This is a genomic window from Rhodococcus sp. MS13 (assembly GCF_013277835.1).
Lineage (GTDB): Bacteria > Actinomycetota > Actinomycetes > Mycobacteriales > Mycobacteriaceae > Rhodococcus_F > Rhodococcus_F erythropolis.
Genome location: NZ_VBTL01000001.1, coordinates 1 through 57,671, shown reverse-complemented (window position 1 = coordinate 57,671; position 57,671 = coordinate 1). Strand labels below are relative to the sequence as shown.

The 57,671-nt window shown below is 62.6% G+C and carries 38 protein-coding genes (1 of these 38 running past the window's edge); 28 read left to right on the top strand and 10 right to left on the bottom strand.

Translation table 11 applies throughout. The features are described from left to right. Nucleotides 1-6,874: the final stretch of a non-ribosomal peptide synthetase gene (locus tag FEZ59_RS00190; protein WP_172932051.1), read on the top strand. The gene continues 9,320 nt to the left of window position 1, outside the view; only the last 6,874 of its 16,194 coding nucleotides appear in the window; its start codon lies off the left edge, out of view; its stop codon occupies nucleotides 6,872-6,874. A gap of 350 nt (nucleotides 6,875-7,224) precedes the next feature. Here FEZ59_RS00190 and FEZ59_RS00185 read toward each other — a convergent pair whose 3' ends face one another. Together FEZ59_RS00185 and FEZ59_RS00180 are read right to left on the bottom strand one after the other, a co-directional pair. Beyond that, nucleotides 7,225-7,794, bottom strand: a complete 570-nt coding sequence (locus FEZ59_RS00185; protein ID WP_019748792.1) for a DUF5655 domain-containing protein — start codon at nucleotides 7,792-7,794, stop codon at nucleotides 7,225-7,227. Nucleotides 7,795-7,835: 41 nt separating this feature from the next. Beyond that, entirely contained in the window at nucleotides 7,836-8,489 is a 654-nt protein-coding gene (locus FEZ59_RS00180; RefSeq protein ID WP_019748791.1) for a GNAT family protein, read from the bottom strand. 195 nt (nucleotides 8,490-8,684) lie between these two features. Here FEZ59_RS00180 and FEZ59_RS00175 point away from each other — a divergent pair, with 195 nt between their 5' ends. From FEZ59_RS00175 to FEZ59_RS00155, 5 genes are all read left to right on the top strand, one after another. Next, nucleotides 8,685-10,010, top strand: coding sequence for an MFS transporter (locus FEZ59_RS00175; protein ID WP_100199298.1), 1,326 nt, complete (start codon nucleotides 8,685-8,687; stop codon nucleotides 10,008-10,010). Continuing rightward, a complete protein-coding gene (locus FEZ59_RS00170) occupies nucleotides 10,007-11,581 on the top strand; it encodes an aminotransferase class V-fold PLP-dependent enzyme (protein ID WP_172932050.1) in 1,575 nt (524 codons plus the stop codon). The genes FEZ59_RS00175 and FEZ59_RS00170 overlap by 4 nt, the downstream gene beginning before the upstream one ends. 144 nt (nucleotides 11,582-11,725) lie before the next feature. Then, nucleotides 11,726-13,057 carry a class I SAM-dependent methyltransferase gene (locus FEZ59_RS00165; RefSeq protein ID WP_019748788.1) on the top strand — a complete coding sequence of 444 codons (1,332 nt, stop codon included), beginning with the start codon at nucleotides 11,726-11,728 and terminating at the stop codon, nucleotides 13,055-13,057. Between the two features lie 20 nt (nucleotides 13,058-13,077). Beyond that, a complete protein-coding gene (locus FEZ59_RS00160; RefSeq protein WP_019748787.1) occupies nucleotides 13,078-14,397 on the top strand; it encodes a lipase family protein in 1,320 nt (439 codons plus the stop codon). 68 nt (nucleotides 14,398-14,465) lie between these two features. Beyond that, complete coding sequence (locus FEZ59_RS00155) at nucleotides 14,466-15,137, top strand: DUF1345 domain-containing protein (protein WP_020908009.1); 672 nt, start codon at nucleotides 14,466-14,468, stop codon at nucleotides 15,135-15,137. Nucleotides 15,138-15,175: 38 nt separating this feature from the next. On the opposite strand, the gene FEZ59_RS00150 is transcribed toward FEZ59_RS00155, so the two are convergent. Beyond that, nucleotides 15,176-15,805, bottom strand: a complete 630-nt coding sequence (locus FEZ59_RS00150) for a LysE family transporter (protein ID WP_019748785.1) — start codon at nucleotides 15,803-15,805, stop codon at nucleotides 15,176-15,178. Nucleotides 15,806-15,915: 110 nt separating this feature from the next. Between FEZ59_RS00150 and FEZ59_RS00145 the strand changes: the two genes are divergently transcribed. Together FEZ59_RS00145 and FEZ59_RS00140 are read left to right on the top strand one after the other, a co-directional pair. Next, the gene (locus FEZ59_RS00145) at nucleotides 15,916-16,572 is read left to right on the top strand and encodes a nitroreductase family protein (RefSeq protein ID WP_003942413.1); all 657 of its coding nucleotides are present in this window, start codon (nucleotides 15,916-15,918) and stop codon (nucleotides 16,570-16,572) included. Beyond that, nucleotides 16,566-17,189, top strand: a complete 624-nt coding sequence (locus FEZ59_RS00140) for a dihydrofolate reductase family protein (protein WP_047272198.1) — start codon at nucleotides 16,566-16,568, stop codon at nucleotides 17,187-17,189. Before FEZ59_RS00145 ends, FEZ59_RS00140 begins: the two co-directional genes overlap by 7 nt. Here the strand turns inward: FEZ59_RS00140 and FEZ59_RS00135 are convergent. Continuing rightward, entirely contained in the window at nucleotides 17,186-17,989 is an 804-nt protein-coding gene (locus tag FEZ59_RS00135; RefSeq protein ID WP_019748782.1) for a sulfite exporter TauE/SafE family protein, read from the bottom strand. The two genes, FEZ59_RS00140 and FEZ59_RS00135, sit on opposite strands and share 4 nt — an antisense overlap. A gap of 92 nt (nucleotides 17,990-18,081) precedes the next feature. Here FEZ59_RS00135 and FEZ59_RS30350 point away from each other — a divergent pair, with 92 nt between their 5' ends. Then, entirely contained in the window at nucleotides 18,082-18,885 is an 804-nt protein-coding gene (locus tag FEZ59_RS30350) for a helix-turn-helix domain-containing protein (RefSeq protein WP_172932049.1), read from the top strand. Here FEZ59_RS30350 and FEZ59_RS00125 read toward each other — a convergent pair. The 3 genes from FEZ59_RS00125 to FEZ59_RS00115 form a co-directional block, all read right to left on the bottom strand. Next, the gene (locus tag FEZ59_RS00125) at nucleotides 18,863-19,312 is read right to left on the bottom strand and encodes a hypothetical protein (protein WP_003942394.1); all 450 of its coding nucleotides are present in this window, start codon (nucleotides 19,310-19,312) and stop codon (nucleotides 18,863-18,865) included. The genes FEZ59_RS30350 and FEZ59_RS00125 overlap by 23 nt on opposite strands. Before the next feature lie 46 nt (nucleotides 19,313-19,358). Continuing rightward, a complete protein-coding gene (locus FEZ59_RS00120; protein ID WP_172932180.1) occupies nucleotides 19,359-20,612 on the bottom strand; it encodes a family 1 glycosylhydrolase in 1,254 nt (417 codons plus the stop codon). Nucleotides 20,613-20,752: 140 nt separating this feature from the next. Further along, nucleotides 20,753-24,007: an arabinosyltransferase domain-containing protein gene (locus FEZ59_RS00115; RefSeq protein WP_172932179.1), complete on the bottom strand. Its 3,255-nt coding sequence runs from the start codon at nucleotides 24,005-24,007 to the stop codon at nucleotides 20,753-20,755. A 70-nt stretch (nucleotides 24,008-24,077) separates the two neighbouring features. Here FEZ59_RS00115 and FEZ59_RS00110 point away from each other — a divergent pair, with 70 nt between their 5' ends. From FEZ59_RS00110 to hisF, 11 genes are all read left to right on the top strand, one after another. Beyond that, a complete protein-coding gene (locus tag FEZ59_RS00110; RefSeq protein ID WP_172932048.1) occupies nucleotides 24,078-24,623 on the top strand; it encodes a hypothetical protein in 546 nt (181 codons plus the stop codon). 152 nt (nucleotides 24,624-24,775) lie between these two features. Beyond that, entirely contained in the window at nucleotides 24,776-26,098 is a 1,323-nt protein-coding gene (gene hisD, locus FEZ59_RS00105; protein ID WP_172932047.1) for a histidinol dehydrogenase, read from the top strand. Then, complete coding sequence (locus tag FEZ59_RS00100; protein WP_042449556.1) at nucleotides 26,095-27,237, top strand: histidinol-phosphate transaminase; 1,143 nt, start codon at nucleotides 26,095-26,097, stop codon at nucleotides 27,235-27,237. Before hisD ends, FEZ59_RS00100 begins: the two co-directional genes overlap by 4 nt. Further along, nucleotides 27,234-27,848 carry an imidazoleglycerol-phosphate dehydratase HisB gene (gene hisB, locus FEZ59_RS00095; protein WP_003942383.1) on the top strand — a complete coding sequence of 205 codons (615 nt, stop codon included), beginning with the start codon at nucleotides 27,234-27,236 and terminating at the stop codon, nucleotides 27,846-27,848. The genes FEZ59_RS00100 and hisB overlap by 4 nt, the downstream gene beginning before the upstream one ends. Beyond that, a complete protein-coding gene (locus FEZ59_RS00090) occupies nucleotides 27,845-27,994 on the top strand; it encodes a hypothetical protein (RefSeq protein ID WP_007732248.1) in 150 nt (49 codons plus the stop codon). The genes hisB and FEZ59_RS00090 overlap by 4 nt, the downstream gene beginning before the upstream one ends. Nucleotides 27,995-28,086: 92 nt before the next feature. Beyond that, nucleotides 28,087-29,208: an MFS transporter gene (locus tag FEZ59_RS00085; protein ID WP_037119544.1), complete on the top strand. Its 1,122-nt coding sequence runs from the start codon at nucleotides 28,087-28,089 to the stop codon at nucleotides 29,206-29,208. A gap of 9 nt (nucleotides 29,209-29,217) precedes the next feature. After that, a complete protein-coding gene (gene hisH, locus FEZ59_RS00080) occupies nucleotides 29,218-29,853 on the top strand; it encodes an imidazole glycerol phosphate synthase subunit HisH (protein WP_003942389.1) in 636 nt (211 codons plus the stop codon). Further along, nucleotides 29,850-30,101: a hypothetical protein gene (locus tag FEZ59_RS00075; RefSeq protein ID WP_019748773.1), complete on the top strand. Its 252-nt coding sequence runs from the start codon at nucleotides 29,850-29,852 to the stop codon at nucleotides 30,099-30,101. Before hisH ends, FEZ59_RS00075 begins: the two co-directional genes overlap by 4 nt. A gap of 19 nt (nucleotides 30,102-30,120) precedes the next feature. Then, entirely contained in the window at nucleotides 30,121-30,855 is a 735-nt protein-coding gene (priA, locus tag FEZ59_RS00070) for a bifunctional 1-(5-phosphoribosyl)-5-((5-phosphoribosylamino)methylideneamino)imidazole-4-carboxamide isomerase/phosphoribosylanthranilate isomerase PriA (protein WP_003942371.1), read from the top strand. Nucleotides 30,856-30,864: 9 nt separating this feature from the next. Continuing rightward, entirely contained in the window at nucleotides 30,865-31,698 is an 834-nt protein-coding gene (locus FEZ59_RS00065; RefSeq protein ID WP_021333657.1) for an inositol monophosphatase family protein, read from the top strand. Beyond that, the gene (gene hisF / locus FEZ59_RS00060) at nucleotides 31,695-32,468 is read left to right on the top strand and encodes an imidazole glycerol phosphate synthase subunit HisF (RefSeq protein WP_003942380.1); all 774 of its coding nucleotides are present in this window, start codon (nucleotides 31,695-31,697) and stop codon (nucleotides 32,466-32,468) included. Before FEZ59_RS00065 ends, hisF begins: the two co-directional genes overlap by 4 nt. Here the strand turns inward: hisF and FEZ59_RS00055 are convergent. After that, complete coding sequence (locus tag FEZ59_RS00055) at nucleotides 32,465-33,094, bottom strand: TetR family transcriptional regulator (protein WP_020907998.1); 630 nt, start codon at nucleotides 33,092-33,094, stop codon at nucleotides 32,465-32,467. The genes hisF and FEZ59_RS00055 overlap by 4 nt on opposite strands. A gap of 106 nt (nucleotides 33,095-33,200) precedes the next feature. Between FEZ59_RS00055 and FEZ59_RS00050 the strand changes: the two genes are divergently transcribed. Then, entirely contained in the window at nucleotides 33,201-34,682 is a 1,482-nt protein-coding gene (locus FEZ59_RS00050; protein ID WP_021333656.1) for an NAD(P)/FAD-dependent oxidoreductase, read from the top strand. 21 nt (nucleotides 34,683-34,703) lie between these two features. Here FEZ59_RS00050 and FEZ59_RS00045 read toward each other — a convergent pair whose 3' ends face one another. Then, nucleotides 34,704-35,225: a universal stress protein gene (locus tag FEZ59_RS00045; protein ID WP_020907996.1), complete on the bottom strand. Its 522-nt coding sequence runs from the start codon at nucleotides 35,223-35,225 to the stop codon at nucleotides 34,704-34,706. 101 nt (nucleotides 35,226-35,326) lie between these two features. Here FEZ59_RS00045 and hisI point away from each other — a divergent pair, with 101 nt between their 5' ends. From hisI to FEZ59_RS00025, 4 genes are all read left to right on the top strand, one after another. Next, nucleotides 35,327-35,674: a phosphoribosyl-AMP cyclohydrolase gene (hisI, locus tag FEZ59_RS00040; protein WP_172932046.1), complete on the top strand. Its 348-nt coding sequence runs from the start codon at nucleotides 35,327-35,329 to the stop codon at nucleotides 35,672-35,674. Between the two features lie 6 nt (nucleotides 35,675-35,680). After that, complete coding sequence (locus FEZ59_RS00035) at nucleotides 35,681-35,974, top strand: DUF1905 domain-containing protein (RefSeq protein ID WP_019748768.1); 294 nt, start codon at nucleotides 35,681-35,683, stop codon at nucleotides 35,972-35,974. A gap of 24 nt (nucleotides 35,975-35,998) precedes the next feature. Further along, nucleotides 35,999-36,625, top strand: coding sequence for an SRPBCC family protein (locus FEZ59_RS00030; RefSeq protein ID WP_021333655.1), 627 nt, complete (start codon nucleotides 35,999-36,001; stop codon nucleotides 36,623-36,625). A 73-nt stretch (nucleotides 36,626-36,698) separates the two neighbouring features. Further along, nucleotides 36,699-37,085 (top strand): DUF2784 domain-containing protein, encoded by a 387-nt coding sequence (locus FEZ59_RS00025; protein ID WP_020907994.1) that lies wholly within the window; start codon nucleotides 36,699-36,701, stop codon nucleotides 37,083-37,085. A 60-nt stretch (nucleotides 37,086-37,145) separates the two neighbouring features. Here the strand turns inward: FEZ59_RS00025 and FEZ59_RS00020 are convergent, their stop codons facing one another. After that, nucleotides 37,146-37,571, bottom strand: a complete 426-nt coding sequence (locus FEZ59_RS00020; RefSeq protein WP_172932045.1) for a nitroreductase/quinone reductase family protein — start codon at nucleotides 37,569-37,571, stop codon at nucleotides 37,146-37,148. 109 nt (nucleotides 37,572-37,680) lie between these two features. On the opposite strand from FEZ59_RS00020, the gene FEZ59_RS00015 reads away from it, so the two are divergent. The 3 genes from FEZ59_RS00015 to FEZ59_RS00005 form a co-directional block, all read left to right on the top strand. Continuing rightward, nucleotides 37,681-38,103 carry a metalloregulator ArsR/SmtB family transcription factor gene (locus tag FEZ59_RS00015; RefSeq protein WP_172932044.1) on the top strand — a complete coding sequence of 141 codons (423 nt, stop codon included), beginning with the start codon at nucleotides 37,681-37,683 and terminating at the stop codon, nucleotides 38,101-38,103. Beyond that, nucleotides 38,100-39,125, top strand: a complete 1,026-nt coding sequence (locus FEZ59_RS00010) for a cation diffusion facilitator family transporter (RefSeq protein ID WP_172932043.1) — start codon at nucleotides 38,100-38,102, stop codon at nucleotides 39,123-39,125. The genes FEZ59_RS00015 and FEZ59_RS00010 overlap by 4 nt, the downstream gene beginning before the upstream one ends. A 209-nt stretch (nucleotides 39,126-39,334) precedes the next feature. Further along, nucleotides 39,335-57,671 (top strand): non-ribosomal peptide synthetase (locus tag FEZ59_RS00005; protein WP_172932042.1); only part of this gene is annotated, 18,337 nt, incomplete at its 3' end.

Here is a 57,671-nt window from a genome sequence, read left to right as displayed (position 1 = left end):
CGAGCAGAGTGGCCCGGCGACCGATGTTGTCAGACTGGAACCGCGCCGCGACCCCACGCCCGCACCTCTGTCACGGAACCAGCGTGCGATGTGGGTACTGAACCAGCGGAACACGTCGAGCGGTGCGTACAACCTGCCGATCTGCATCGAGATCGACGGTGAACTCGACGTGCCCGCGCTGCGTCACGCAGCGACGGATCTTGTCGGCCGTCATGACGTCCTCAGAACCCGGTATCCGGGCACTCCACCGGTTCAGGTCGTGGATCCTCCGACCCCCCTGACAATGGAAACGCGACTGGTCGCCGACATCGAGGTCGAGGTGCTGCTGCGAGAGTTCGGCTCGCGCGGTTTCGATGTAGCGGCAGACCTGCCGGTGCGCTGGATGCTGCTCCAGGTGTCACCGGTCAGGCACGTTCTGGCAGTGAGCTTTCATCACATCGCAGTCGACGGGGTGTCGATGCGAACGGTGGTCGGCGACCTGCTGACCGCTTACGGCAAGCGACGAGCTGGACTGGATCCGCAATGGTCTCCGCTGCCGATCCAGTACGGGGATTTTGCCGCGTGGGAGGCAGCACGTGACGTTTCCCCTGTCGTCGAGGAGTTCTGGCGCCGAACGCTCGACGGTGTGACATCTGTGTCGCCGCTGACGGTGGATCATTCTGATGGCGGGCCGGATTCCGTAGCGCAGCGAGTGAACTTCGTGATTCCAGCCGTCATCACCTTGTCACTGCAGGCGCGAGCCGATCGATTGAAGGTCTCGCTGTTTGCGGTGGTTCATGCGGCGTTGTCCGTGGTGCTTGCCAAGCTGAGTGGAAATCCCGATGTCGTGATCGCGACAGCTGTCGACGGACGGCGTACGCCTGAGCTCGACGGCGTGGTCGGCATGTTCGTGGATACGGTGCCTCTTCGCCTTCGGATCGACGGGGACGTGCCGATCGACCTTCTGTTGGGTGCAGCTTTCGATGCTGATGTGGCAGCATTCGAAAATAGCTCTGTTCCTGCCGAATTGGTTGGTGAGCTGCTCGGCGGACGAACTCCCCAGATTGCGCTGGGTCTGCAGAACTTCGCGATCCCTGCCGTGGAGGTGGCCGGTCTCACGATTGAGGCTCGCGAAATCGAGACCGCGACAACGAAGTTCCCCATGCACGTCTCGCTCGCACCCGCTGTCGACGGATCATTGACCGGAGCGCTCATCTATGCCGCGAGCGCGTTCGATCCTTCGAGCGCCGACGCGGTTGCTCGACAACTGTCGAGAGTGCTCACCTCGATGGCCGAGGATGTGCCAGTACTCGTTTCGGATCTCGCGGTGGGCGCGGCGCCCAGTTGGACTGCTGTCGAGGTCGATTCGTCCCGGACGCTGACCCAGATTTTCGCCGCCACAGCGGCGCGATTCCCTGACAACATTGCTCTCGACGACGGGCAGCGCACGGTGACGTATGCCGAACTCGACTCTGCCTCGGATGCCCAAGCCTGGGAACTGGTGGCTCGGGGCGCAGGACCGGGTGCCGTGTACGAGATTCCGGCGGTACGGACTATCGCGTACCTGGTCCGAATGTTGGCGATCTCGAAAACGGGCGCGGCATTCGTGCCGATCGACCCCGACCTGCCGCCGGCACGGCTGAAGCAACTGCGCACAGTGCTCTCCGACCGCAGCCCCGTTCCCGGTCGGCAGTATCCGGATTCAGTCGCGTACGTCGTTCACACGTCCGGGTCGACTGGTGAACCGAAAGGCGTTGCAGTCACCCACCGAGGTCTGGGCCTTCTTACCGACGACGCAATCCGGAAGTACGGCGTGACTTCGGACTCGGTTGTGCTGCACGGTTACAAACCGACGTTCGATGCGGCGATTCTCGAGATGATGTTGGCGATCGGCGCCGGGGCTACCTTGGCGGTCGCTCCTCGGGAGGCTTTCGGCGGAAGGGCACTCGAAGAATTCGTCGCAGAACGCGGCGTCACTCACATGTTGTCCACTCCGGCCGTACTCGACACCATGGCTCCGGAGCGGTTCGACTCATTGGAGGTGGTGGCAGTCGGTGGCGATGTGCTCTCACCTTCCACCGCGCGTGCATGGAGTCGCCGCGCGCGAATGCTCAACGCATACGGACCGACGGAATGCACGGTGGTCACGACCGTCGCCGAGGTGGATCATCGGGTCACCATCGGAGTTCCGCTCGCCGGAATCGGTGCAGAGGTACTGGATACGCGACTGCGTCCGGTGCCGTGGGCCGGGATCGGTGAGTTGTACGTCAGCGGGCCCGGGCTTGCGATGGGCTATGCCGGAGATCCCGCCGGCACCGCCAGCTCGTTCGTCGCAGCACCAGGTGGACGCCGCCGTTATCGGACCGGTGATCTGGTTCACCGCCGCACCGATGACACGCTCGGATTCGTCGGACGCTCCGACCGTCAGATGAGCGTGCGAGGAATCCGCGTCGAGCCTGCCGAAATCGAATCAGCTCTGCGGCGGTGCACGGGCGTCGAGGCTGCGGCGGTTGTCCTCGTCGACGAGATCGCCGTTGCGTGCGCGGTTGGCGATGGTGTGGAGGCGGATCAGCTGACAATCGAGTTGGCCGCGATGTTGCCTGCGTATCTGATGCCCGGCCGCGTGATCGTATTGGAGTCGATCCCGCTCACGACGAATGGAAAACTGGACGCAGATGCGTTGCGGCGCCATGTGTTCGAGAGCCAGGCGCCCGATGCAGCAGTGACGGTTTCGGAGGAACTCGTCACCGCTGTCATGTCGGAACACGTGTCCGGAAGTTTCGGCGCTCTGCACGACCTGTTCGAATCAGGTGGTGATTCGTTGGCCGCGGCAGCGGTGGCAGGTCGACTCGCCTCGATCTTCGCGCGGGATGTGCCTGTTCGCGCCGTCTTCGACAATCCTTCGCCGCGAGCGATGTCTCAGTGGCTGTCGGCGAGCGCGTCCGATGGCAAACGCCGCGAACTGACTCGACGTGATCCCGGCATGCCGGCCCCGCTGGCGCCCTCGCAACAACGACTCTGGCTGATCAATCAGCTTCAGCCGGAATCGACTGCGTACAACCTGACGTTTGCAGCGGTCCTGGCAGACGACATCGATCGTTCGGTCTTGAGCAGCGCCCTCGGTGACGTCGTCGATCACCATGCCGTGTTGCGAACTGTGTTTGTTCCGGGTGAGTTCGGTCCACAACAGGTTGAAATAGACTCTGTTGCATTTGATCTCACTGCGGTGTGGGTCGACGATATCCGTGCGAGCGCTTCGGCCTTCGCGACTGTGCCGTTCGATCTCGAACGAGATGTTCCGTTCCGTGTGCGTGTGTTCAGCGAAAAAGCTGGAGCCGATTCTGCAGGATTGACTGTCCTGGTACTGGTTGTTCACCACATCGCAATCGACGGTGCATCGATGGGCCCGATCCTTGCCGATTTCGCGGCAGCCTTCGAGGCGAGGGCGCTCGGAAGGGAATGGGATTGCTCCGCTGAGGGGATCAGCTACGGCGACTACAGTCTCTGGGCGAGAGAGAGCTTGGGCGATCCGGAGGATCTTCTGAGCGTGGCGCATCGGCAACTCGACTACTGGTCGAACGCACTTGGTGGCGTCGAGGATGTGTTGGCTCTACCCGTCGACAACCCCCGGAGTCCGGTGTCTTCACGATCCGACGAGATGGTGACGGAAGTCCTCGACGGTGCCACCTATGACGCGTTGTCGGCGTTGGCTCGTTCGCATGGCGTCACGGTATTCATGGTTGTCCACAGCGTGATTGCCGTGCTGCTCGCTCGCGAGTGCGTCACGGACGACGTCGTGGTGGGAGCAGCTGTGAGTCTGCGGAACGATCCGGCGCTGCTGAGCGTGGCCGGCATGATGGTGGGTACTGTCGCATTGCGCACGAGGATCAACTCCTCCGACCGCTTCGCTGCTGTCCTGGACGAGGTTCGTCGTGTCGATCTGGAAGCTATGGCGAACGCGGACGTCTCGTTCGACGATGTAGTTGCGAAGGTCGATCCGCCGCGCAGGATGAACGAGCATCCCCTGTTCACGGTCATGCTGGCATATCGGCGAGCGCTCGACGTGCCGCAGATCGACGGCATCACCGTCTTCGACATCGACAAGGCAGGGTCGTCGACCGGTTACGACTTGACGTGGGACCTGGTCGACACCGGTGCCAGTCTGACGATTCGATTGCTCTATGCCACAGACAGATTCCGCGCGTCGACGGCGGAACTGTTCATGCAGCGCGTGACACGTATCGCCGAAGCAGTGACAGCGGAACCCGAGATCGTGGTCGGGGAGATCGAATTGCTGTCCGGTCTCGAACGCTCGGCGCTGACGGCTGCGAATCCTCGACACGTCGAACCGCTGACGATTGCGGACATTTTCGAACGCGCGCTGCGGCAGGCACCCGACGGCATCGCGCTGGAAGAGAACGGCAGGCGCTGGACCTATCGCGACCTGCACGAGGAGTCGTCGCACTGGACTCGCGAGTTGGTGGTCCGAGGAATCGGACCCGATGACGTGGTGGCCGTTGCGCTCGGTCGCGGGCATCTGTGGATCGTTGCGCTGTGGGCGGTAGCGCGGGCAGGCGCAGCGTGGCTGTCGCTCGATCCGGCTCTGCCGACAGCGCGCCGGCAGACGATGGTCGAGGAGTGCCGTTCGGTTGTCGGTTTGACAGCGCGAGGTGCATCCGAGAGTTTGCCTGACTCCGTCGAGTGGGTGGCGATGGATGAATCCCGCACTGCTGGTGGGGCTGTCGAGGTATCGGCAACGCCGGCTCATCCCGACAACCTCGCCTACGTCATCTACACGTCGGGTTCCACGGGAAGACCCAAGGGTGTCGAGGTTTCACACCGCGGAATCATGAACGTCTACACCGCGCACGTCGAGATCGCCGAGTTCGATCGTGGCCCCCGAGTCCTGCAATTGGCGTCGTCGACCTTCGACGCGTCGGTGATCGAGATTCTTCTGGCGGCGGCAGGGTGTGGAACGTTGATTCTGGCTCCTGACTTCGTCTACGGAGGAGAGGAACTCACGAATCTGCTGGTCGCTGCCGACGTCACACATCTGATCGTGACGCCAACGGTCCTGGCCACAGTCGATCCGGATGCAGTGCAACCGTTGATCGTCGAATCTATGGGGGAGCCGCTCTCTGCCCGCCTTGCGTCGGCGTGGTCACCCCGCCATCGCATCGTCAACGGATACGGACCGACCGAATCAACGATCGCGGCATCGATTTCCGCGCGGATCACTGACGGGGACGTCACTGTCGGCACCCCGGTACCTGGCACGACGGCGTTTGTTCTCGATCAGAGGCTCCGACCGGTTCCGGATGGCGTTGCGGGAGAACTATTCCTCGCCGGCGAGAATGTGGCACGGGGGTACGTCACCTCCCCGGGTCTGACTGCCGAGCGTTTTGTTGCCAATCCTTATGCGGTGGGAACTCGGATGTATCGCACGGGTGACCTCGTGCGTCGTAGGCGTCACGACCGAGCGCTCGAGTACCTGGGGCGCAACGACGCACAGGTGAAGGTGCGGGGTGTCCGCGTGGAACCGGCGGAGGTCGACGTGGCTCTGTCAAGCCATGGAGCAGTGATCTTCTCGGTTACCGTCGTCTCTGACGACGGGCACGGATCCGCTGAACTCCGGTCGTACGTAACGCTGGCGGAAAACGGTTCGGTGACGGAATCGGAGCTTCGCGGGTTTGTCTCCGGCCTGCTGCCGAAGCACCTGCTGCCTTCTTCGGTGACGGTGATGGGAGTGGTCCCGTTGCTCGCTTCGGGGAAGATAGACGTAGCGGCACTTCCTGCTCCTTCGCCGCAGGTAGGGTCGAGTGTGGATCGACCCGTCTCGGATACCGAACGTCAAGTGGCACAGGCATTCGAGGGCGTGACCGGCGCGAAATCGGTGGGCCGCTACGACGACTTCTTCGAGCTCGGCGGGACATCCATGGGTGCAGTTCGAGTGGCTTCGCGCTTGCGTGAGACCCTGAACAGGGATTTCCCGGTTCAATGGATTTTCACCGATCGAACTGTGGCGGAGCTTGCCTCTCGGATGGATCTCGTTCATGCCGACGTCGTGGAGGGTGATTCGTTCCATTCGGATCCGCTGGACACGATCGTCATGTTGGGCGGCAATCCTGATGACCTAAGGCCGCCGTTGTTCTGTGTGCATCCGGTCAGCGGAATTGCCTGGTGCTACGTCGGACTCGTCGGTCAGCTCGAAGGTCGACGGGTATACGGCATCCAGGCAACGGGTGCAGGTGAGCTACCCGGCACGGTGGCGGAGTTGGCGTCGGGGTATGTCGATGCCGTACGGAATGTGCAGCCGTCGGGTGAATACCATCTACTGGGTTGGTCTGCCGGTGGAACGATCGCGCTCGAGATGGCGAGCCAACTCGAAGAGACGGGCGATCTGGTCGGTTCGGTTGTCATGCTCGACGCGCTGTTGCCGGAGATGATGCCATCGGTACAAGCGGCTCCGAAACCTTCCGAACTGTTTGCACAGATCGGACTAGCTGAGGTTGAAACTGAAACTGCAGCATTGACTTTCGTAGACGTTGCGGCAGAGATCCGAAGGCAGACCGGTATGGATTTCCTTTCCGATACGGTTCTCGAATCCGTAGTGGGGCGGGTTGAAAAACTGTCGCGAATCGTTCGGGACCACACGCCGCGGCGCTATTTCGGCTCAGTGGAATTGTTTGTGGCGCAGCATGATCTGCCTGAACATCGTCACCTGGTCGAAAAATGGTCCCAACTGGTGGGGCCACTGCGGCCGTACCTGGTCGACTGCTCTCACGCGGAAATGTCGAGCATGGAGGCTTTGGCGAGTGTTGCGAAAGTCCTCGTCGACAATCCTGAAGGCGTCGAATCCGAAGCGGGGGAGAGTAATCATGCTGGGGTGCAGTAGATCTGCGGTGCCGGGACTTTGGTCCGGAGTTGTCACACTCGGGGTCCCCATGCTTCCGTTCCACAAGTAGAACCCGTAGCATTTTCCTTGTGGCAGTAAGCCATTCAGAAACTATCTCCGGAGGATCGTATGTTGGGTTCCCTTTTTTCCATCAGCTCTGAAATCGGTGTCCCGTCCGTTGATGCGCTCTTCGAGGCTGCTCGGACCATCATCGGCGCGATCTTCGGCCTGAGCTGACACGTCGCAGCGACCTTCCCCCGCGGTGAAGAAAGTCCCTGTTCTCCGACAAGGAGAACAGGGACTTTCGTGCAGCGTGCCGGTGAGTGGTTGCGTGGCGGCGAGTTAGTGTCCTACCGGCCGTTCTGTAGATACGCGATGGCTATCAGCGATCCGACTTCGTCGTTCACGTCCTCGGTGCTGGTGAGCCCGATCTTGTGAGTCGACTGCCCGGGAGCTTTGGCCGGCACCAGAAGTTCGGAACCGGGGGCCTCGACAAAACGTAGCCCGAGGTCGACTCGGGCTTTGGTGGCCGCTGCGATGGCAGCAAATTGGCGAGCGCGAACAAAGGGCGTGTATGTTCCGCGGCCTTCGACTCGAACATCGGTTCCGAGCTCTTCGATCAGACGTCGGGCTGCATCGAAGATGGGTCGCAGTGCTGCCTTCGGACCGCTGTACTGCTGGTCGATGTATTGCTCGACGGTCGGCTCCACCCATCCGGACTGTTTGGCAGTCTCGAATGCAATTGCCCACTGCGAGTTCTGCGGTACACCGTGCTCTGCTTTCAGCCACTTGCGGACTTCGTTCTGATCGAGCGGGTCGACCCCCGACGTCCGTACAGCCTCAACCCATTCTTCGAGAGTGCGTCCGGTACGGTCGCGCATGGACGAGGTGACTGCGGCCATCATGTCGGAGGGTTCCATGCGTCTGTTCTACCGGCTGTCACGGTGCACGGGTAGCTCGCTCAGTCGATACCCAGCATCGCCCTGAGCGCGTCTGCGCCGGTCACTTCGACGGGGTACGGCGGTGCGACAAAATCTTCGCGCCTGAGGGTGAAGAGTCGACGCACGGTCATTCGGCCGTCGGCAGCCAACTCCTCTACTGTGCCGTCGGCGCGGTAGCCGACTTTGGTCGACACCGTGATCGAGGCGGGGTTGTCCGTGAACGCCGACGACACGACGCTTCGTGCGCCCAAAGAGTCGAATGCGAATGCGCAGATTGCCTGTCGGGCAAGAGTGCCGATGCCCCGGCCTTGGAACCCGCGCCCGATCCACGAGCCGGTTTCACCGGTACGACTTTTGGGAAAGTCCGTCGCGGCGAACGCCTGGCAGCCGACAATTTCTCCGTCGACGACAATGGCTGTTTCGAATTTCCAGTCGGCCGTGGTCATCGCTCCGCGGACCGACCAGTGGTATTGGATGAATCTTCGCGACACTTCTTCGGGAGTGCCCACCGTCCAGGGGACGAGAAACGGCATCTGTTCGGCAGGGTGAATGCCGGCTCGGACCAGCGCAGCGAGTTCGGGGAAATGGTCGTCGCGCACAGGGACCAAGGTGATGCGCCCACACGTGATCGTGACTCCGTACGGAGGCCAGATCTCTGTCAGTGGATCAACCATCGTCTTCAGGCTTTCGTTCGTGTGCGAATCGGGTCACAGTCTGGCATGCCCGGCCCGTCCGAGTGAGCGACTTCTGGTCATCGAGATTCTTTTGCCCTCGCGGTACGGAGTCGTGACATTAGTGTGTGGACGGTGACTACAGACAAACCGGTACGTCTTCGTGAAGGTAGATCGCCTGACAGGCTTTCGCGTGGTGTGGTGGCCGGATACGCAGCGGGAAGTGTCGGCACGGGTGGATTCGGCGTGCTTCCAGGTCTGGTACTGGCGTACTACCTGACCGATACGCTCGGCGTGGCCGCGGCGCTCGCGTCGCTTGTAGTCATTGTCCCGAAAATCGCCGACGTCCTGATCGATCCGCTGATCGGGTCGATCAGCGATCGAAGCTCTCATCGAACTGGTACGCGAGTGCCACTCATGCTCGCAGGCGCTTTGGGACTGCCGTTGCTCTTCATTCTCACGTTCTCAGCCCCCGTGTCTGCGGGCCCCGGAGTCGGGGCGTTGTGGGTGCTCGTCTTCTTCCTGCTCGCGGCCAGTGCCTACAGCCTCTTTCAGGTGCCGTACATCGCGTTGCCGACCGAGTTGACTGGCGATTACCACGAACGCACTCGTTTGGTATCGGTTCGAATTGCGGTGTTGGCCCTGACAATTCTGGTCATCGGCGCTGGTGGACCGGAACTTCGCGACGCTGCCGGGGGCGGAGCACGCGGTTATCTGGTCATGGCGATCGGGGTGTCGGCGCTGATGTGTGGGGCAATGATCTGGGCAGTTCGCGGAGCGGCGCGCCACACGGTGACTCACGCGGACGCGCCGGTCGGATCGTTGCTCTCGCAGTACCGGGACGGGTTCGACGCGATACGACGCACCCGCGCGTTCCGATTGCTGGTCATCGTCTTTGTGCTCCAAGCACTTGCCACCGCTGTGATGTTGGCGGGTGCGCAATATCTGGCGACCTATGTGATGGGCAGCGAAGGCGCGCTCACCGGTCTGTTCGTTGCACTCGTCGGACCAGCTCTCGTCGTCATGCCGCTGTGGTACCGGTTCTCGCATCGGTACGGAAAGCTTCGCGGTTACGTCGTGTCCTCGGTTCTGTTTGTCGTCGCGACGGCGTTGTTGACCCTTGCGGCTGTCAACGCCGGTTCGTGGATCTACGGTGCCGTCGCCCTTGCCGGCGTCGGATATGCCGGCATGCAGGTTTTCCCGTTGGCGATGCTTCCTGACGTCATCGAGGACGACGCGCGAATCGGTGGACGCCAACGTGGTGGTTCGCTCAGTGGTATCTGGACAGCCTCGGAAACCGCAGGCCTTGCCCTGGGGCCCGCGGTGTTCTTGGGTGTACTCGCGGTGACCGGCTTCGTTTCGAAAACTGCGGGCGAAACTGTCGTGCAACCGGAATCAGCGCTGACCGGAATAGCTTTTGGCTTCTCGGTCGTCCCGGCGATCCTGGTTGCGATCAGCCTGGTCGTACTGCGGAACTACCGCACCGAACAAGAATCCACTCACGAGAACGTAGGTGAACGATGAGTTCCACTCAGGCCGAGGAACTTCAGGGCAAGATCGTCGAGAGCACGAACCTCGAGAAGAGGGCGGCCGACATCTTGACTCGGCTGCGTTCGCTTCGTGAGCAGGACGCCCCGACGCACGGAGGCCGGGTTCTGTCGTACGTGTACGACAGCGGTCTCGCAGCCCTCGACGAGTTGGCAGCGGACGCAGCTCGATTGGTTCAGCCGGTCAACGGTCTCGACCCGACGGTGTTCCCGTCCACGGCGGTGATGGAGCGTGAGTTGGTTGCGTTCGCTCGCGAGTTCCTCCATGGAGCTTCAGACCCAGCCGCAGATACCGATACAGACACAGACACAGACACCGGAGGAGTAGTCGTCGGAAATGTCACCAGCGGCGGAACGGAGAGTTGTGTGTTGGCCGTCAAGGCAGCTCGCGACTTCCGCGGGCTCCCGCCGGGTGAGGGTTCGCTGGTTCTTCCGACCACCGCGCACGCCGCTTTCCACAAGGCAGCGCACCTACTCGGACTGGAACTCATCCTGGTACCCGTAGATCCCACGTCGGGGCGCGTGGGCGCACAAGATATTGCGACGGCAGTTCGGAAGGACACGGTTCTGATCGTCGTCTCGGCGCCCAATTACCCGTTCGCGGCGCTCGACCCGATCGCCGACGTCGCGGAAGTTGCTCGTGCACATTCGATTCCATTACATGTCGACGCCTGCATCGGCGGGCTTGCGTTGCCGTGGTGGGGTGATCTGCCGCCCTGGGATTTCCAGGTGCCCGGTGTCACCAGCATGTCGGTCGACTTCCACAAGTACGGATACTCACCCAAGGGCGTCTCGGTCTTGCTGCACCGCGGGCGTGACCTGCATCGCAAGCAGTATTTCGGGCTCACGGACTGGCCGGGGTATCCGGTGGTCAATCCCACGCTTCTCGGTTCCAAATCCGTTGCTGCTCTGGCCGGAGCGTGGGCGATTTCGCAAGTTCTCGGGCAATCGGGGTACGCCGAACTGGTGTCCCGGGCGCAGCGGGCCACCCGTGCGCTGATCGAGACGGTCCAGAGCATCGACGGGCTTCGCGTCGTGGGCTCGCCGGTGGGGCCGCTGTTCGCGGTCGCCACCGATGGTTCGGTGCCCCTCGAACGTCGAGTCGATCCGCATCGCTGGGTAAGCGCTGTCGGTGCCCGCGGCTTCGTCCTTCAAGGGCAGCCGGCGTCGACGCAACCTGACGGAACTGTATTGCCTCGAACAACCCACCTCACCGTCACCCCGGTGACCGAGTCGGTGCTCGGCGAGTTGACCAATGCGCTCGTCCTCGGTGCCGACGACGTTCGCGGCTCGGCGGCAGCCGAGGCGCCGCCGGCACTGGCAGAGTTGGCCGGAGCATTCGAACGTGGCGATGTCACCGTCGCCGATGTTCTTGCGTTGCCAAGTGACGCTGTCGCGGCAGCTTTGAGGTCGGCGGGGCTGGATCCTCGGGGTTCTGCTGATTCTCCCTTGGACATGGCGGCCGTCCTCGCGGCAGTGGAATCGCTGCCACGTGAGGTCACGAAGAGACTGCTGGTGGAATTCCTCGCCGGGCTGGTGGAGCCCTGACACCGCTATGAATACCGAAACCTCGATGAATACCGAAACTGCGGTGAACACTGCCCAAAACTCGGACAAATGGCGCGAAAGATTCGCGAATCGGGCGTAAGTTTTCTGTCATCGGCTAACCATCTTTGTCGGAGGGGTTGATCTGTGACTGGTGCCGCGACCAAAATTTTGACGGTTTTCGAGGAAGTGATCGGGGTTCCGCTTCCGGTTCGCGTGCGATGTTGGGACGGTTCGGAGGCAGGTCCGCCGGACGCCGCTGCGCGGGTACATTTCCGGAATCGGCGTGCCCTACGTCGAGTCCTGTACTCTCCCAACGAATTGGGGCTGGCGAGGGCATACGTGTCCGGCGATCTGGACGTAGACGGCGATATCTTTGCGCTCCTCGATGTCCCGGATCTGGTCACGCGGCTCGGTGAGAATCGTTTGTCGGCGTTGCCGTTGCGCTCGCTGGTGCGCGCCGCCGGTACTTTCGCCGGCTTGGGGGCGGTGGGTCCACCGCCATCGCCTCCGTCGATCGAGATGCGTCGTAAGCGAGGCAAGCGGCACAGTAAATCACGCGATTCGGCCACGGTCTCCCATCACTACGACGTCGGGAACCGCTTCTACGAAATGTTTCTCGGGCCGAGCATGGTCTATTCGTGCGGGTACTGGCCGGAAGGGGTCGAATCCCTCGAAGCTGCTCAGTACGCGAAGCTGGATCTGATTTGCCGCAAGCTCGATCTGAAGCCGGGAATGCGACTGCTCGACGTCGGTTGTGGCTGGGGATCGATGGCACTGCACGCTGCCCAGAACTACGGCGTCGACGTCGTCGGAGTGTCACTGAGCAACGAGCAGGTCGAGTACGCCAAGGGACGAGTTGCCGACGCGGGTTTGGCCGATCGTATCGAGATTCGGGTGCAGGACTATCGCGACGTCGACGACGGCCCGTACGACGCGATTTCGAGCATCGGCATGTCCGAGCATGTGGGCCTGGCCAATTTGCCGGTGTACACGGCAAAACTCTACGACCTGCTCGTGCCGCAGGGTCGTCTGCTCAATCACGCCATCGCGGCGGTGAAGTCTTTGTCGGACAACGTCGATGACGGACGCAGTTTCATCGACAGGTACATCTTCCCGGACGGTGAGATCCTTCCGCTGAGCAAAACCATTGATGCGCTCGAACTTTCAGGCTTCGAGACGCGTGACAGCGAGGCGTTGCGCGAGCATTACGCCTTGACACTGCGCGCGTGGGTACAGAATCTTCGCGAGAACTGGGACGCATCGGTCCTACAGGTCGGTGCTCCCCGCGTGCGTACCTGGTTGCTGTATCTCGCTGCCAGTGCCCTGGGTTTCGAGGAGCCGCACAGGCTTACGATTCATCAGGTCCTGGCCGTGAAACCAGGGGATCGGGGGGCCAGTGGCATGGCCCGCTCGCGTAGCAGTTGGTATCGATCGATTGAAGTCCCGCAGATCGAAACCGGTCCGCGCGTCGACTGAGGCCTATACGTTGGATTTCCATGAGCACCCGGAAGGTTGTCCTCGCGGCACTGAAGGTTTCGGCCGTTGCGGTATCGGCGCTGTTGTCGACCTCGCTACTGTTCACACCGATATCGAACGCCGAACCTGTGAACGATTTCTACGACGCGATTCCGGGCGACGTCGGTGATCCGGGTTCGGTGATTCGGACGGAACCGCTGCCGCTGGCCGGTGCCGTTGGCGGAGTGCCTGGTGTGGGGACCCGGATCCTGTATTCGAGTACCGACACCCACGGATCCAATGTTGCTGTGTCGGGCTCGTACCTGGAGCCGGCCGCCCCGTGGTCAGGCGCGGGCCCGCGCCCGACGGTCGTGATCGGTCCGGGCACTCAGGGCCAAGGTGATCAGTGCGCGCCGTCGAGGATGTTTCCCACTGCCGGTCAACTCCGCCTGGCGGAACCCGGGAATCCGTCGAACTACGGTGCCGGTGTGGACAGTGTCGGCGTCAACTACGAGTCCGCATTTGCTTTCGCATTCCTAGCCCAGGGCGTTCGCGTGTTTGTCACCGACTACATCGGACTCGGAACACCCGGCACCCATACCTACGTCAATCGCGCCGAGGAAGCCCATGCGATGTTGGACGGTGCACGCGCTGCCCGAGCCCTGGCGAACGCAGGAGAGGACGATCCGATAGCGCTGTGGGGCCATTCGCAGGGCGGCGGCGCCACTGCCGCTGCAACCGAACTGGCACCCGAATACGCGCCTGAGTTGAATCTGGTCGGGAGTTACGCGAGCGCGCCCCCGGCAGACCTGGCAAGCGTTCTGCGTCATATCGACGGTACCGGCCTGATGGCCGCGATCGGCTACACGATCAACGGCGTCCTCGACCGATATCCCGCCGCCCGAGAGCCGATCGAATCTCGACTCAACGACTACGGCCGGTCCGTGCTCGCCGACGTCGCCGGGCAATGCCTCATCGATTCCCGAACCAAGTACGGGAAGCAGTCGACGGCGTCGTGGACCACAGACGGTCGGCCACTGGCCGACGTGGTGGAATCGGTACCGGAGATCCAGCAGGTGATCGAGGAACAACGCATCGGGCGGCGAACCCCGGCCTCGCCGATTCTGGTCAACGGAGCGCTCAACGACGATTTCATCCCGTACGAGCAAACCCGGCGCCTGGTTCAGGACTGGTGCGCGCGCGGGGCCGAGGCGACGTTGTTCACCGACACCCTGCCTGCAGTGAATCCGGGGAGCGGTAACAACCACCTCGCGCCTGCCGTAGCGGACTTCGGTGTCGGATTGCAGTACGTGCTGGACAGATTCAACGGCAAGCCTTTAGTCGACACCTGCAACGCCTGACACGCCTGCTTCTCGATTACCTTGCGGCGTAACCACCGTCTCATTGCGAACGGTGGTTGACTGAGCCCGTGAACGATCGATCGCACGACCTTCCGATCAACCCGGTTCCGCGGAGTGAGCTGGGTGCCGGGCCAGCGCTGAGAGTGTCGACAGGTCTGGTGCTCGGTGTCGCTGCAGGCGTCGTCACGGCGTTGGTCGGCTACCCCCGGTTCGCTTTCCTGATCGGCTGGGATGTCGCGGCGATGGTGTTCACGGTGTGGACGTGGATTCTGGTCTGGCCCTTCGATGCGACGCTCACCGCGAGCCACGCAACGCGGGAAGAACCGGCTCGCAACGTCGCACACCTGCTGATTCTCGGCGCTGCCGTCGCGAGCCTGGTCGGTATCGCGTTCCTGCTCTTGGCGGCACCCGACGGACATCACTACCAAGTCGTGGCGGCATCGGTTGCAGTAGGCAGCGTCGTGATCTCGTGGCTGGCGGTCCACACGCTGTTCGCCCTCGGCTATGCGCGGCTGTACTACTCGGGCCCCGACGGCGGAATCGATTTCAATCAGGAAGAACCGCCGCGGTACAGCGATTTCGCCTACGTGGCCTACACGGTCGGGATGAGCTTCGCGATTTCCGACACCAACTTGAAGTCGTCGGATATGCGCGCGATGGCGCTCGGCCACGCATTGCTGTCGTACCTGTTCGGTTCGGTGATCGTGGCGTCCGTCGTCAACTTGATTGCAGGCCTGTGACCGATCAAGCCGTGTGACCGATCAAGCCGTGTGACCGATCAAGCTGCTGCACGCCCGATGCTCGAGAGGAAGCCGGCGGCTCCGAAGAACAGGCCGGCGAACACTCGATTGGTGGTTCGCTGCTGTTTGGGGGATCGCATCAAGGTGAGCACCCGTGCAGCCAGCCCGGTGTATCCGGTCATCACGATCACGTCGACTGCGCACATCGTGGCGGCGATGATCAGATACTGCGGAAGCAGCGGTGCCGACGGGTCCAGGAACTGTGGGAGCACAGCGAGCATGAAAACGACGGCCTTCGGGTTGCTCGCGTTCACGAGAAAACCGCGAAGCATCATCATCGGGCCCGAACTGCTCGCGGTTGCCTCGTCGGTCTCCACCTCGGTAGGCGTCGATCGCCACTGCCTGATTCCCAGGTAGACGAGGTATGCCACACCGAACCACTTGATCAAGGAAAAGGCCACGGTCGAACTGGCGAGAATTGCACCGACCCCGGCCGCGACAATTCCGATCTGCAGCAGCAATCCCAACTGCAGCCCGAAGATGTTCCAGTATCCGCGCCGCAAGCCGTAGGCAAGCCCTGACGACATCGACGCAATGGCGCCGGCCCCCGGTGACAGGCTGATCACCCAACTTGCTCCGAAGAACGCCAACCAGACGTGCCAACTCATGTCGAAAGTCCTTTGATCGGGGAATACTCCCGACAACCAGCACGCACGGGATCAGAAAAGTGTAGACGGACTGTCCTGCTCACTGCTCGCGACAGTGCAATGATCGGGAGATGACGTCGTATCCCGTACTCGACCTGACACCCGACGAATTACTGACCACAACGCGGACCGTTCGAAAGCGTCTGGATCTGACCCGTCCCGTGCCGTTGGACCTGGTGAAGGAATGCCTCCAGATCGCCCTGCAGGCGCCCTCCGGTTCGAATCGCCAGGGGTGGCAGTGGATGGTGGTGACCGATCCGGCACTGCGTGCAGCAGTCGGGCAGATCTACAAGGAAGTCACCGACGAGTACCTTGCTTCTCACGGTTCGGCGGCAAAACTCTTCGCCGATGATCCCGATCGCGCGCCGATCCAACAGCGAGTAGGCACCAGCGTCGCGTGGCTCGGTGAGCACATGGGCGAGGTGCCGGTTCTTCTCATTCCGTGCATCAAGGCGGGTAAGACGTTGCCGGAGGGGAACCAGGCCGGTCTGTGGGGTTCTCTACTCCCGGCCGCGTGGAGTTACGCTCTGGCCGCACGGGCACGTGGACTCGGTACGGCGTGGACGACATTGCACCTGCAGCGTGAAGCGGAAGTTGCCGAGCTGCTGGGTATTCCGGCCGGATTCCATCAGGCGGCGCTTATCCCGACGGCGTACTTCACCGGCGAGACGTTCAAACCCGCCGCCCGTGAACCGGTCGACAACGTGCTGCACGTGGACCGATGGTGAGCCTGATCTACTCGGCGATCTGCTCGATCGACGGGTATGTGGCTGATGAGCAGGGGAACTTCGACTGGGCGGTTCCCGACGCGCAGGTCCATTCGTTCGTCAACGAGCTCGAGAGGGGAGTCGGCACGTACCTGCTCGGGCGCCGGATGTACGAGACGATGATTCCCTGGGAGACAATGATTCCCTGGGAGACAACGGCACACGAGGACCTTCAAGGTACTTCCGCATCGGTAGGTTCTTCGGTGCCGGACGAGTTTGCCGGAATCGAGTCGGCGACAGTCGAGTTCGCTCAGATCTGGGGTGGCATCGATAAAATCGTGTACTCCACGACGCTGAACGAGGTGTCGACGGCGCGCACAACGATTGCCCGGGACTTCGACGCCGACGCCGTTCGTGCGCTCGAGAGCGAAGCGGTACAAGATATCTCGATCGGCGGGCCGACGATCGCTGCAAGTGCATTCGCGGCGGGGCTGGTCGACGAATGCCGACTGTTCGTCTGCCCGGTCAGCGTAGGAGGCGGATTGCCTGCCCTTCCGCGCGGGCGACTGGACCTGCAGCTGCTCGAAGAGAAAACCTTCGACGGCGGCGTCATCTATCTGCGGTACGCCGTCCGCTAAGCCGCGATCATCACCGCCGTGACTACTGCGAGTAGAGCGATGTAGGCGGCGGCATGGATCCGGTCCGGGATGGCGCCGACAATTCGCCGGCTCAGTGCAATCGCAGGTAGAGAGCCGGCCAGTAACGCGCAAACGGCGAGAAGGTCGATTGCGCCGACTCTGCCCGCTGACAGATCCGAGGCGGTGCTGTGCCCTGATGAGGCCGCGTACACCGCAGTCGCGACGACGGCGACAGGCAAGCTCAACGGGTTGGCGCTCGCGGCGGCGTCGGCCATCGGAACTCCGCCGCGACGCATCATCGGAACCGTCATGACGCTCCCGCCGACTCCGAGGAAACTTGCGACGGCGCCGATGCCTATCCCGACAGCGCGGACGCCGTGACGGTCAAGATGTTCTCGAGGTTCAGGTGGTGTCAGAAACCCTTGTCGCAGAAGGCTGTCGAGGATTGTGACCACGAGGTAGAGGACGAACAGAATCCGAACGGCGCCGTCGTCGACGTGACCTGCCGCAACCGCTCCGAGGCCTGCTCCGGCCGCGACGGGGCCGATCAGTGGTCTGATGTACTCCGCCCGAAGCCGTCCTGACTTCCTGAATGCGATTGTGGCACTGAGTGAATTGACCACCATCACTGCCGCCGAGGATGCGACGGCGACATGCATCGGATCGATGACGTCCGCCCGAAGTGTGGATGCAGCGTAAACGACTGGGACGGTGACAAACCCGCCACCGAATCCGAACAGAACGGTAGTGACTCCGGTCAAGGCGCCGAAAGCGAGAAGGATGAGGGCGTAGTGAAGCACTTGATGAACGGTAGCGATTTCTCCGCTGGCGCACATTCGAAGGTTCGCCACGTTCCATTGTCAATCAGACACGGACTCGGTAGGTTCCTCCGGTGCGCAACATCTCGATCAACGACGTCGATCACTCACCTCGCGGTGTTCTCGCAATCGGAACCGACTACCCACCAGGCCACGTGCTGGCCGCCCACAAACATCGACGAGCCCAGTTTCTCTTCGCTGTGAACGGTGCGATGAACGTCGAAACCGATGACGGTGAGTGGACGGTTCTGCCGTCCAATGCGGTCATGATTCCCGCCGGTGTCGCTCATGCAGTGACGATGGACGGCGTCAGCACGCGAAGCCTCTACATCGAACCGTCCGCAGCGCCGTGGTTCCCGGTCAGGTGCCGAGTCGTCGCAGTATCTTCGCTCCTGCGTGAGCTGCTCGTCGCTGCAGTCGACATGGATGTCGAGCTGAACGTGGAGGACGACTTCCCCGCACACGGACGCGGCGCCGCGGTATTTCAGCTGATCCTGCACGAACTTCGCGATCTTGCGCCCCTACCTGTGGAACTCCCGCTGCCTCGGCACCCGGGATTGCGGGCGTTGTGCACGCGGTATCTCGCCGGCCCGTCGATCCACGACTCGCCCACGCGGTGGGCCGAGCAACTCCACATCAGTGAACGAACACTGCACCGCTTGCTGATCTCGGAAACGGGGATGAGCGCGTCGTCGTGGATGCAGCGTGCCTGCATTCTTCACGCGCTCCCGAAACTCTCTGCCGGTGCCAGTGTGACAGCCGTTGCGTCTGAACTCGGATACTCGACGCCGGCTGCCTTCGCAGCGATGTGCACCCGAGTCTCGGGTGCACCGCCCAGTAGCTATCGGGCGCGCGTCAGGACACAGACACCGGGATGATGTCGGCGACGACGTCGTGGATGAGACCGTCACGGACTTCGAAGGTTTCACGAATCTCCACGGTCATGAGGCGAGTGCCACCGATTCCCGCGTCGAGCAGATAGGTGGTCGAGACGATGTCCCCGGCTTCCGACATCTCTAGGTCTCGTACGCCCTGGATAACGCGGTATTGGATACCGTTTTCGAGGTCGGCGGACATCTGTGGTCCGGAGAACCCCGTCTTGAGTCCGGCTTCGACGCGCGTCGCATCCGGGGCGAAATGAACATCGGAAACGTCATGGGAGACCAGGGCGTCGATGTAGGCGCGTGCCTGCGCCTCGCGGGGTGAATCGGCCGGGTTGGGGGCTGCTGTCGCAGCGCCTCCGGCAACCAGGATCAGGGCAGCCGTGGCAGCGGCAGTTCCGGCGATATTTCGCAGTGTTCGCATGGGACATCCTAACGACGAGGAGTGGAGGAATTTCGGAAAACGGCCGTCATCGAGTAGCCGTACAACTGCGGGGAGGATCGACGAGCGAGCAGAAAGCCGGGGCCATGACGGGCACGTAGTCGGCCCCGACGCCGTTCTCGTGAATGATCCGGCGGTAGGCGTCGACGCCGTCGGTCGGGATTCGCGCCGCAGTGGGATCGCCGAGAACATCGACCGTGTAGAGGCCGAATCGAGGTCGGTACGAACCCCATTCGTAGTTGTCGGTGATGGACCAGTAGTTGTAGCCGATCACGTCGGCACCGTCTTCTCGGGCGCGTTCCATCCAATAGATGTGATCGCGTAAGTGATTCGCGCGTGTGTAACCGTCGGCGCGCGGCGCTCCATTGTCGGTGGGCATGCCGTTCTCGACGATGTAGAGGGGGAGTTCCGGATACTTGTCCGAGTACCGCATCAATGCGTCGTAGAGGCCTTCGGGTTGTGGTGTGACGTTGTAGAACTCGTCGAGTGCGGCGTACGCGGCAGTCGGATTGTTCAGGGCCACACCGTAGTAGTAGTCGATCCCGAGAAAGTCGAGCTTGTCGCGCACCCGATCCGTGAATACCGAATCGATCGCCTCGGACACGCCGGGAATGAAGGAGAAATTACTGCTCACGCGGGCACCGGGATCGAGAACATGGATGCGGTCGTAGATCGCCCGGTGGGCTCGGACCAATGAATCGAACATCGACGGTGCCTGGGTGAGTGCGATTCCGCCGTAGGTCAATTCACGCTGAACATACACAGTCGGCTCGTTGATCGTGATCCACAGCGCCCCGATTCCGGAGTACCGCTCGACTACCTTCTCTGCGTTGACCAGCCAATCGGCTTCCGTCTTCGGATTTGTCCAGCCGCCTTGATCGACAACCCATCCCGGATACACCCAGTGGTCGAGCGTGATCATCGGAGTCATGCCCCGCGCGCGGATGTGAGCCACCACGTCGTCGTAGTACGCGAATTCGGCCTCGTTCCAGCTCCCGGCGGCGGGCTGAACTCGCGCCCACTCGACGCCGAATCGGAAAACCTTCGATCCCAGATCGGCCGCCAGGTCGATGTCCTCGGCGTAGCGATGCCGGAAGTCGACCGAATCACCGATTTTGTCGTGGGTTCGTCCGGAATCGGAGTATCGAGACCAGTTGCTGTCCGGTGACGAACCTTCTGATTGGAATCCGGAGGTGGCAACGCCCCAGAGGAAGTCATCCGGTACCTCCGCCGAGGCGCGAGTGGGAAAGGCGAGCGCCCCGAGCAGGCACGTCAGTGCCATGAGTGCAGGCGTAATAGACCGTGACAGGGCTCCCATGCCTGGGAGACTAAGTCATACAAGTGTCCAGTCGCAGGCGTTTCGTCCGATCCGCCCGCGACTGGATCGTGTCACTCAGTGACCCAGCCGCTCAGAAATTCCGCTCAGAAAACCATGGTCATCGATCCCGGATTCCACGTCCCGGAGCGCTGAACGGTCGCTTCGTCGACCTGGGCAGGCACTGCACTCGGATCGATCGGTGTGTACTTCTCGATCGAACCCCAGTCGCGAGCCCAGTCGTTGTCGAGGTACGACGGAATGGTCTGAGCGGTCAGGAGCAGATCGATCCACCCCAACGGTCCACCGCCGTAGTGGTCCTGCCAGGCGCTGGTCACGAGCGCGCCGGAATGGTCGGGAAGGATCCGATACTCGGGGACCTCGGCGATACCGACCCGATGATCGAAGGGGCGTTGGCACGGGAATGCCAGTCCGACAGCCCAATCCAGCATGACGGGCGCCTGTGAACCGACGACGTCGTTGAGCTTCTGGGTCTTCGGAACCCGCGGCGGGGTGACGGCCACCCATTGGTCGGGCTTGCTGTCGTAGTCGCTGACGACAAGTCGAATGCTGTTGGCTTCGACGGGAATCTGGTCCAGCGGCACACGCAGGTTCCGCCATGAGGGTGCCGGACCGATGTCGAGGGGCGCGATCTTTCCGAGTGTTTCCACAGCGTCTGTTTCGGCATCGTCGACGCCACGCGCTGTTCCGTATTCGACCTCGACGTTCTGGCCGTAGGTGACGATTCCGTCCTTGTCGACCGACCGAACACGACCAGCGGTTGCAATCGAGATGATGTCTCCGCGTGTGGCGTTCTCGCCCACGTCGGGGAGTTGGTACCAGTCGCTGGTCAGAGTGCCGGGGGAGGGCTGACCGTAACTACCCATGACGGGTGTTGTCGCCGGGTCGAGACCGAACGGCAACGCGACCGAACTACCGTTGACTCCGGTCTGTCCGGCGCCACCGCCGGTTCCGGCCGAGTTACCGGCGGTGTCCTCGGAGGTGTCGACGGTGTTCGCGCCGCCGGTAGCCGTGGCTTCCTTGTCTGCTCGAAGGTCGGAGGCGACGCCATTCGGATCGAATCCTGTAGCCCCACCGGCGGAGAGTGCTGTGGCGACGCTGCCCGAGAGGGGCGTCAGCATCGAGGCGTTCGGATCGGTCTCGAGCAGAACGTCGTTGGCGAGTCCGCAGTGTTGGCCGAGAACGGCGTCGACGTTTGCACGGCCCACCGAATAGGCCGGGTACTGGGTGACCGCGCCCTTGGCCATGGACAGCACCTCGAAGAGGACCATGGCACCTGCGGCAATCGTCAGTGGCGAGATGGCAAGCAGTCGAGCGTGCTTCGCGGACGGTTCCTTCCCGGCGGTGTACGGCTCACGGAAGAAGTACCACGCGGCGACGCCGAGCATCAGCACGGTCAGCCCGAGGAGGACGGTGCTCGCGCCGAGTCCGCTGATCGACACCGGCTTGTCAAACCACGGAACGCTGTAGCTGGACACGTAGTAATAGCTGTTGCTGCCGGTGAATGCGACGGCCAGGAGAAACAGTACGGCTGCCGCGAAGAGGGCCCGATTGCGCGGCGAGCGCAGGAGTTTTGTACCCACGGCGACCGCCGTCATCATCGCCAGAACGGCGGTGAGTCCGGCAAAGATTCCGAAGTGGTGCGTCCACTTGGTCGGCGAGAACATCAGCAGTGGCAGTGCGCCGATCGTCAGCCCCACGACGCGGCGTGACGGACCGGCGGCCAAACCGGGAATCCGGCCGCCCTTGCGCAGCATCATCGCGGTGCAGACGCCAAGGCACAGAACCATGACGAACACACCGAATCTGCGAGTCAGAGAACCGTCGACGGAGATGTTGAAGAGGTATTGGTAGCGGAGGTACTCGTCGAACCAGGGCTGGTTCGGTGAGATCGAGTGGACGCGTTGCATCTCGATGACGGCGGCGAGGCTCTGATCGCCGAACGCGGGGATGAGGATCGACAGTCCGGCAGCTAGCAGTGGCCCGACGGCCGCGATGTAACCGGTGGTGCGGGCACGTTCGATGATGATGCGCATGATCGGGCGGATTCCGGCGATCAGTGCGGCGAAGCAGATGAGGCCGGAAGGCCCGGCGGTCAAGGTGAATCCGGCGATCAGAATCGCGACTGCGACCGGCAGAAGTCGTCTCGTCGCGACTGCGCGTTCGATCGAGCACCACGTCAGCAGGACGCCGAGAGCAACGATCGGTTCGGGGCGCAGTCCGTTGTTGAACGGAAGCCAGAAGGCGAGGAAGACAAGCGCGCCGGTCCACAGGGCGAGCCGGTTTCCGCGAATTGCGGCTCCCAGTCGAGGCGCGACCTCGCGGCTGATGACGAGCCAGGTGATGATGCCTGCCAACAGAGCAGGCAGACGAACCCAGGGGCTTGCAGTGCTGACGTGCGCCAGGAGTCCGAGGATGTTGTAGTACGGCGTTCCGAACGGGGTCTCGGGGACCGCGAACCACCGGAAATAGTTGGACATGTAGCCCGATTGCTCGGAGGCCCTGGCCATCGTGAACTGGTAGCCGTCATCGGTGGTGGTAGCGCCGATGAAGTGCCAGAGCACCAGAGTTCCGACGACGACGCCGTCGAGGACGGTGAACTTCCACCATCGGGCGGGCAGAAATTTGCGTGTGCCCCGGCCGTCGCGGTTGTCGAGGCGGTGCAGCGCGAAGAGGGACACGACAGCCGTGACTGCCCCGAGAATCATGGCGAGAGTCTTGATCACCGACGGGCTCGACGAGAAGCGAGAGTCCGCCTCGATCGAGACGTTCAAACCGGCTGATGCCGAATCGAGGTCGCTGAAGACGCCGACTACCTGTGGTCGGCTGTCGCCCTCGATGACGCGCGGTTCGGAACCGGTGGCGCTGAAGGTGGTTCGGGTCGGCTCGGCGGCGAGCGTGAGTGCGCATCCAGTTTGCAGATCAGCAACGGGTGTCGAGAGCAGCACTTGATCGCGCAGGACAACGTCGACCCGAGCGGGAGCGTCGGCGGATTCGGGGGAGACAGTGGCAACAAATCCGTAGCGGCGCGCATCGGCGGCACCCAGGGGAGCCGTCGAGACGAGTGTTCCGCCGGTGGCGGCCAACTCGCTGATCGACGCGCACGGGATCGATGCCTCCATGCGTAGCGGTGTGTACGAGACCAATGGCGCCTCGACGCTTTTCGTCGACCCGGCCTGCGGCCAGTTGACGACGGCTGTGTCCTGCTCGATCGGCAGGAACGGCACTGATCCGCACAAAACTATGCCGAGGATCGATGCGACAATCGCAACGATCCGTGCTCGGTTCGGTCCGCTGGATCGCTGAGGGGTCGGCAAGGCCGGAGGTGCGGTCGTGGCCACGTCACTGTCTGTCACGACTTTGGACCCTAGCTGTGCGTGACGTGTTTGTTATAAAAGCGCGAGTAATGGGATGGTCGTGTTCCCGGTGCCGTTCCGCGGTGCGGGGGTTGTCGGCGATCGAGGCGGGGGTGCTGTGCACGAAGTTCACGAGTCCATTTCGTTGAGCCCACTTCTGCGGCGTTCGACGGCCGCATTGTGCGTCGTCCTCGGAATTGTCCTGGTGATTGTCTGCGGGTTCGCGGCGATCGTGGAACACGACCCGGCGGGCTACGTCGGCGCCGTGTTGTCCGCGGTCCTGTCCTTCGGGTTGGCCGCGTACATGTGGAAGGTGCGCGTGATCATCACCACAGACGTCGAACGAGTGTCGATCGCGCTGTCTCCGGGGCTGCGTCAGGTATTTCGGTGGGACGAAGTTGTGTCTGCAACTGCAGTACATATCGGGATGGGCACCGGAATCGGTTATCGAATGACCGGCCCAGGTATGCGGGTAATTCTCGCGTCACCCGGCGCCGGGGTCCGCTTTCGTCTGCACGACGGACGCGAAATCTCGGTGGCGACCGACCGAAGGGACGAGCTGATCGAACTCGCCCGGCGGCGGGCGCCGGACCTGCAGTGAGCGTCGCAGGTGGACCGGTGAAAAATGGGGTGCGCCTATCCTGGATAATTGACATCAGTTCTGTGTTTCAGGCGCGTTGTTCAGGCCTGTAATGCCGGACCGGTTTGCTGCCGCTTGCACAGGCACCCCGTTTGCGTACGAGAGGAACTCTCATGCTTGCCCGCACCGACCTGCGTGGTCGTACCCCATCCACGGCCGAACTTCGCGCCGCGCTTCCCCGAGGTGGAGTGGATGTGGACGCGGTGCTGCATCAGGTTCGCCCGATGGTCGAAGCTGTTCGTGATCGCGGGGCAGAAGCCGCCCTCGAGTTCGGCGAGAAGTTCGACGGCGTTCGTCCGGCTTCGGTTCGTGTACCCGCAGCCGAGCTCGAGCGCGCACTTCGTGAACTCGACCCCGCAGTCAAGGAAGCACTCGAGGTTGCGATCGAGCGCACCCGCAAGGTGCACGCCGATCAGCGTCGCAAGGACACCGTCACCGAGGTCGTTCCGGGCGGCACGGTCACCGAGCGTTGGGTTCCGGTCGAGCGCGTCGGGCTGTACGTACCCGGTGGCAATGCCGTGTACCCGTCGAGCGTTGTCATGAACGTCGTGCCGGCCCAGACGGCCGACGTCGGGTCGCTTGTTGTCGCCTCGCCGCCCCAAGCCGACTTCGGCGGATTGCCGCACCCGACCATTCTTGCCGCCGCAGCCATGCTCGGCGTCGACGAGGTGTGGGCCGTCGGCGGCGGGCAGGGCGTCGCCCTCCTTACCTACGGCGGAACCGACACCGATGGAACCGAGCTTGTCCCGGTCGACCTCATCACCGGTCCCGGCAACATCTACGTCACTGCGGCCAAGCGTCTGTGCCGCGGACTGGTCGGCATCGACGCAGAAGCCGGTCCCACCGAGATCGCGATCCTCGCCGACCACACCGCTGACCCGGTCCACGTTGCCGCCGACCTCATCAGTCAGGCCGAGCACGACGTGATGGCCGCCAGCGTTCTTGTCACGACCAGCGTCGAATTGGCCGACGCGGTCGACAAGGCTCTGGCTGCGCAGCTCGAAATCACCAAGCACCGCGAACGCGTCACCACGGCACTGACCGGCAGCCAGTCGGGCACGGTGCTGGTTTCTGATGTTTCCGCTGGTCTGCGCGTCGTCAACGCTTATGCGGCCGAGCACCTCGAGATTCAGACCGAGGACGCAACCGGTGTCGCAGCTCAGGTCACCAGCGCTGGTGCCGTGTTCGTCGGCCCATGGGCGCCGGTCAGCCTCGGCGACTACTGTGCCGGCTCCAACCACGTTCTGCCGACGGCCGGGTGTGCACGCCACTCCTCCGGTCTGAGTGTGCAGACGTTCCTTCGTGGAATCCACGTGATCGACTACTCCGAGTCTGCACTGAAAGACGTTGCCGGACACGTCATCACGCTGGCCAATGCGGAGGATCTGCCGGCTCATGGCGAGGCTGTGCGTCTGCGATTCGAGGCTCTGCGATGAGTAGTGCTCCTGGAGAGTCGATTTCGGTCGACGCCCTTCCGATTCGCGAGAACCTGCGTGGAAAGTCGGCGTACGGCGCACCGCAGTTGACGGTTCCGGTTCAGCTCAACACGAACGAGAACCCGCATCCGCCGACCCAGGCGCTCATCGACGATGTGGCCGAATCCGTGCGCGAAGCCGCGAAGGAACTGCACCGCTACCCCGACCGTGACGCTGTGGCGTTGCGGACGGATCTGGCTGCGTACCTGGCGAAGCAGACAGGTGTACCGGTCACCGTAGACAATCTGTGGGCGGCAAACGGATCGAACGAGATTCTGCAGCAGCTGTTGCAGGCCTTCGCAGGTCCGGGACGTAGCGCGATGGGTTTTGTGCCCTCGTACTCGATGCACCCGATCATCGCCGACGGTACCGATACCGAGTGGGTCGAGGTCTTCCGTCGGGACGACTTCGCACTCGACGTGGATGCTGCCGTCACCGTGATCGCGGAACGTCGACCCGACGTCGTGTTCGTGACTAGCCCCAACAACCCGACCGGACACAGCGTCGGGATTGCGGAACTGCGACGCATCCTCGACGTGGCGCCGGGCATCGTGATCGTGGACGAGGCGTACGCGGAGTTCTCCGCTGCCCCCAGCGCGATGACGCTGATCGACGAGTTCCCGGCCAAGCTGGTTGTGACCCGCACCATGAGCAAGGCTTTCGCGTTTGCCGGTGGCCGACTCGGCTACCTCGCCGCCGCTCCCGCGTTCATCGACGCACTGTTGTTGGTGCGCTTGCCTTATCACCTCTCGGTGGTCACGCAAGCGGCGGCACGTGCCGCCCTGCGTCACGCCGACGAGACCCTCGGCAGTGTGCACGCCTTGTCCGCCGAGCGCGATCGAGTGTCGAAGGCGCTGGCGGACACCGGTTTCCGAGTGATTCCCAGTGACGCGAACTTCATCTTGTTCGGTCAGTTCACGGACAGCGCACAGGCGTGGAAGGAATACCTCGACCGCGGGGTTCTCATCCGCGACATCGGCATCCCCGGATATCTGCGGGCCACCGTGGGACTCGAAGCCGAGAACGACGCGTTCATCAAGGCCAGTGACGAAATCGCAGGCACCCAGCTGGTCGACACGAATTCAGGAGAGACGGCATGAGCGATCGCATCGCGCGGATCGAACGAACAACTCGGGAATCAAGCATCGTCGTCGAACTGAATCTGGACGGGACCGGCATCGTCGACGTCTCCACCGGCGTTCCGTTCTTCGACCACATGCTCAATGCCTTGGGTACGCACGCCAGCTTCGATCTCGACGTCAAGGCGAAGGGTGACGTCGAGATCGACGCCCACCACACCGTCGAGGACACCGCGATCGTTTTCGGCCAGGCGCTCGGCCAGGCACTCGGCGACAAGAAGGGCATCCGTCGTTTCGGCGACGCTTTCATCCCGATGGACGAAACGTTGGCGCACGCGTCGGTCGATGTCTCCGGTCGCCCTTACTGCGTGCACACCGGTGAGCCCGACTACATGGTGCATTCCGTCATCGGCGGGTACCCGGGTGTTCCGTATCACGCGGTGATCAACCGCCACGTGTTCGAGTCGATCGCATTGAATGCACGTATCGCACTGCACGTTCGGGTTCTGTACGGCCGCGATCAGCATCACATCACCGAAGCCGAGTACAAGGCCGTTGCGCGCGCTCTGCGTGAGGCGGTCGAGCCGGATCCGCGCGTGAGTGGCGTGCCGTCGACGAAGGGCACACTGTGAGCGTCCTCTTCACCTACCTGCTGTTCATCGGCGCGGGTATTGCCGTGGGCGGCGCCTACTCGATGTTCAAGGTCAACAAGCTTGCGTCGGGAATCCTTCTGGCGTTGGCGGTTCTGGCGGCGGTAGCGGGCGCACTGCGTCTGTGACGCGAAAAGTGACTGCGTCTGTGACGCGAAAAGTGACTGTGTCTGAGACGCAAGATCCTGCTCCATCGCCGGGGTTGCTTCGCACTCCGGGCATGATCGGTGTCCTGATCATGGCGGCGGCAGCTTTCGGTGGCTGGTCGTTGCTGTTGCCGGTGGTGCCGTTGCTGGTTGCGCATTCCGGCGGATCGGATGCGCTCGCCGGATCGGTGACCGGTGTCTTCATGGCGGCCACGGTCGTGACGCAACTGCTCGTGCCTCGGTTGTTGCGGACGCAGGGCTACCGGCGCGTGCTGGCGGTCGGATGTCTGCTCCTCGGTCCACCGTCGTTGGTGCTGTTGATCTCGGCCGACGCCGGCCCCGTCCTGGCGGTTTCCGCGGTGCGAGGAATCGGTTTCGGCATGCTGACTGTTGCCGGCAGTGCGCTCGTGGCGGAGTTGGCGCCCAAACGAATTCTGGGCCGTGCCACCGGCGCTCAGGGAATCGCGATCGCAGCGTCACAAATGGCGGGGCTTCCGCTGGGACTTGCGATCATGGAACGGTGGTCGGCAACACCGGTGTTCGTTCTCGGTGCGCTGATCCCGGCACTCGCGCTGGTGGCCATTGCCGGGTTGCCGAAGATCTTCGCCCAGCCCACCGGCGAATCCGCCCGGTTGAGTGTGTTCGTCGTCTTGGTCCCGGTGCTCGCTCTGGCGTGTGTGTCCGCGTCGTTCGGCGGGCTGTCGTCTCTACTGCCGATCGCAATCTCGGAGCGCGCGGCCGTTGCAGGTGTGGTGTTGGCGACCGCCAGTGGATCGATGTTGATCGGCCGGTACTCGGCGGGCCTGATCGCCGATCGTCTCGGCAGTGGTCGGACACTCGCGCCGGCATTGGCGTCGTCGACCATCGGATTGGTGCTGTTCGCGATCAACGTCGACGGCGGGTCGACGCCGGTCTTGTTCTGCGCGGCGGTCCTTTTCGGGCTCGGGTTCGGGGCGGTGCAGAACGAATCCTTGGTCATGGCGTTTCAGGCTGCCGGCCCGAGGCAACTCGGATCCGCCAGCGCGATCTGGAACATCGGCTACGACGCCGGCACCGGAATCGGTGCACTGGCGTTGGGATTCGTGGCCACGACTGCCGGCTATGCGTGGGTCTTCGCGGTCTCCGCGGTCGTTGTCGCTCTGCTCCCGGCACTGGCCGCGGGCGGCAAAGTGATCGGCAACAGGGTTGCCCGATAGAGTTGGGGCATGAGCGCTTCCACGATTGCTGTACTCGATTACGGCTCCGGCAACCTGCATTCCGCTACTCGCGCACTGGCGCGCACCGGGGCGCAGGTGGAGGTGACCAACGATATGAAGGTTGCACTGGCGGCAGACGGTCTCGTGGTACCCGGTGTCGGCGCGTTCGCGGCCTGCATGGAAGGTCTGCGCGCAGTTCAGGGTGACCGAATCATCGGTAGACGCTTGGCCGGTGGCCGACCGGTGCTGGGTATCTGCGTCGGCATGCAGATTCTGTTCGACCGCGGAGTCGAATTCGGTGTCGAGGCGGAGGGCTGCGGCGAATGGCCTGGCACCGTCGAGAGGCTGCAAGCAGAGGTTTTGCCGCACATGGGCTGGAACACCGTGGAGGCTCCGGAGTCGAGCACGCTGTTCAAGGGTATCGACGCCGACACCCGCTTCTACTTCGTTCACTCGTACGGTGTGCAGAGTTGGGAACTCGCGCCGTCCGAGCACATCGCACCTCCGAAGCTGACGTGGGCAGATCACGGCGGAAAGTTCCTCGCTGCCGTCGAGAACGGTGCGTTGTCGGCAACGCAGTTCCACCCCGAGAAATCCGGCGACGCAGGCGCCGAGTTGCTGAGCAACTGGGTGCAGAGTTTGTGACCGGGAGTTCCGGCCCGAACCGCGGCGACGACTTTTCCCTCGCTCGTCTGGCGTTGTTCTCGCTCGGCGCCGCTGTGGCTGCGTTGGCGGTCGCCACCGTCGTCATCGTCGTGCTCAAACCCTCGCCGGGTGTCGGTCTCGCGATCGGTCTCGTGGGGGTCGTTGCTGCGATCGCGGCAATGGGCGTCGTATCCAAGCGGATGACCCGAAAAGCGTTCGGTGACCCGGAAGACGGTTCGAGGTCCTGACCTACTAGGGTTACCGCACGTGAGCCTGGTCCTTTTGCCTGCTGTAGATGTTGTCAACGGTGAAGCTGTTCGCCTCGTGCAAGGAGAGGCGGGAAGTGAGACCGGTTACGGGTCGCCCCGCGACGCTGCTCTTGCGTGGCAGAACGACGGTGCCGAATGGGTGCATCTTGTCGACCTCGACGCCGCTTTCGGGCGTGGGTCCAACAGCGAACTGCTGGCAGGCGTCATCGGCGACCTGACGGTCAAGGTGGAACTCTCCGGAGGAATCCGCGACGACGCTTCCCTGGAAGCTGCACTGGCCACCGGCTGTGCCCGCGTCAATCTCGGAACCGCCGCTATCGAAGATCCCGAGTGGTGTGCCCGTGCATTGGCCAAGTACGGCGACAAGATCGCCGTCGGACTCGACGTTCGTCTGGTCGACGGCCAGTACCGCACCCGTGGGCGCGGCTGGGTCACCGACGGCGGCGATCTGTGGGAGACCCTGGCCCGTCTCGATCGCGACGGCTGCACCCGTTACGTCGTCACCGACGTCTCCAAAGACGGCACACTCACCGGTCCCAACCTCGAACTTCTCAGTCAAGTCTGCGCTGTCACCGACGCTCACGTCGTCGCCTCCGGTGGTGTGTCGACCATCGAGGATCTGCTCGCCATTTCCAGCCTGGTAGATCAGGGTGTCGAGGGCGCGATCGTCGGCAAGGCGCTGTATGCCGGTCGCTTCACGCTCCCCGAAGCACTGGCAGCAGTTTCCGGATAGATTTTCCAGATGACTCCGACGCGTGACCTCGACGAACTTCTCGCGATTGCGGGTCGGCTTCTCGACGGCGTCCACGATCAGTTCGTCGCCGGTGTCGGCGCCCCGAGTGCGGTCCGCAAGGGCTGGGGTGATTTTGCCACCGAGGTCGATCTTGCGCTCGAGAAGCGGTTGACCGCGGAGTTGTTCGAGCAGACCGGCATCGAGGTGCACGGCGAGGAATTCGGCGGCCCAGACGTCGGTTCGGGGCTCGTCTGGGTTCTCGACCCCGTCGACGGTACTTTCAACTACTCGGCCGGATTGCCCACTGCCGGAACACTGTTGGCGCTTCTCGACGATGGTGTCCCGGTACTCGGATTGACCTGGCTTCCGTTGATCGGTCACACGTACGCCACTCGTGCCGGCGGTCCGTTGTTGGTCAACGGAATCGCCGTACCGCCGCTGGAGCCAACCGATCTGGCGTCGTCGATCGTCGGATTGGGTGCCCTCAACGTCAACAGTCGCGGCCGGATCCCCGGCAGTTTCCGTCTCGACCTCCTCGCCGAGATCAGCAAGGTGTCCTCGCGGATCCGGATACACGGCTCCACCGGAGTCGATCTCGCTTTCACGGCGGCCGGCATCCTGGGCGGAGCGATCGTCTACGGCCGCAACGCGTGGGACAACGCGGCCGGGGTCGCTCTCGTTCGCGGTGCGGGCGGGGTGGTCACCGATCTGGCCGGCAACCCGTGGACCGTAGAATCGGAGTCGGTGCTCGCTGCCGCCCCGGGCATCCACGGTGAGATTCTCGATATCCTCAACGCGCTCGGTGATCCGCGCGCTTCGTCCTCAGGAGGACCACAGTCATGACCCTCGCAGTTCGTGTGATTCCGTGCCTCGACGTCGACGCCGGACGAGTGGTCAAGGGTGTCAACTTCGAGAATCTTCGCGACGCCGGAGATCCCGTGGAACTCGCGGCAGCGTACGACGCTCAGGGCGCCGACGAACTGACCTTCCTGGACGTCACCGCCTCGACGTCGGATCGTGGCACGATGCTCGACGTCGTAAGTCGTACTGCCGAGCAGGTTTTCATTCCTCTGACCGTCGGCGGTGGAGTGCGCACGGTCGCGGACGTCGATCGTCTGCTGCGTGCCGGTGCAGACAAGGTCAGCGTCAACACCGCGGCGATTGCGCGCCCGGAACTGCTCAAGGAACTGAGTGAGCGTTTCGGCTCGCAGTGCATCGTCCTCTCGGTCGACGCCCGCACCGTTCCCCAGGGGCAGCCGGACACACCGTCGGGGTGGGAGGTCACCACGCACGGGGGCAAGCGCGGCACGGGCATCGACGCTGTCGAGTGGGCCGAGCGTGGTGCCGAGTTGGGAGTGGGGGAGATCCTGCTCAACTCGATGGATGCCGACGGCACCAAAGCGGGCTTCGACCTTCTGATGATCCGCGCTGTCCGGGCAGCAGTCCACGTACCGGTGATCGCCAGTGGCGGTGCCGGCCTGGTCGAGCACTTTGCCCCGGCAGTCGAAGCGGGCGCAGACGCAGTTCTCGCAGCGAGTGTCTTCCACTTCGGCGATCTGAGCATCCCGGAGGTCAAGGATGCGATGCGTGCCGAGGGAATCGTCGTTCGCTAGGCGTTCTCGGCGCGGATTCCGTCGAACATGAGGCGGCTGATGGCTTGGTTCAGCGTGGTGCAGTCGACGGACGAATCGGCTCGCAATCCTTGAATCGCACTTGCCAGCATCATGCCGTTGACGGCCTGCGCAGTGTTGTCGACGTCGAGGTCGGCGCGTAGATAGCCGCATTCGACTCCGTGATGCAGGTACGCCGCGGTCAACGATGCCGACTGGTCGAGTAGATCGAGCATCCGGCCAGTGAGATCGGCGTCGACGCCTGTCGTCTCGAAGAGCAGAACCCGCGGAATGCGCGGGTCGTCGAAGAAGATGCGGGGGAGCGCTTCGGCGATGCGACCGACCTGGGCGCGGTACTCGTCCAACGTATTTGCTGCGTCAGGGGCATTTTCGACGGCGAGTGCGCTGATGATCTTTGCGATCAGATCGTCGATGACGTGGTCGATGATGTCGCGCTTGTTCTCGAAGTACCGGTAGAAGGTCCCGTGACCGATTCCGAGAGTTGTTGCGATATCGGCAATTCCGGTCGCGTGGTAGCCGCGTTCCGCGAAGCACTCGAATGATGCGTCGATGATCTCGCGGCGCAATTCCGCTTTTTTTCGTTCCGCTCGGGTCATGGCCTTCGTCACGTCTGGAATGATACCGTTCTCAATAACGGAATGACGTGTCAGTTTCTGATGTGCAGTTCACGGGTGCGTGGTTCATGGGTGTGCAGTTCATGAGAGGGATTCTCCGATGGCAGTGCAGTACGACGCAGTAGTGGTGGGGGCGGGCTTCGGCGGAATGGGTGCGGCCATTCAACTCAAGCGGATGGGCCTGGACAACCTGGCGATTCTCGAGCGTGAGGACGATCTGGGTGGAACCTGGCACGTCAACCGCTATCCCGGTTTGGCTGTCGACATCGCGTCGGTCACCTACTCGTATTCGTTCGAGCCCAATCCGAACTGGTCCAGGCTCTTCGCACCGGGTGCCGAACTCAAGAAGTACGCCGATCATGTCGCGGACAAGTACGACCTGCGGAAGCACATGACGTTCGGTGCCGTGGTCAACGGAGCCCGCTGGGACGAAGATTCCTCGCACTGGGTGGTCTCCGTGGAGGGGGCACCGGACATCACTGCCAAGTACCTCCTGACTGCGACGGGTTTCCTCTCGCAGCCCCATCGACCGGACATCTCCGGTATCGATGAATTTGCGGGCAAGATCATCCACACCACCGCCTGGGACGATTCCTACGACTTGTCGGGCACCAAGACTGCAATCATCGGAACCGGCGCCACCGCCGTGCAGTTGATCCCCGAGGTGGCGCGGCAGGCCGCAGAGTTGACCGTCTACCAACGCACCCCGATCTGGGTCGTTCCCAAGATCGACGTCCCCATTCCGAGCGCAGTGCAGAAGCTGTTCTCGCGCATTCCGCTCACCCAGCGAATCGCCCGCGCTGTCAGTTCGTCGATACTCGAAATGATCATGGTCAGCGCGGTCCTGCATTACAAGCAGGTCAAACTGTTGAACAAGGGCGCTGCAGCCGCATCACGAGCGTTTCTGCGGTCGCAGGTCCGTGACGCGCATCTCCGCGAGCAACTCACACCGGACTACGACTTCGGGTGCAAGCGACCCACATTCTCGAACAGCTATTTCCGTACCTTCACCAAAGACAACGTGCACCTCGAAACCACGTCGATCGACCACATTGCTGCCGACGGAATCGTCACGGCCGACGGCCGCAAGACCGAGATCGACACCCTGGTGCTGGCAACGGGATTCAACCTCTGGGATGTGAACTTTCCGGCCATCGAGGTTATCGGCCGTGAGGGCCGAAACCTCGGTAAGTGGTGGCGCGACAACCGTTTCCAGGCCTATGAGGGGGTCGCGGTTCCCTACTTCCCCAATTTCCTCACGCTCGCCAGTCCGTACTCGTACAGCGGGTTGTCCTACTTCACGACTATCGAATCCCAGATGCAGCACATGGATCGACTGTTCGGTGAGGTGAAACGGCGTGGCGCGGAGACGTTCGAGGTCACCGAAACCGCCAACGCCGAGTTCCTGGACCGGATGACGGAGAACCTCGCGGACTCCGTCTTTTACGGCGGCAGTTGCCAGACTGCGCGGAGCTACTACTTCAATCAGCACGGGGAGGCGGCGATCCTGCGGCCCACGTCTACACGCAATGCGTTTGTCGAAGCGAAACGCTTTCCGCTCGAGGATTATTCGATCAGCTAGGCGGGCATGCCCCGTGTTCGGCTATCTCGCCGATCTGACTCCGCTCGGAACCGATATCACGGGATAGCGGTTCTGCCGGTTCAGTCGGGAAGAGACCGAGCTGTGTATCAGTTGGCTCACCGCGGAGGCAGCGCCTTTTCGCGGTGAGCCGATCACGATGGTGAAGGCGTCGTACTTGTCCGCGGTCGCGAGGATGACACCGGCCGGGTCGCCGTAGGTACAGTCGTATGTCCAGGTGTCCGTGTGCGAGGCAAGCGTCGAGGTTGTCTGTTCGCGTTGCGACACCATCTCGTCGTGCAGACGCGTTTCGAACTGTGGTGAGTCGGTTTCGACAGGCAAGTCCTCGGACGTGATGCAGTGAACGACGTGGAGTGCTGAATCCTCCTTGGCGGCAAGCGTCAATCCGTAGCTGACGACATTCTTGCCGCTCAGGCCTGTGCCGATCCCGACAACGATGTGGCGGGTCGGGACGCGATCGGTGCTCGCGTTCACGAGGTGGCAGGTGTACTCCGGGTGTGGGCCGTCATGACGTTGATGGTTCATGTCGGATCCTCTTCCAGAGCGAGAAGCGAAGAAACTTCCATTCTACGGCGACCAAGCAGGGGAATTCCACGGAAGTCACAGGTGGAAGGTATAAACGTCATATGAGCCTTGATCCCGCAATCGCGGCGAAGCTGAAGCGAAACGACGCCGGACTGTTCAGCGCGGTTGCGCAGGAGAAGTCGACCGGTGATGTGCTGATGGTCGCGTGGATGGACGACGAAGCGCTCGCGCGAACACTGGAAACCCGTAAGGGGACGTACTATTCGCGCTCGCGGCAGCAGTACTGGGTCAAGGGAGAGACCTCCGGGCACACCCAGTACGTGCACGAGGTGCGCCTCGACTGTGACGGCGATTCCGTCTTGCTGATCGTCGATCAGGAGGGCGCCGCGTGCCACACCGGCACTCACACGTGTTTCGACACCGACGTCCTGCTCGCTTCGGAACAGTGACACGAGATGGCCGCTGACAAGACTCCACAACCGCTCGATTACGCCTTCACCGCTCCCATCGAGAAAGACGGGGCGTTCGCGACATTTCTGACGGTGCCTGGTTCGGCGGAACTTCTGGGAACCAGGCGCGCTGTGAAGGTGGTCGGGACTCTCGATGGTGAACATCCCTTCGAGGCGACGCTGATGCCGTCCGGTGACGGTCCACACTGGCTTCCGCTGCGCGTGGCGCTCTGCAAGGCGATCGGCAAGAGTGCCGCTGGAGAAGAAGTATCGGTACATCTACAGCAGCGACTGAGCTGAAGTTTTCCCGAACCAAGGAGCGTCGTGGTCGACAGAGCGGTTGATTCGTTGCAGGTGGTAGCGCGAGAGCTGAGCCCGTTCGGCGGTGACGAGTCGAAAACACGCACGTTGCGCATGTCGCGGACCCTCGCGGCGCCCATCGGCACGGTCTGGGCAGCGATCACCGAGTTCGACCGCATTCCCCAATGGTTCATGCCGGTCGGGGGAGAAGCCAGGATCGGCGGCCACTATCAGCTGGAGGGCAACGCCGGCGGCGAAATTTTGGCGTGCGATGCTCCTCGAACACTTCGCATCACCTGGGAATACGGCGGCGATGTGAGCTATGTGACTGTGAATCTCGCCGAAAAAGGCAGTGGTGCAACGCTGTTCGACTTCGAACACGCCGCGGACGTGGCGCCGGATCGGTGGGCCGAGTACGGTCCAGGTGCCGTCGGTGTCGGGTGGGACATGGGACTGCTCGGGCTGGCTCGACACGTGGAACTGGGGATCGCGACGCCACTCGAGACACCCGAGTGGTCGGCGAGCGACGAGGCCAAGGCATTCATCGCGGGAAGCAGTGAACTGTGGGCCGAAGCTGCGATCGCATCGGGCGACGACCCGGATGCGGCTGCAGCCGCCGCTGCTCGCACGACCGCTGCATACGCCGGGTAGATCACCTCTACGAGGACTAACATCGGATTAGTCTGGTTGTTGCGGGACTTCCGCGCCACGAGCGGAGACGACGATGGTGTATCGGCTCATCGAAGTAGTGACGGTGTTCGTCCACTTCGCGTTTGTCCTCTATGTGGTGCTGGGTGGGTTCGTGGCGTGGAAGTGGCGTCGTACCATCGGTTTTCACCTTCTTGCAGTCGTCTGGGGAGCCGGTTCGATAGCGGTCGGATATGACTGCCCGCTGACCAATCTCGAGAACTGGGCCCGCCGAATGGCCGGTATCGCGGAGTTGCCGTCCACCGGATTCATCTCGCACTACATCACCGGCGTGTTCTATCCGGCGAGTATCGAAGGCCTGGTACAGGCGCTCGCGGCGACAGTGGTTGTCGGATCCTGGGTCGGATACGTGCTGCTCGGACGGCATTCGAAGGCTGAGGTCAAAGCGTCTTCAGTGTCGTGATTCCGTACAAACGATCCCTGCCGTTTCCGAATGGAAACGACAGGGAAGCGCTACCTGGATTTACGCGCGAGTCAGTGCCACCACCGGGATTGTGCGGATCCCAGCTGTCTTCTCCGCATATTCGGCAAATCCCGGGTATCGACTGGCCTGCTCGTCGTAGATGCGGTCACGCTTCTCGCCGGTTACTTCGCTGACGGAGACCGGGTATGTTTCGGTGCCGATCTCGACCTCTGCCTGGTCGGTGGCAACGAGGTTGTAGTACCAGTCGGGGTTGGTCGGGGCACCGGCCTTGGATGCAAAAACGTAGATGGTCTTCGGATCCTGCTCGTCTGCCAGATACATCATGGGACTCACGGAACCGCGTCCGGATTTGCGTCCTGTGTGGTGGACCAACACCATGGGCGCACCTTCGAAGGGGCCACCTACCTTGCCCTCGTTCTCCCGAAATTCCGCAATGATTCCTGCGTTCCAATCGTCGGTACTCATCGTTGTCTCCCGGTCTGCGAGTGGCGAAGGGCTCTGCCGCCAAGCTTTGCACAACTGGTGAATCGACGAGAGGTCATCTTCGGCGTCCAGCATGATCTACTATCTACGTATGAACGCAGATAGTGATGTTTGTCGCCGTAAGCTTCCCGATGATCAAGTCGACCTCGTCGTCGAGGTGTTCCGCATGCTGGCCGACGCAACCCGTGTGCAGGTTTTGTGGGCATTGGTAGATCGCGAGTGCTCGGTGAACGAACTGGCGGAACGCGTCGGCAAGCCGGCGCCGTCGGTGTCGCAGCACCTGGCGAAATTGCGCATGGCAAGGTTGGTACGAACGCGCCGCGATGGTACGACGGTGTTCTATCGTCTGGAGAACGACCATGTGCGCCAACTGGTTACGGATGCGGTCTTCAATGCCGAGCATGCCGGACCAGGATTGCCGGGGCATCACCGTAGTGAAGGTGAGCTTCGGGAGATACACCCGGAGCGCTCGGCGAAGGTCGATCGTAGCGATCAAGAAGAAGGTGCGTCATGACGCACGAACCAAAGACGTCCCACGGCCACGGCCATGTCCACGGCCCGAAGGGGTTTCGATCGGCAGTTCGCGAAGTGTTCTCCCCGCACAGTCACGACGCTGCCGACAGTGTCGACGACGCGTTGGAATCGAGCGCAATCGGCATCCGGGCGGTCAAGATCAGTCTTGTCGCGCTCGGAGTCACCGCAGTTGCTCAGGTTGCGATCGTGGCGATCTCGGGTTCGGTGGCGCTGCTGGCGGACACCATTCACAACTTCTCCGACGCGCTCACGGCAGTCCCACTCTGGATTGCCTTTGCGCTCGGTCGGCGCGCTGCAACCAGGCGCTATACCTATGGTTTCGGGCGTGCGGAGGATTTGGCCGGACTGTTCGTGCTCGCCATGATCGCACTGTCGGCAGTGATCGCCGGTGTCGAGGCGGTGAGGCGATTGATCAACCCGGTCGAGATCGAGCACCTCGGTTGGGTAGCGGCGGCAGGTTTGATCGGTTTCATCGGAAACGAATTGGTGGCGTTGTATCGGATCAGGGTCGGCAGGCAAATCGGTTCAGCGGCCCTGGTGGCCGATGGATTGCATGCTCGGACAGACGGATTCACCTCGCTCGCAGTCCTTCTGGGGGCCGGGGGAGTTGCGCTGGGTTTCCCGTTGGCAGATCCGATCATCGGCCTTGTCATCACCGTGGCCATCGTGGCGGTGCTGAGGACTGCAGCGCGAGACGGCTTCCGGCGGTTGATGGACGGCGTCGAACCGGAGTTGGTGGACGGCGCCGAGCATGCATTGATGCACGAACCCGGAGTCCTCGGTGTTCGTGATCTGAAGATGCGGTGGATCGGACACCGACTGCATGCCGATGCAGAACTCGACATCGATCCCCGGGCAACGCTTGCCGAAGCTCACGCGATTGCACACAGCGCCGAGCATTCGCTCACTCACGCGGTACCCAAACTCGCTACCGCCTTGGTGCATGCGTACCCGGCGCATGACGCACCGAATATTGAGACCGCACTCGAATCCCAGGTCTGATCTGCAGAAACAGACCTGGCGGAATCCTTTATGTGATCGCATGGGAACTTGTTTTGCCATTTGACGAGATGGAAAGGTTATGCAACCCTATCTTTGATCAATCGGCGGACTGTGTCGAGTGGTAGTCGGCACGGTCGTCTCGCGCCGCAGGTCCACGGCAATCGATGCAGGCCGTCGGTACTTTTTTCGGCAGATGAGAGAACGACGCTGTGCATGCTGATCGACGTTTCGAGCCCTTTCCGCTGACCAGCGCGCAACGCGGAATCTGGTTTGCCCAGCTACTGCGCACTGATGTGCCGATCACGATCGCGCAGTATGTCGTAGTCGACGGGACTCTCGACGCGGCGGTGCTCGAAAGTGCCTGCGTCACAGCAGCGCATGAGTTCGGCTCCGGGATGCTGAAACTGCTCGAGATCGACGGCGAACCGTTTCAGCAGATCGATTCCGAGCTCAGTCAGAGCGTCGAAGTCGTCGATCTGAGCGGTGAGCGCGAGCCGGAGGCAGCCGCACTCGAGTGGATGCGGCAGGAGTACACCCGACCTTTTGATCTACTCGCCGATCGATTGGTGAAGTCAGCCGTCCTGAGCGTCGGCGCGAACCGCCAGTTCTGGTACTGCCGGATCCATCACCTAGTCCTCGACGGCTACGGCGCCATGAACTTCATGACACGCATCGCCGAGCTCTACTCAGCGGAGGTCGCCGGCCTTTCAGTCCCCGAATCGTCGGCAACCGATCTTCTGGCCGTGCACGACGCCGAGGCCGAGTATCGGCACTCGCCGCGATTCCGCCGAGATCAGGACTACTGGGCAGCCAAGACAGCAGAGCTTCCGGCCGTGGCAAGTCTGGCCGGGAAGCGGATGGACGCCACACCGGGTGCGGTCGTGGTCGGCCGAACACTCGACAGTTCGAACGCGACGGCGAAGGCGGACGAGTTCTCTTCGGCGGCGGCGGTGGCTGCCTTCGCGCTCTACTTCGCCCGGGTGACCGGCACCGAAGACGTAGTGCTGAGTTTGCCGGTGACCGCGCGAACGAACAGGGTTCTGCGCGGTTCGGGTGGCATGATCTCCAACGTCGTTCCGCTGCGCCTCGCGGTGACCGCTTCGGCCACGGTTGCCGAATTGAGCGCGGCTGCCTCGCTCGAACTGACCGGCGCGCTCAGACATCAGCGGTACCGCACCGAGGACATGAGACGCGATCGAGGCGTCGGTGCCGAGCGTGGGTTCTTCGGTCCCGCGATCAACATCATGAACTTTCACCCCGAAGTGGTCCTGGGGTCGGTGACTGGTCGATTCCACGTCTTGTCGACAGGGCCGGTGGAAGACCTGTCGGTCAACATCTATCCGAGTGCCTCGGGAGAGGCGCCGCGAATCGATTTCGAAGCCAATCCCCATCTGTACACCGCAGATGTCCTGAGCGACCATGTCCGCCGATACGTCGAACTGCTGTCCCGGTACACGCAAGCGCTGCCGGACACTCGTGTTCACGATCTCGAGATCCTGAGCGAAGCCGAGCGGAAGTCGCTCGTTCCGGCACGCGGCCCTGACGCACTGGCACCGATGACCTTGCCCACGATTCTCGCCCGCGGCGTCGCGGCATCGTCTGAGGGGATCGCACTGAGCTGCGGTACCCAGCAGCTCAGCTACCGCGAACTCGATCGTCGCTCCAATGTACTCGCTCGAATGCTGATCCGGCGCGGAGTGGGTCCTGGCACCAGTGTCGTGATCGCGCTGCCTCGATCCATCGATGCCGTCATCGCGTGGTGGTCGGTTGCCAAAACCGGCGCTGCATCAGTTCCGGTCGATCCGACGTACCCGGTCGAACGAATCGGTCACATGGTCGGGGACAGTAATGCTGTTGTGGGAATTACTGATTCGACTGTCCATCAGATGCTGCCCGTCGATCTGGACTGCATCTCGATCGACGCCTTCAGCTTTGTCGGCGACGAGTCCGTCGTCGACGACTCTGACCGCACGGCGCCGTTGCGAAGCGATCACATCGCCTATCTGATCTACACGTCCGGTTCCACCGGTACACCGAAAGGTGTTGCCGTCACGCACAATGCGTTGGTCGATTTCACCGCGTGGGGTCGCCCCGAACTCGGCGTCGGTGCGCATTCGCGAGTTCTGCGATTCTCGTCCGCGAGTTTCGACGCCTCCGTCTTCGAAATGGTTCAGGCGTTCAGTGCCGGGGCGACGATGGTCATCGCTCCGGCAGATGTCTACGGCGGCGGCGAGCTCACAGAACTGCTGCGCAGCGAGCGCGTCACCCACATCATCAGTGCGCCGGCAATTCTGGGCACGGTGGACGCCACCGATCTTCCGGATCTCGAAGCTGTGGTTGTCGGAGGTGACGTGTGCCCGCCGGACCTGGTTCGACGCTTCGGCCCGATCTGCCGGTTCTACAACAGTTACGGCCCCACCGAGTCGACCATCGTCATCACCACGACACCCCCGCTGGCGTCGGACGAGGCCATCACGATCGGTTCTCCGATTCAGGGCGCGCATCTGATGGTTCTCGACCGCTGGTTGCGACCTGTGCCGGCCGGGGTGGCCGGTGAACTGTATCTCGGTGGCCCCGGATTGGCGCAGGGCTACCACTCACGTTCAGCTCTCACCGCTGCGAGTTTTGTCGCCGATCCTCTCGGCGGCGGAACTCGGTTGTACCGCACCGGAGACGTGGTCCGCTGGACTCGGACTCTCGAACTCGAGTACGTCGGCCGCTCCGATTTCCAGGTGCAGGTCAATGGACTTCGCATCGAACTCGGTGAGATCGACGCTGTGCTCGCACGCCATGAATCCGTCGATTTCGTGGTGACGCTTGCCGGCGGCACCGTGTACTCGTATGTGAAGATCAAGCCGGGACACGATCTCGACGAAGAAGCGTTGATCGCACACGCATCTCGATTCCTGCCCGCTCACATGGTGCCGTCCCAGCTGATACCGCTGGCCGAAGTGCCACTGACCCCGGCAGGCAAGCTCGATCGCCAGGCGCTACCCGAACCGGAATTTCGTTCGGCGGCTCAGAACTACCGGGCGCCGAGCGGTCCGGTCGAGCGCATCATCGCCGACGCCGCTGCGTCGGTACTCGGCGTCGAGCGAGTCGGCGTCGACGATTCCTTCTTCGCGCTGGGTGGAGACAGCATCGTCGCGATCTCGCTCGTCTCTCGAGCAAAAGCCGCCGGAGTTGTCTTCACTCCTCGCGACGTGTTCGAACGCAAGACGGTGGCGCGATTGGCCGAAATCGCACTCCCGGCAGATGAATCGGTCGTACTCGAAGAACTGCCGGGTAAGGGAGTGGGGTTTGTCCCGCTGACCCCGATCGCAGCCAAGATACTGGGCACGGCCGGCAGCATCGACACCTTCTATCAAGCCGTGTCGGTCAGTGTTCCTGTCGGACTTGATCTCTCGCGCCTCGCGGCAACTCTTCAAGTAGTTGTCGATCAACACGACGCTCTTCGTGCGCGTTTGCTGCCCGACCACTCCGGATTCGACATTGCCCCTGGCTGTGCTGTCGATACATGGGTTCGTCGGACCGTCACCGAAGCGCTACCCGGAACCCCCGAGTTCGAGGAAGCTCTCACCCAGGCGACCGCGGACGCCGCGTCGAGGCTCGATCCGTACCGCGGCGATACTGCTCAGATCGTCTGGCTCGACTCGACGCACGATTCGGGCCGATTGGTGGTCGTCATCCACCATCTGGTTGTCGACGGCGTCTCGTGGCGGATTCTCCTTCCGGACTTCGCTGCAGCCTGGCAACAGATCGTTCACGGTGGCACGCCGGTACCGATGCCCGTCGGAACGTCACTGCGGCGTTGGTCGCACGGACTCACCGAGCTGTCACCGTCGGCGGAACTCGAGTACTGGCGTGAGGTCGTCGACTCCGATGGTGCGCCGATCGGTTCGCGTCCTCTCGATGCGGAACGGGACCGAGGGTCGTCACTGCGTCGGGTCCGGGTCGACATCGACCGTGACACAACAGATCACCTGTTGCGCGCGGTACCGTCGCACTATCGGACCGGTGTCAACGACGGCTTGGTCAGTGCGCTTGCCCTGGCATTGCGCACCTGGAGCGGATCACAGCGGATGCTGGTCTCGCTCGAAAGTCACGGACGAGACGAAGCCGTGCTGCCCGGTGCCGACCTGTCCAGGACCGTCGGCTGGTTCACGGCGGTGTACCCGGTTCGGATCGATCTCACCGGACTCGGAGTGGACACGCCGGCGGTCGTGAAATCCGTCAAGGAACAGCTGAGAACCACGCCGGGGTCCGGTATCGGTTACGGGCTGCTCCGACGTGCAGGGATGCTGACCGGCCCGGAACCGCAGATCGGTTTCAACTACTTGGGCAAGATGTCCACCGCGGAGTTCGGTGACGAATTGCGGGCCGCGGGCTGGATTCCCGACGCCGGAATCGATCTCAACAACGGCAGCGGAAGCGATCTCGCGGTCAGTTATGCGATCGACATCAATGCCGCCGTCGTGGACGGTCCGGAAGGCGAGTTCCTTTCGGCGTCATTTGCTTTCCCCGAAGGTATCTTCGAACCCGCTGCAGTCGCGGAGCTCGCGACGGCGTGGCGCGTCGAACTGGAGAAGATTGCCGCCTCCGTCGGTGATCATGCCGGCCTCACACCGTCAGACGTTCCTCTGGTCTCGGCTTCGCAGGACGAAATAGAACTGTGGGAGAAGCAGTTCGGCCACCTGGAGGACATCTGGTCGCTCTCGCCGCTGCAAGCCGGATTCCAGTTTCACGCCGGCCTCACCGCCGATGCCGTCGACGTCTACACCGGCCAGATCGTTCTGTCCCTCGCCGGGATCGTCGACAGCGATCGACTACAGCGGTCGCTTTCGAGATTGTTCGAGCGCCACACCGCACTTCGGACTGCTTTCGTGTACGACTCGAACGGCGTTGCAGCACAGCTCGTTCTCGATTCCGTGACAACTCCATGGCGGGAGGTGCTCGGGGATGATCCGCACGTCGTCGCGGAACTCGAGCGCACGGCACCGTTCGATCTGAGCGCGCCCCCACTGCTTCGTGCAGTCCTGGTACGCCAGGGTGCGGATTCGGCGCACCTGATCGTGACTAATCACCACATTCTCTTCGACGGTTGGTCCATGCCGTTGTTGGTGCGCGATCTTCTGTCGCTCTACGCCGCCGACGCGTCGCTGCCGGTTCCCGCTCGGTCGTATCGCACCTACCTGCACTGGCTCGCCGAACAAGACAACGGCGCGGCATTGGACAGGTGGATCGGCGCACTGTCGGGAGTAGACGAACCGACGCTGATCGCACCACACCGCGCAGAGTCCTCCGTGCATGCAGTTCCCGTGGATGTCGAAGTCCCGCTGGAAGCCTCGTCGACCGAGGCGATCTTCGAGTTGGCCAGGCGCAGCGGCGTCACGGTCAACACTGTCGTCCAGACTGCGTGGGGTCTACTGCTCAGTGGCATGCTCGGACGCGACGACGTCGTGTTCGGAGCCACCGTCTCGGGTCGACCCGCGTCGCTGACCGGGGTCGAAGACATTCTCGGGTTGTTCATCAACACAGTTCCTGTTCGCGTTCGTGTCAACCCGGACAGTTCGGTGTCCGAACTCCTCGAACACGTTCAGTCCGAGCAGGTTCGGCTGCTCGACAGCCACCACGTCGGCCTGGCCGAGGTGCAGTCGGCCGTGGGCGCCGGCGCGATGTTCGACACGTTGACGGTGTTCGAGTCATATCCCGTCGACCGTTCGGCGCTCGAATCCGCGACGGATATCGCCGGGATGCGAGTTACGGGAATCGAGGTCGCCGACGCGACTCACTACCCGCTCGCCCTGATCACGGTCCTCGAACCGAGCCTTCACCTCACCATCGAGTACGCACCCGATTCGATGGACCACGACGCAACAGAGCGTGTCGGCCGACGCCTTGCATCGATACTGGGCGCGATGACTGGCGAGAAAATCCGCATCCGGGACATCGACTATCTCGACGCGGCCGAACGACGGCTCGTACTCGACGAGTGGAACGACACTGCCAACGTCATCGCTGACAAGACGCTGCTCGACCTACTCGGCGCCGACTCGGAAATCGCCGACTCGGAAATCGCCGACTCGGAAATCGTCGACTCGGGTATCGCCGACTTGGCCGATGCTGCACTGACCTTCGCGGGCACGACGATCAGTCGCGGAGAATTCCGGTCCCAGGTCAACTCTCTCGCTCGTCACCTCGTAGAACGCGGCGTCGGGCCGGAGTCACTGGTCGCGATCGCTCTGCACCGGAGCGCGCAGTACGTGGTGGCAGTGCACGCCGTCATCGCAGCCGGCGGTGCGTATCTTCCGATCGATCCGCAGCATCCGGACGAGCGGATCCGGTACCTGCTCGACATCGGAGCACCGTCGGTCGTCCTGTCGGTCGCGGCCGACGCCACATCGCTGCCCGATGGGGTCAACCCCGTACTTCTCGACGAGATCGATCTGTCGGGGTACTCCACCGAGCGGCTCGCGGACGTCGAGCGTCTCGGTCGTGTATCGCCGGATCACGTTGCTTATGTGATCTTCACATCCGGGTCCACCGGAAAGCCCAAGGGCGTTGCAGTGTCGCATCGAGCGATAGTCAATCGCCTGCTGTGGATGCAACATGAATATCCGCTCGGCCGTCACGACGTCGTGCTGCACAAGACACCCGCCACCTTCGACGTCTCGGTGTGGGAGTTGTTCTGGCCATTCGTCGCCGGCTCGCGACTGGTAGTTGCAGAACCCGATGGACATCGCGATTCTCGGTACCTCTCCGAGCTGATCGCTCGCGAAGGTGTCACCACCTTGCACTTCGTCCCGTCGATGCTCGACGTCTTCCTCGTCGACGGAGATCTCGCACAACTTCGATCCGTTCGTCAGGTGTTCGCCAGCGGCGAGGCACTTCCGCGTGCGACGGTCGTTCGCTTCCACGAACGATTCGGTGCACGTCTGCACAATCTTTACGGTCCCACCGAAGCTGCCGTCGATGTCACTTTCCACCAGACGGATGCCGCCGCAACAGGTCCGGTGCCGATCGGCGCTCCGGTCTGGAACACGCAGGCCTATGTGCTGGACCACCGCCTCGCGCCGAGCCCGATCGGAGTGGCGGGAGAACTCTATCTCGCGGGAGTCCAACTCGCCCGCGGCTACGTGCAACGCTCTGACTTGACAGCAGATCGTTTCGTAGCCAACCCCTTCGGTCCCGGCCGGATGTATCGGACCGGCGACCTCGTCATGTGGAACTCCACCGGTGAGATCGAGTATCTGGGTCGTACCGACTTCCAGGTGAAGCTTCGCGGGCAGCGCTTGGAACTCGGAGAAATCGACGGGGTCCTGTTGGAACTGTCGGGAGTTCTCTCGGCCGCCACCGTCGTACGTCAGGATCGTCTGATCGCCTACGTGACAGCTGATTCGGCAATCGACAGTGCCCTTCTCAGCGCGCACGCGCAGGCGAAGCTGCCTACCTACATGGTTCCCTCCGCATTCGTGTTCTTGACGTCGATGCCGCTGGGCCCCAACGGAAAACTCGACCGGCGTGCGCTGCCGGAACCGGATTCGGCGGCAGCTGAGTATGTCGCTCCCGTCACCGAACTCGAAAAGGCCGTTGCCGCGATCTTTGCCGAACTCCTCGGTGTGAGCGAAATCGGCCTCACCGCCGACTACTTCGCGCTCGGTGGCAACTCTCTGACGGCTACGCGGGTGGTGGCACGGATCAACTCGGCACTGGGATCGACTCTGGGTGTCCGAGACCTGTTCGACGCTCCGACAGTTGGTGCGCTGGCCGGACTCGTCGCCGGCAGCGCGCCGTCCAGGTTCACCGAACTCGGACCCCGCCCTCGACCGGACCAGATTCCGCTCTCACCGGCCCAGCAGCGTATGTGGTTCCTCAACAGATTCGATCCGGAATCCGGGGCGTACAACATTGCGGCAGCACTCGCTTTGTCCGGCAACCTGAACATTCAGGTTTTGCGCCAGGCGATCAGCGATGTCATCGACCGGCACGAGGTGCTGCGCACACTCTATCCTGATTCGGATCAAGGTCCTTACCAGTGCATTCTCGACGACGCGCCAGTTGCTCTCGAACCCGCGGATGTCAGTGACCCCGTCGCGGCTATCGGCGAATTGGTCGGTGCCGGGTTCGACGTGACCACCGAGGTTCCGGTGCGGGCTTCGCTTCTCCGGACGTCTGGTCGGGAGCATATTCTTGTACTCGTCGTCCACCACATCAGTGGCGACGGTTGGTCGATGCAACCACTGGCCGCGGATGTGATGACGGCCTACGCGTCACGGCTCGCGGGAACCGCGCCACAGTGGTCGCCGTTGAGCGTTCACTACGCGGACTACACGCTCTGGAAGATCGATTCTCTCGGCAACGAGGACGATCCGGAATCGGAGGCATCGCGCCAGATCGAATACTGGCGCGCTGCATTGGCGCACGTCCCGACCCGTCTCGATTTCCCGACGGATCGGCCGCATCCCACAGTCGCGTCCTATCGAGGTGCGACGGTGTCGTCGACCCTCTCGGCGCAGACGCACCGCGCCGTCGAATCCCTGGCTCGCAGCACTCGGTCCACACCGTTCATGGTGCTGCACACGGCGTTGTCGGTACTGCTGTCTCGGATGGCGGGGGAGTCTGACATCGCGATCGGCACCCCGGTCAGCGGACGCGGCGATCAGGCCCTCGACAACCTCGTCGGCATGTTCGTCGGAACCGTGGTTCTCCGGACTCAGGTGGATCCGACGGCTTCGTTCCGCGGATTGCTCGAATCGACCCGTAACGCCGACCTCTCGGCATTTGCCCACTCAGATATTCCGTTCGAGCGTCTCGTCGAGGTGCTCGACCCGCCTCGCTCGACGGCGCACCACCCCTTCTTCCAGGTGGTACTCGCGACCGGCGATATTCCGACCCCATCCGTGAAGCTTCCCGGCCTCGAAGTTTCTCAGGTCCCGTTGGATGCTCCGATCTCGAAATTCGATCTCCAACTGGATGTCTCGTCGCCGCGCCCGGACGGGTCGGTGACCACGACGTGGACCTATGCCCTCGACATCTTCGACGAATCGACTGTGCGCGAGCTCGCGGATCGGTTCGTCGCCATTCTCGACGCTGTTGTCGCCCAACCCGAATCAGTGGTCGGCGACCTCGATCTGCGGACGATGCCAGAGATCGAACGTCAGGGAACTGCCCAGTCGGTCGCCTTGACGGAGCTGACACTGCCGGAGATCCTCACGGCCGGGGTCATCAAATCCAACGGTGGTCCGGCCATACTGTGCGGCGACCTCGAACTCTCTTACGACGATGTAGACCGGCGTACCAATCGGTGGGCGCGGGCACTCGTAGCTCGAGGGATCGGCCCTGAATCGGTAGTGGCGATCGCCATTCCGCGGTCGGCATCTTCTGTACTCGCCACTTGGGCCGTTGCCAAGACCGGAGCGGCGTTCGTACCCGTCGACCCGAGCTACCCGGCCGAGCGAATCGAGCACATGCTCACTGATTCGGGAGCAGTCCTGACGCTGACGGAAGAAGTAGTGGCGTCGCTTGATCGCGACGACGTCAGTGACACGCGAATCCTCGATTCCGAGCGCACGTCACCGATTCGCACGGACCACACCGCGTACGTCATCTACACGTCGGGATCGACCGGCACTCCGAAGGGCGTCGTCGTCTCCCATGCGGGTCTCGCGGCGCTGGTCGACGAGCAGGTTCGCCGATACGAACTCGACAACCTCAGTCGCACGATGCATTTCGCTTCACCCAGCTTCGACGCATCGGTGCTCGAACTGGCCATGGCTGTCGGTGCCGGTGCCGCGATGCATGTTGTTCCCACGGGCATCTATGGCGGAAGCGAACTCGCGGCCCTCATGCGGGCGTCGAAGATCAGTCACGCATTTGTGACCCCGGCGGCCCTGGCTACGATCGAACCGGCAGAGGTTCCGGATCTCGGTACCGTGATCGTCGGCGGTGAAGCGTGCGACGCTGCGTTGGTCGCGCTATGGGCGTCGACGCGAAAGATGTTCAACGCATACGGTCCCACCGAGGCCACCGTCATGGCTACCCTCGCGGGGCCCATGTCTGCGACTGATCGGATCACCATCGGTAGTTCAGTTCGCGGCACCGTCGCACATGTTCTCGACTCTCGCCTCCGTCCGGTTCCAGACGGAGTGACGGGTGAGCTGTATCTGACCGGCCGTGGACTTGCCCGCGGTTACCACCATCGCGGCGACCTGACAGCGTCTCGATTTGTTGCCGACCCCTCACGTTCGGGGCAGCGGATGTACCGCACCGGAGACCTCGTGCGACGTCGTGGAACGGAAATCGAGTATCTCGGCCGCAGTGACTCGCAGGTCAAGATTCGCGGTTTCCGCATCGAACTCGGTGAGATCGACGCGGTGCTCGGTGCGCACTCTGGCGTACGAACTGCGGTGACGACAGCAGACGACACCGTCGGACTGCACTCGTACGTGGTCGGTGGTCATCTGGATCCGGAAGAAGTGCGCACCTTCGTCTCCAGTCGACTGCCGGCACACATGGTTCCTTCCTCGGTGATCGTTCTCGAGGAAATTCCGTTGACGCCGGCCGGAAAGGTCGATTTCCGCGCGCTGCCTGCCCCGACGATGCGCCGGAATGCGTATGTCGCACCCGTCACGAAGACGGAGGAGTTGATCGGCCGGATCTTCGGTGACGTCCTGGCAGTCGACCAGGTCAGCATCACGGACGACTTCTTCGACATCGGTGGAAACTCTCTGAGTGCTACCCGAGTGATGGGACGGGTCGGCACCGAACTCTCAGTCACCCTCCCGGTTCGGGTTCTCTTCGATGCCAGGACAGTCGCGGCCCTCGCTGTGGCAGTCGATGCAACGCAGAGCGGAACGCGGCCCGCTCTGGCCGCCGGGCCTCGGCCCGAGCGAATCCCGCTCTCGCCGGCGCAATCGCGAATGTGGATTCTCAATCGATACGATCCTGCCTCGCCCGCGTACAACATCCCGCTCGTCCTTCGCCTGCGCGGCCGGCTGGATTCAGTGGCTCTCCGAGAATCTCTGTCGGACATCGTTCTTCGCCACGAATCCTTGCGGACGATATTCCCTGACGATGCCGAAGGGCCTTTCCAGCGGATTCTCGACGACGTCGACGTTCCTTTTCGTCACACGGTGGTTTCTCCCGAACAGGTTGCCGATCAGATTGTCGGCGCTGTGGACGAGGGGTTCGACGTCACCAGAGCAATCCCGTTGCGGGTAAACCTGTTCGAGCTCTCGGCTGACGAACACATCCTGGTCGCCGTGATTCACCACATAGCCGCGGACGGTGCGTCAGTGGCGCCGCTCGCACGGGATCTCGTTCTGGCCTACTCGGCGCGCCGTTCGGGTACGGAGCCGTCACCGGCCCCGTTGGTTGTTCAGTATCCGGATTACAGCGTGTGGCAACACCAGGTCCTCGGTTCGGAAAGTGATCAGACCAGTCTTGCTTCGGCGCAGGCCGAGTATTGGCGTGGCCAGTTGGCCGGCGCGCCGGAGCTTCTCGAACTTCCGGCCGATTTCCCGCGGCCGGCGATTGCGTCGCTGCGCGGAGCGAACACCGAACTGGTGTTGGCGCCCGCGATGGTCACTGCACTCGGGCAGTTGGGCCGCACACAGGGCGCCACGACCTTCATGGTGCTCCAGGCGGCCCTCGCGGTGCTCCTGTCCAACCTCGGTGCGACCGACGACGTGGTGATCGGGACACCGATTTCCGGACGCGGCCAACAAGCGCTGGACGACGTGGTCGGAATGTTCGTCGGCACGGTGGCACTACGCAGCCGTCTCACCCCGGCGATGTCGTTCCTCGATCTGTTGGCGCAGGTGCGAGCCACTGACCTCACTGCGTTCGAGAATGCCGACCTACCATTCGAGCGGCTGATCGACATACTGCAACCCGCTCGCTCCCAGGCCCACGCGCCGATCTTCCAGGTGGCTCTGTCTCAGGAGCAAGAGGGAACCGCTGCGTTCACGCTGCCTGGTCTCGAGATCGAAGCCGTGGACAACGCAGTCGCGGCGGCAAAGTTCGACCTCCAGATCACGATGGTCCAGCACGCAGATTCGTTGAATCTCACCTGGACATACGCCACAGACCTCTTCACCGGCACGTCCGTGGACGGATTTGCGCAGCGGTTCCACCGGATTCTCGCGCAGATTGTCGAGACTCCGGAAGTGGCAATCGCGGATATCGCCGTTCTGGACGAGAACGAATACACCAGACTTACTTCGGCATTCGGTCCGTCAGCGCCAACGGTTCGCACCCTGGCAGATCTGTTGACCCTGCACTCGGAATCCGCGAATGTGGCAATCGTTTCCGAGTCGTACGGTGAGATGACGTACAGCGAGCTGGATGTGCGATCCTCACAGCTGGCTCGGCTCCTCATCGAACGTGGGATAGGCCCCGAAACAGCTGTTGCGGTGTCTCTTCCACGTTCGACGCAGTCCATCCTCGCACTGTGGGCTGTTGCCAAGTCCGGAGCAACGTACGTTCCGGTGGATCCGACGTATCCCGACGAGCGCATCGCACACATGCTGGCAGACTCTGCAGCGCTGGTCGTGATCACCGACTCCGAGACGGCGCCAACACTTCCGAACGGAATCGATACGATCGAGATCGACTATCTCGACCTCGATCGCTACCTCGCAGCGCAGGTCGACGATGCCGATCGGATCCGCCCATTGCACGCGGATCATGTTGCCTACCTGATCTACACGTCAGGCTCGACCGGTCTCCCCAAGGGCGTCGCTGTCACTCACCGGGGACTGTCCGTGTTCTCCGCTCGGACCCGCACTGATCTGGCGGTATCGCGCGACTCTCGGGTACTGCGACTGTCCTCGGCCAGCTTCGACGCGTCCATGTTCGAGATGATCCTTGCGTTCACCGCCGGTGCCACGATGGTGATCACACCTCCGTCGGTCATTGCCGGCGAGGAACTCACCGACGTGATCCGGCGTCATCGCGTCACCCATGTGGTGACGGCTCCTGCTGCGATGACCACCGTCGACGCAGGCATTTTGTCGGATCTCGAAGTCGTCGTGCTCGGCGGCGACGTCTTTCCGCCGCAGCTACTCGACCGTTTTCCCAGCCAGACAAGACTCTTCAACAGTTACGGGCCGACCGAGAGCACCATCGTCATCACCAAGACCGGGGCTCTCCACGACACTGCAGCTCTGGTCGGTGACGGCGAGCAACACCGTCACACGTCACTCTCGCCCGTCACGATCGGTATTCCGCTCGAAGGCGCACACGTTCTGGTCCTCGATTCCGCCCTCAATCCCGTCCCCGTCGGTGTCAGGGGCGAGCTGTATCTGTCGGGACCCGGCCTGGCACGTGGGTACAACCGGCGCGCGGCATTGACCGCAGAACGCTTCGTGGCGAACCCGTTCGGTGCATCGGGCGCGCGGATGTACCGGACCGGCGACGTCGTCGCCTGGACCGAGCAGGGCGAACTGGCGTACATCGGACGATCCGACGCCCAAGTTCAGCTTCGCGGGCTCCGCATCGAACTGGGGGAGATCGAATCAGCGCTCGCCTCCGTTCGCGGAGTGAGCGCTGCTGCCGCCACTGTTCACCGACATGACTCTCTCGGCGATCAACTCGTCGGTTACGTCACCACCACAGATGCGGTGTCGGCGGAGTCCGTCCTCGAAGCCGTATCCGCGGTGCTGCCACGTGCCTCGGTGCCCAGTGCCGTGATCCTGCTGGATCTGCTACCCCTGACTCCGGCCGGAAAGCTTGATCGCGCAGCACTTCCCGTTCCGGAGTTCATCGCCTCGGCGATGTTCCGGGTGCCGACCACACTCGCAGAGATTCGTGTCGCGAGCGCTTTTGTCGACGTTCTCGGTACCGGTACCGTCGGCGCAGAAGACAGTTTCTTCGAGCTGGGTGGAAACTCGCTCAGCGCGACTCGGGCGATTGCCCGAGTCAACGCCACGTTCGGGATCAAACTCGGGGTTCGGGCGCTGTTCGAGGCGCCGACCGTCGCAGAACTTGCACTGGTGGCAGACTCGGCAGAACGTGATGATCAGCCCCGATTGGAAGCACGACCGCGACCTGAACGTATTCCGCTCTCACCGGCGCAGAATCGGATGTGGTTCCTCAATCGATTCGACACCGCGGCTGCCACGGACAACCTGCCCCTGGCGCTTCGTCTGAGCGGAACCCTGGACGCGCCGGCGTTGGCTCTCGCGCTTCGTGACGTGGTCCAACGCCACGAGTCGTTGCGTACCTACTATCCGGATTCCCCGAACGGTCCTCGCCAGGAAATCCTGCCCGAGTCTTCGGTGGATCTCGATCTGGTTCCGCATGACGTCACCGAAGCCGAAGCGTCGCAGCGGCTCTTTGCTCTTGCCGGCACCGGATTCGACGTGACAACTGACGTACCACTGCGGACCGCTCTGTATCGAATCTCCGAGACCGAACATGTGCTCGCCGTCGTCATGCATCACATCGCATCGGACGGATCATCGCTCGGACCCCTGGCCGCCGACGTCATGGGTGCCTACGTTTCGCGGTCTCGCGGCGAAGCTCCACAGTGGACACCGTTGCCCGTGCAGTATGCGGATTACGCGCTCTGGCAACATGATCTGCTCGGCGCGGATGAGAATCCCTCCGTCGATGCTCAGAGACAAATTCAGTTCTGGACCTCTGCACTCGCCGGAATTCCGGACCTGTTGAGTCTGCCGACGGACAGGCAACGTCCGGCCCGTCAGAGCTACCGCGGCAAGGAGATTCACTTCACGATCGGCTCGGACACCGCTGATCGACTGCGTGATCTTGCTGTCGGATCAGGCTCGAGCCTGTTCATGGTGGTCCACGCTGCATTCGCCGCACTGCTTGCCCGGTTGGGCAACAGTGCTGACATCACCATCGGCTCGCCCATCGCGGGACGAGGGCACGAGTCGCTCGATGCACTCGTGGGGATGTTCGTGAACACCTTGGCATTGCGAACCCAGGTGAACACGGCAGCACCGTTCACGGACCTGCTGAACCACACCCTCGATCAGGATCTCGCCGCCTTCGCGCACGCGGACCTACCGTTCGAGCGGCTCGTCGAGATCATCGATCCGGTCAGATCGACGGCCCGCCATCCGTTGTTCCAGGTGGCACTGTCCTTCCAGAACCTCACGCCGACAATGTTCGAGCTACCCGGACTGCAGATCGCGGCAGTTGGCGCCCCAGTCGAGACGGCGAAGTTCGACCTGCACCTGACCGTCACCCCTGGGGACTCGGGGTCGATGTCGGCGTCCTTCACCTATGCAACGGATTTGTTCGACCAATCCACAGTGGCGACATTCGCCAACCGTCTGCTTCGCGTTCTCGATTCGATCGGTCGAAACCCGGACCTCCCGGTAGGCGACGTCGCTCTGCTCGGCGACGAAGAGATCGCGGCCACCGTCAACACGTGGAACAACACCGACACTGTCGTTCCAGAGACGACCCTCGCGGATCTGTTCGACGCCCAGGTGCGCAGAACACCGCGCGCCGAAGCGCTGGTTCTCGGTGACCGTCGCCTGACCTACACCGAGTTCGACGCCGAAAGCAACCGCCTGGCACGGTATTTGATCGGAATCGGGATCGGCCCGGAAGTGACTGTCGCGCTCAATCTGCGGCGCTCCGTCGAACTGGTCGTTGCCATGTACGCGGTGGTGAAGGCAGGCGGGGCCTACGTTCCGCTCGACCCGGATCAGCCGGCAGAACGCACGGCTCACATCCTCGAATCTGCAGCGCCCGCAGTTGTTCTGAGCACTTCCCGCGATTCGCTCGACGGGCAGTTCCACGTCGTGGACATCGAAACTCTCGATCTGGACGGAAACGACGGAGCACCGATTCGGGACAGCGAACGCCTCGCCTGCCTGCGACCGGACAACATCGCATACGCGATCTACACCTCGGGATCCACCGGAAAGCCCAAGGGCGTGGCGATTTCCCATCGAGCGATCACGAACCAACTCTTGTGGAAGCAGGATCAATTCCCGCTCGGCGCGCACGACCGCGTACTCGTCAAAACTGCATCTACCTTCGACCTGTCCGTTTGGGAATACTGGTGGGCGTTGCAAACCGGCGCCTGCATGATTCTCGCCGAGTCAGGGGCACAGCAGGACGGCGAGTACCTCACGCTGCTGATCGAGCGTGAGCACGTCACGACACTGCATGCCGTCCCCTCGATGTTGTCGCTGCTCAGTGTGTCCGAGCGCCGACTGCCGAATTCGCTCACCAGGATTCTGTGCATCGGCGAGACTCTCCCGATACAGACAGCCGAGCACATGCGAGAGCAGAGTTCGGCGCAGGTCTACAACCTGTACGGACCCACGGAAGCAGCGGTCAGCGTCACAGCGCACCGAACGAGCGATGCAGACGTTGCCGTAGTGCCGATCGGAACCCCCGCCTGGAACACGCGCCTGCATGTACTCGACGAGCGGCTTCACCCGGTTCCGGTCGGTGTCGCAGGTGAGCTCTATCTCGCTGGAGTTCAGCTGGCGCGCGGGTACATCGGGGATGCGGGGCAGAACTCGAGCCGTTTCGTCGCCGACCCGAATGGAACGGGAGAGCGTCTCTATCGAACCGGCGATCTGGTTCGGTGGAATGCCGCGGGCAGCCTCGAATACCTCGAGCGTGCAGATTTCCAGGTCAAGGTCCGAGGTTTCCGCATCGAACTCGGCGAGATCGAAACAGCGTTGCGCGCCGAACGACCGATCCGCGATGCGGTGGTCACGGTCACGACGTCGGCCACCGGTGAGCAAAACCTGGTCGGCTACGTCACCGCGGCAGCTGGCTCGGACATCGAGAGCTCAGCGATTCTGGCACGACTGCGCGCCACCCTGCCCGGCTACATGGTTCCGACAACGCTGATGACGCTCGACTTCCTGCCGCTGGGGAGTACAGGCAAGGTAGATCGACATGCGCTACCGGAGCCAGTCTTCGAGGCACGTGGTTTCCGTGCACCGACGACACCGGCCGAACTGTCGGTGGCGACCGCTTTTGCCGAGGTTCTCGGCAGCGGAAGCACGGGGGAGGTGGGCATCGACGACGACTTCTTCGAACGCGGCGGCAATTCGCTCAGTGCAACTCGGGTGCTCGGGCGGATCAACGCCGCGGCGGGCACGGACTTGCCCGTGCGTGTGGTCTTCGAGTCGCCCACTGTCGCAGAGTTGGCTGCAGTGGTGGAAACTGCCGAGCTTTCGCGGCGGCCCGCGCTGGGTTCGCAGCCGAGGCCGGCGAGGATTCCGCTCTCCGCTGCGCAGACTCGTATGTGGTTCCTCAATCGCTTCGATCCCGATTCGTCGGCATACAACATCCCGGTGGTTCTGCGATTCACAGGTCCATTGGATGTCGAGGCGTTGCGCGCCAGTGTCGCCGACGTGATCGCTCGCCACGAGGTCCTGAGAACCGTGTACCCGGAGTACGACGGAACGGGTTACCAGGAGGTCGTCGAGGAACCTCGTGCTCTCGACATTCTCGACATTGTCACGGTGCAGGAGGATTCGCTCCACAGCGTGCTGGCCGATGTTCTCGGCGTATCGTTCGACGTCAGGTCCGAGATCCCCGTTCGAGCCTCGCTGTTGCAGGTTGACGAGTTCGAGTACGTCCTGGCGATGACGGTGCATCACATTGCGGGTGACGGTTTCTCGATGGGTCCGTTGACGCGTGACGTGATGGTGGCGTATGAGGCGCGGACCCGAGGTATGGAGCCGTTGTGGGCGCCGCTCGAGGTGCAGTACGCGGATTACGCGCTGTGGCAGCTCGAGACGTTGGGTTCGGAAGAATCGTCGACCTCACTCGTCACACGACAGTTGGACTTCTGGCGGAACGCTCTCGAGGGAGTGCCCGCCGTCCTCGAACTCCCGTTGGATCGGCCCCGCCCGGCTGAGGCCTCCGGACGAGGATCGCTTCTGAGCGTGCATCTCGAACCTGCTCTGCAACAGGCAATTTCCGAACTGGCACGACGGCATCGCGCGACGCCGTTCATGGTGTTGCATGCTGCTCTGGCCGTCGTACTGTCACGGTTCAGCGGCAGTTACGACTTTGCCGTCGGGACGCCGACCGCCGGGCGCGGCGAACGCGTGCTCGACGATCTCGTCGGTATGTTCGTGGGGACCGTCGTGTTGCGCACCAGAGTCGATCCAGGTGAGGAGTTCACCGACCTGCTGTCCCGAGTCCGCGACGTCGATCTTCAGGCTTTTGCGCACGGCGACGTTCCGTTCGAGCGTCTGGTCGAGGTACTCGATCCCGTTCGTTCGCAGTCCTATTCACCGCTCTTCCAGGTCAGCCTCGCACTACAGAACCATCTCGATTCACGGTTGACTCTCAACGGGTTGCACATCGAGAGCATCGAACCTGCGGTGGTGAGCACTCAGTTCGACCTCGATTTTGTTGCGGCCGAACAATTCGACAACGACGGCCTACCGGCAGGGCTTGTCGTTCAGTTGACCTATGCCACTGATCTGTTCGAGGAATCCACCGCCTCACGCCTGATGTACGCCTTCGAATCGGTCTTGACTACTGCTGTCGCAGAACCGGATCGGCGAGTCGAGATGTTCGAGGTGGAGT

What these genes read in the sequence shown, in the direction of transcription:
- FEZ59_RS00170 (WP_172932050.1), top strand. Translation starts at nt 10,007, where the DNA reads ATGAGTTCCACTCAGGCCGAGGAACTTCAGGGCAAGATCGTCGAGAGC.
- FEZ59_RS00180 (WP_019748791.1), bottom strand. Translation starts at nt 8,489, where the DNA reads ATGGTTGATCCACTGACAGAGATCTGGCCTCCGTACGGAGTCACGATC.
- FEZ59_RS00045 (WP_020907996.1), bottom strand. Translation starts at nt 35,225, where the DNA reads ATGAACCATCAACGTCATGACGGCCCACACCCGGAGTACACCTGCCAC.
- FEZ59_RS00015 (WP_172932044.1), top strand. Translation starts at nt 37,681, where the DNA reads ATGAACGCAGATAGTGATGTTTGTCGCCGTAAGCTTCCCGATGATCAA.
- FEZ59_RS00120 (WP_172932180.1), bottom strand. Translation starts at nt 20,612, where the DNA reads ATGGCACTGACGTGCCTGCTCGGGGCGCTCGCCTTTCCCACTCGCGCC.
- hisH (WP_003942389.1), top strand. Translation starts at nt 29,218, where the DNA reads ATGAGCGCTTCCACGATTGCTGTACTCGATTACGGCTCCGGCAACCTG.
- FEZ59_RS00065 (WP_021333657.1), top strand. Translation starts at nt 30,865, where the DNA reads ATGACTCCGACGCGTGACCTCGACGAACTTCTCGCGATTGCGGGTCGG.
- FEZ59_RS00140 (WP_047272198.1), top strand. Translation starts at nt 16,566, where the DNA reads ATGGTGAGCCTGATCTACTCGGCGATCTGCTCGATCGACGGGTATGTG.
- FEZ59_RS00145 (WP_003942413.1), top strand. Translation starts at nt 15,916, where the DNA reads ATGACGTCGTATCCCGTACTCGACCTGACACCCGACGAATTACTGACC.
- FEZ59_RS00010 (WP_172932043.1), top strand. Translation starts at nt 38,100, where the DNA reads ATGACGCACGAACCAAAGACGTCCCACGGCCACGGCCATGTCCACGGC.
- hisF (WP_003942380.1), top strand. Translation starts at nt 31,695, where the DNA reads ATGACCCTCGCAGTTCGTGTGATTCCGTGCCTCGACGTCGACGCCGGA.
- FEZ59_RS00125 (WP_003942394.1), bottom strand. Translation starts at nt 19,312, where the DNA reads ATGCGAACACTGCGAAATATCGCCGGAACTGCCGCTGCCACGGCTGCC.
- FEZ59_RS00160 (WP_019748787.1), top strand. Translation starts at nt 13,078, where the DNA reads ATGAGCACCCGGAAGGTTGTCCTCGCGGCACTGAAGGTTTCGGCCGTT.
- FEZ59_RS00085 (WP_037119544.1), top strand. Translation starts at nt 28,087, where the DNA reads ATGATCGGTGTCCTGATCATGGCGGCGGCAGCTTTCGGTGGCTGGTCG.
- FEZ59_RS00020 (WP_172932045.1), bottom strand. Translation starts at nt 37,571, where the DNA reads ATGAGTACCGACGATTGGAACGCAGGAATCATTGCGGAATTTCGGGAG.
- hisD (WP_172932047.1), top strand. Translation starts at nt 24,776, where the DNA reads ATGCTTGCCCGCACCGACCTGCGTGGTCGTACCCCATCCACGGCCGAA.
- FEZ59_RS00150 (WP_019748785.1), bottom strand. Translation starts at nt 15,805, where the DNA reads ATGAGTTGGCACGTCTGGTTGGCGTTCTTCGGAGCAAGTTGGGTGATC.
- FEZ59_RS00110 (WP_172932048.1), top strand. Translation starts at nt 24,078, where the DNA reads ATGGTCGTGTTCCCGGTGCCGTTCCGCGGTGCGGGGGTTGTCGGCGAT.
- FEZ59_RS00050 (WP_021333656.1), top strand. Translation starts at nt 33,201, where the DNA reads ATGGCAGTGCAGTACGACGCAGTAGTGGTGGGGGCGGGCTTCGGCGGA.
- FEZ59_RS00185 (WP_019748792.1), bottom strand. Translation starts at nt 7,794, where the DNA reads ATGGAACCCTCCGACATGATGGCCGCAGTCACCTCGTCCATGCGCGAC.
- FEZ59_RS00025 (WP_020907994.1), top strand. Translation starts at nt 36,699, where the DNA reads ATGGTGTATCGGCTCATCGAAGTAGTGACGGTGTTCGTCCACTTCGCG.
- FEZ59_RS00100 (WP_042449556.1), top strand. Translation starts at nt 26,095, where the DNA reads ATGAGTAGTGCTCCTGGAGAGTCGATTTCGGTCGACGCCCTTCCGATT.
- FEZ59_RS00035 (WP_019748768.1), top strand. Translation starts at nt 35,681, where the DNA reads ATGGCCGCTGACAAGACTCCACAACCGCTCGATTACGCCTTCACCGCT.
- hisI (WP_172932046.1), top strand. Translation starts at nt 35,327, where the DNA reads ATGAGCCTTGATCCCGCAATCGCGGCGAAGCTGAAGCGAAACGACGCC.
- hisB (WP_003942383.1), top strand. Translation starts at nt 27,234, where the DNA reads ATGAGCGATCGCATCGCGCGGATCGAACGAACAACTCGGGAATCAAGC.